At 49.4% G+C, this 57,671-nt stretch carries 43 protein-coding genes (1 of these 43 running past the window's edge); 19 read left to right on the forward strand and 24 right to left on the reverse strand.

Annotation, left to right across the window (positions count from 1 at the left end):
- Positions 1-527 (forward strand): acyl-CoA dehydrogenase family protein (locus B7982_RS14105; protein ID WP_255396758.1); only part of this gene is annotated, 527 nt, incomplete at its 5' end.
- An 84-nt stretch (positions 528-611) separates the two neighbouring features.
- Here the strand turns inward: B7982_RS14105 and B7982_RS14960 are convergent.
- Positions 612-764 (reverse strand): hypothetical protein, encoded by a 153-nt coding sequence (locus tag B7982_RS14960; protein ID WP_158213020.1) that lies wholly within the window; start codon positions 762-764, stop codon positions 612-614.
- 564 nt (positions 765-1,328) lie between these two features.
- Here B7982_RS14960 and B7982_RS14115 point away from each other — a divergent pair.
- The 6 genes from B7982_RS14115 (at position 1,329) to B7982_RS14140 (ending at position 5,424) form a co-directional block, all read left to right on the forward strand.
- Complete coding sequence (locus B7982_RS14115) at positions 1,329-1,718, forward strand: hypothetical protein (protein WP_088661309.1); 390 nt, start codon at positions 1,329-1,331, stop codon at positions 1,716-1,718.
- A gap of 378 nt (positions 1,719-2,096) precedes the next feature.
- Positions 2,097-2,513 carry a membrane protein insertion efficiency factor YidD gene (yidD, locus tag B7982_RS15255; RefSeq protein WP_088661348.1) on the forward strand — a complete coding sequence of 139 codons (417 nt, stop codon included), beginning with the start codon at positions 2,097-2,099 and terminating at the stop codon, positions 2,511-2,513.
- Positions 2,514-2,578: 65 nt separating this feature from the next.
- Entirely contained in the window at positions 2,579-3,103 is a 525-nt protein-coding gene (locus B7982_RS14125; protein WP_233138588.1) for an acyl-CoA dehydrogenase family protein, read from the forward strand.
- Positions 3,104-3,233: 130 nt separating this feature from the next.
- Positions 3,234-4,109: a TIGR02172 family protein gene (locus B7982_RS14130; RefSeq protein WP_088661310.1), complete on the forward strand. Its 876-nt coding sequence runs from the start codon at positions 3,234-3,236 to the stop codon at positions 4,107-4,109.
- A gap of 2 nt (positions 4,110-4,111) precedes the next feature.
- Entirely contained in the window at positions 4,112-4,741 is a 630-nt protein-coding gene (locus tag B7982_RS14135; protein ID WP_088661311.1) for a GNAT family N-acetyltransferase, read from the forward strand.
- A gap of 71 nt (positions 4,742-4,812) precedes the next feature.
- Positions 4,813-5,424, forward strand: a complete 612-nt coding sequence (locus B7982_RS14140; RefSeq protein WP_088661312.1) for a DUF4230 domain-containing protein — start codon at positions 4,813-4,815, stop codon at positions 5,422-5,424.
- A 90-nt stretch (positions 5,425-5,514) separates the two neighbouring features.
- Here B7982_RS14140 and tsf read toward each other — a convergent pair whose 3' ends face one another.
- Together tsf and rpsB are read right to left on the reverse strand one after the other, a co-directional pair.
- Positions 5,515-6,396 (reverse strand): translation elongation factor Ts, encoded by an 882-nt coding sequence (gene tsf, locus B7982_RS14145; RefSeq protein ID WP_014545687.1) that lies wholly within the window; start codon positions 6,394-6,396, stop codon positions 5,515-5,517.
- Between the two features lies 1 nt (position 6,397).
- Positions 6,398-7,138, reverse strand: a complete 741-nt coding sequence (rpsB, locus tag B7982_RS14150; protein ID WP_088661313.1) for a 30S ribosomal protein S2 — start codon at positions 7,136-7,138, stop codon at positions 6,398-6,400.
- 245 nt (positions 7,139-7,383) lie between these two features.
- On the opposite strand from rpsB, the gene B7982_RS14155 reads away from it, so the two are divergent.
- The gene (locus tag B7982_RS14155; RefSeq protein WP_088661314.1) at positions 7,384-7,848 is read left to right on the forward strand and encodes a hypothetical protein; all 465 of its coding nucleotides are present in this window, start codon (positions 7,384-7,386) and stop codon (positions 7,846-7,848) included.
- 70 nt (positions 7,849-7,918) lie between these two features.
- Here B7982_RS14155 and B7982_RS14160 read toward each other — a convergent pair whose 3' ends face one another.
- From B7982_RS14160 to B7982_RS14170, 3 genes are all read right to left on the reverse strand, one after another.
- A complete protein-coding gene (locus tag B7982_RS14160; protein ID WP_088661315.1) occupies positions 7,919-8,560 on the reverse strand; it encodes a hypothetical protein in 642 nt (213 codons plus the stop codon).
- A gap of 12 nt (positions 8,561-8,572) precedes the next feature.
- Positions 8,573-9,364 carry a hypothetical protein gene (locus B7982_RS14165; RefSeq protein ID WP_233138589.1) on the reverse strand — a complete coding sequence of 264 codons (792 nt, stop codon included), beginning with the start codon at positions 9,362-9,364 and terminating at the stop codon, positions 8,573-8,575.
- 324 nt (positions 9,365-9,688) lie between these two features.
- Positions 9,689-9,910 (reverse strand): hypothetical protein, encoded by a 222-nt coding sequence (locus tag B7982_RS14170; RefSeq protein WP_088661317.1) that lies wholly within the window; start codon positions 9,908-9,910, stop codon positions 9,689-9,691.
- A 20-nt stretch (positions 9,911-9,930) separates the two neighbouring features.
- Between B7982_RS14170 and B7982_RS14175 the strand changes: the two genes are divergently transcribed.
- Positions 9,931-10,641 (forward strand): hypothetical protein, encoded by a 711-nt coding sequence (locus tag B7982_RS14175; RefSeq protein ID WP_088661318.1) that lies wholly within the window; start codon positions 9,931-9,933, stop codon positions 10,639-10,641.
- Between the two features lie 100 nt (positions 10,642-10,741).
- Here the strand turns inward: B7982_RS14175 and B7982_RS14180 are convergent, their stop codons facing one another.
- Positions 10,742-11,551: an alpha/beta fold hydrolase gene (locus tag B7982_RS14180; protein WP_088661319.1), complete on the reverse strand. Its 810-nt coding sequence runs from the start codon at positions 11,549-11,551 to the stop codon at positions 10,742-10,744.
- A 12-nt stretch (positions 11,552-11,563) separates the two neighbouring features.
- On the reverse strand, positions 11,564-12,262 hold the full coding sequence (locus B7982_RS14185) for a DNA alkylation repair protein (RefSeq protein WP_088661320.1): 699 nt from the start codon (positions 12,260-12,262) through the stop codon (positions 11,564-11,566).
- Positions 12,263-12,673: 411 nt separating this feature from the next.
- Between B7982_RS14185 and B7982_RS14190 the strand changes: the two genes are divergently transcribed.
- From B7982_RS14190 to purF, 4 genes are all read left to right on the forward strand, one after another.
- Complete coding sequence (locus B7982_RS14190; RefSeq protein WP_088661321.1) at positions 12,674-14,365, forward strand: CTP synthase; 1,692 nt, start codon at positions 12,674-12,676, stop codon at positions 14,363-14,365.
- A 226-nt stretch (positions 14,366-14,591) separates the two neighbouring features.
- Positions 14,592-14,933 (forward strand): P-II family nitrogen regulator, encoded by a 342-nt coding sequence (locus tag B7982_RS14195; RefSeq protein ID WP_088639941.1) that lies wholly within the window; start codon positions 14,592-14,594, stop codon positions 14,931-14,933.
- 55 nt (positions 14,934-14,988) lie between these two features.
- Entirely contained in the window at positions 14,989-16,254 is a 1,266-nt protein-coding gene (locus B7982_RS14200) for an ammonium transporter (protein ID WP_088661322.1), read from the forward strand.
- Positions 16,255-16,500: 246 nt separating this feature from the next.
- The gene (purF, locus tag B7982_RS14205) at positions 16,501-17,886 is read left to right on the forward strand and encodes an amidophosphoribosyltransferase (RefSeq protein WP_088661323.1); all 1,386 of its coding nucleotides are present in this window, start codon (positions 16,501-16,503) and stop codon (positions 17,884-17,886) included.
- A 98-nt stretch (positions 17,887-17,984) separates the two neighbouring features.
- Here purF and B7982_RS14210 read toward each other — a convergent pair whose 3' ends face one another.
- From B7982_RS14210 to gltB, 3 genes are read right to left on the reverse strand one after another with little or no spacing between them, the layout of a single operon-like run.
- On the reverse strand, positions 17,985-19,976 hold the full coding sequence (locus B7982_RS14210; protein ID WP_088661324.1) for an NAD(+) synthase: 1,992 nt from the start codon (positions 19,974-19,976) through the stop codon (positions 17,985-17,987).
- 24 nt (positions 19,977-20,000) lie between these two features.
- Positions 20,001-21,365, reverse strand: a complete 1,365-nt coding sequence (locus B7982_RS14215) for a glutamate synthase subunit beta (RefSeq protein WP_088661325.1) — start codon at positions 21,363-21,365, stop codon at positions 20,001-20,003.
- Complete coding sequence (gene gltB / locus B7982_RS14220; protein ID WP_088661326.1) at positions 21,365-25,783, reverse strand: glutamate synthase large subunit; 4,419 nt, start codon at positions 25,781-25,783, stop codon at positions 21,365-21,367. Before gltB ends, B7982_RS14215 begins: the two co-directional genes overlap by 1 nt.
- A 435-nt stretch (positions 25,784-26,218) precedes the next feature.
- On the opposite strand from gltB, the gene B7982_RS14225 reads away from it, so the two are divergent.
- Complete coding sequence (locus B7982_RS14225; RefSeq protein WP_088661327.1) at positions 26,219-28,339, forward strand: glutamine synthetase III; 2,121 nt, start codon at positions 26,219-26,221, stop codon at positions 28,337-28,339.
- 196 nt (positions 28,340-28,535) lie between these two features.
- Here B7982_RS14225 and B7982_RS14230 read toward each other — a convergent pair whose 3' ends face one another.
- The 8 genes from B7982_RS14230 to B7982_RS14260 form a co-directional block, all read right to left on the reverse strand.
- Positions 28,536-30,065 carry a sigma 54-interacting transcriptional regulator gene (locus B7982_RS14230; RefSeq protein WP_088661328.1) on the reverse strand — a complete coding sequence of 510 codons (1,530 nt, stop codon included), beginning with the start codon at positions 30,063-30,065 and terminating at the stop codon, positions 28,536-28,538.
- A gap of 79 nt (positions 30,066-30,144) precedes the next feature.
- Positions 30,145-31,353: an LL-diaminopimelate aminotransferase gene (locus tag B7982_RS14235; protein ID WP_088661329.1), complete on the reverse strand. Its 1,209-nt coding sequence runs from the start codon at positions 31,351-31,353 to the stop codon at positions 30,145-30,147.
- Positions 31,353-32,153, reverse strand: a complete 801-nt coding sequence (gene dapF / locus B7982_RS14240) for a diaminopimelate epimerase (protein WP_088661330.1) — start codon at positions 32,151-32,153, stop codon at positions 31,353-31,355. The genes B7982_RS14235 and dapF overlap by 1 nt, the downstream gene beginning before the upstream one ends.
- 221 nt (positions 32,154-32,374) lie before the next feature.
- The gene (locus tag B7982_RS14245) at positions 32,375-32,929 is read right to left on the reverse strand and encodes a hypothetical protein (RefSeq protein ID WP_088661331.1); all 555 of its coding nucleotides are present in this window, start codon (positions 32,927-32,929) and stop codon (positions 32,375-32,377) included.
- Between the two features lie 383 nt (positions 32,930-33,312).
- Positions 33,313-33,474: a hypothetical protein gene (locus B7982_RS15035; protein ID WP_014546475.1), complete on the reverse strand. Its 162-nt coding sequence runs from the start codon at positions 33,472-33,474 to the stop codon at positions 33,313-33,315.
- Between the two features lie 305 nt (positions 33,475-33,779).
- Complete coding sequence (gene ileS, locus B7982_RS14250; RefSeq protein ID WP_088661332.1) at positions 33,780-36,965, reverse strand: isoleucine--tRNA ligase; 3,186 nt, start codon at positions 36,963-36,965, stop codon at positions 33,780-33,782.
- A gap of 97 nt (positions 36,966-37,062) precedes the next feature.
- A complete protein-coding gene (locus B7982_RS14255; RefSeq protein ID WP_088661333.1) occupies positions 37,063-37,755 on the reverse strand; it encodes a hypothetical protein in 693 nt (230 codons plus the stop codon).
- Positions 37,756-37,808: 53 nt separating this feature from the next.
- The gene (locus B7982_RS14260; protein WP_144065976.1) at positions 37,809-40,712 is read right to left on the reverse strand and encodes a fibrobacter succinogenes major paralogous domain-containing protein; all 2,904 of its coding nucleotides are present in this window, start codon (positions 40,710-40,712) and stop codon (positions 37,809-37,811) included.
- A gap of 562 nt (positions 40,713-41,274) precedes the next feature.
- On the opposite strand from B7982_RS14260, the gene B7982_RS14265 reads away from it, so the two are divergent.
- Both B7982_RS14265 and B7982_RS14270 read left to right on the forward strand, forming a co-directional pair.
- On the forward strand, positions 41,275-42,669 hold the full coding sequence (locus B7982_RS14265) for a sugar porter family MFS transporter (RefSeq protein WP_088661335.1): 1,395 nt from the start codon (positions 41,275-41,277) through the stop codon (positions 42,667-42,669).
- 164 nt (positions 42,670-42,833) lie between these two features.
- Complete coding sequence (locus B7982_RS14270; protein WP_088661336.1) at positions 42,834-44,090, forward strand: polysaccharide deacetylase family protein; 1,257 nt, start codon at positions 42,834-42,836, stop codon at positions 44,088-44,090.
- Positions 44,091-44,250: 160 nt separating this feature from the next.
- On the opposite strand, the gene B7982_RS14275 is transcribed toward B7982_RS14270, so the two are convergent.
- Together B7982_RS14275 and B7982_RS14280 are read right to left on the reverse strand one after the other, a co-directional pair.
- Positions 44,251-46,437 carry a glycosyl hydrolase family 8 gene (locus B7982_RS14275; protein WP_233138591.1) on the reverse strand — a complete coding sequence of 729 codons (2,187 nt, stop codon included), beginning with the start codon at positions 46,435-46,437 and terminating at the stop codon, positions 44,251-44,253.
- 144 nt (positions 46,438-46,581) lie between these two features.
- Positions 46,582-48,729 carry a response regulator gene (locus B7982_RS14280; RefSeq protein WP_158213021.1) on the reverse strand — a complete coding sequence of 716 codons (2,148 nt, stop codon included), beginning with the start codon at positions 48,727-48,729 and terminating at the stop codon, positions 46,582-46,584.
- A gap of 317 nt (positions 48,730-49,046) precedes the next feature.
- On the opposite strand from B7982_RS14280, the gene B7982_RS14285 reads away from it, so the two are divergent.
- Positions 49,047-50,567 carry an HD-GYP domain-containing protein gene (locus B7982_RS14285; protein ID WP_088661338.1) on the forward strand — a complete coding sequence of 507 codons (1,521 nt, stop codon included), beginning with the start codon at positions 49,047-49,049 and terminating at the stop codon, positions 50,565-50,567.
- Between the two features lie 14 nt (positions 50,568-50,581).
- The gene (locus B7982_RS14290; protein WP_088661339.1) at positions 50,582-50,932 is read left to right on the forward strand and encodes an Hpt domain-containing protein; all 351 of its coding nucleotides are present in this window, start codon (positions 50,582-50,584) and stop codon (positions 50,930-50,932) included.
- Here B7982_RS14290 and B7982_RS14295 read toward each other — a convergent pair.
- Positions 50,929-53,313: a hybrid sensor histidine kinase/response regulator gene (locus B7982_RS14295; protein WP_088661340.1), complete on the reverse strand. Its 2,385-nt coding sequence runs from the start codon at positions 53,311-53,313 to the stop codon at positions 50,929-50,931. The genes B7982_RS14290 and B7982_RS14295 overlap by 4 nt on opposite strands.
- A 116-nt stretch (positions 53,314-53,429) precedes the next feature.
- A complete protein-coding gene (locus B7982_RS14300; RefSeq protein ID WP_088661341.1) occupies positions 53,430-54,578 on the reverse strand; it encodes an acyltransferase in 1,149 nt (382 codons plus the stop codon).
- A 299-nt stretch (positions 54,579-54,877) separates the two neighbouring features.
- Between B7982_RS14300 and B7982_RS14305 the strand changes: the two genes are divergently transcribed.
- The gene (locus B7982_RS14305) at positions 54,878-56,398 is read left to right on the forward strand and encodes an HD-GYP domain-containing protein (protein ID WP_088661342.1); all 1,521 of its coding nucleotides are present in this window, start codon (positions 54,878-54,880) and stop codon (positions 56,396-56,398) included.
- 66 nt (positions 56,399-56,464) lie between these two features.
- Here B7982_RS14305 and B7982_RS14310 read toward each other — a convergent pair whose 3' ends face one another.
- Positions 56,465-57,671: the final stretch of a response regulator gene (locus B7982_RS14310; protein ID WP_088661343.1), read on the reverse strand. 2,429 nt of this gene lie beyond the right edge of the window; 1,207 of the gene's 3,636 nt are visible here — the last part of the coding sequence; its start codon lies beyond the right edge, outside the window; its stop codon occupies positions 56,465-56,467.

Below are 57,671 nucleotides of genomic sequence, written 5' to 3' on the forward strand. Positions count from 1 at the left end.
GCATGAACTCCGAATACGCAAACCAGAACAGCTACGACTGTATCCAGGTTCACGGCGGTTCGGGCTACATGCTTGAATACGCTTGCCAGCGCCTCTACCGCGACGCTCGTATCACCTCCATTTACGAAGGTACGACGCAGCTCCAGACGGTTGCAGCACTTCCGCACATCACCACCGGCAGCTACGGCCTCATGCTCGAAGAACTCGAAGCCATGGACGTTCGCCCGGAATACGAAAGCCTCAAGGCTCGCGCCAAGGCTATGGACGAAAAGTACAACGAAGCTATTGAATACGTGAAGTCCGTTGAAAACAACGAATTCACCGACCTCTGCAGCCGTCACTTGTACGAACTCGCCGCAAACTGCGTGATGACCCAGTTGCTCCTCCGCGATGCAACCAAGGCACCGGAACTGTTCGACAAGAGCGTGAAGGTGTACTTGAACCTCGCCGAAGCTGAAGTCGCAAAGCACTACAACTTTGTGAAGAGCCTCCGCGTGGAATCGCTCGAAAGCTACAAGCAGGCATAAGCCCTGCAGGATGTCATCCCCGCGAAGGCGGGGATCTCCCTTTACAAAAGAACCTCGGTGATAAACCGAGGTTTTTTCTTTAATTCACAAATCGGAGAAAACATCTTCCATCGGTTTTCCACGGCTTTCTATAGCATCGGCATAACCGCGTTCCATTTTGCGTTCGAACTCTTCGTCTGTTTCTAATAGAGCATCGCAACGCAGTTCATCGCTTGTATTATTTTCAGCATCACTCATACAACAACTACTTGGGAAAATCCCTAAAATAAAAATGTCTCCCACTGGGACACATCAACGAGAGGTGCGGGGAGTCCTGTCGCTACAAATATACCCCCATTTATCATTACACGCAAGAGGGCTTGCATTACGAAAAGGCGCAGACTCAATTGGGGCAGCGTTGTTTCTTTTCTAGGGGCGGGTAGGCCGGGCAAGCCGGGCGTTGCGGGTGCGGCGTTTGAGCACCCGCAGTGGGGGTAGCGTAAGACCTGGTCGGGGCGGGTTCGGAACAATATTCCCGAAGGGAATGACTATAAGGGCGGGGCCAGGGCTGGAGCGAGGGGGACTCTCCCCCCCCCCTTTATATAAATCGAGCACAAGGAGCGCGGCTACGCAGACAAGGACAACTTCGACTATGCGCCGGAAGATTTTGCCGACGCTATGGACAACTACAACCGCGTTCTCGAAGTCGCTGGCGACATCACCGCGAACATCGTCTTTTACATTTTCAAAAATTTACTTGACAATGTTTCCTTTTTTTTATATTTATGATAAAACACAACCGTAGCCCAAAAGGCTGTATTTATGAAAGAAATCATTGTAATATACGGCGACAATAATGTCGGAAAAACAACCGTAATTAATGAAATTTACGACGACCTCGTTAAAAAGGGAGCATCCATAAAGAACGCCAAAACACAGCAAGGTGGAAGTCGAATGGATTTCGACGCTGAATTGAACTATAATGGGAAAAACATAGCCCTGATGTCCATGGGCGATTCTGTCGGCAGTGTAACCACAGTCATTCGTAAATACAAGCAATCCGATATACTGATAACAGCATACAACACCAAACACGCCACATTAAGCCGTGAGTGGTTAAAAAATGCCCAAAAGATAACGATCGTGCGTAAAAGTTCCGCAACCAATTCGGACAACAGCAGCGTCTTGCAACAGGTTTTAGCTTTAATATAAACAAGTTCATCTCTTTACACTGTAGATGTCCTATGCAATTGTAAAGTTCACTTTTTTAGGACAAAAAGGAAATGATATGAAACAAGTTTGTGCAATGTGCGGGAAGGAACACATATCAAACGGATGCCTCGATACAGATGCTTTTGGAACTTACGGAGCTAGCGTAGGCGTAACGCCTCAAGCCAAAGTTCCATCAAATTATAGCACATGGGACTTTCTTAGAGACGAAGGCTTTAGCCCTAGCGACTATTTTTGCAAGCACTGTCGCGACCGACTTCTTAGAAAACATAAAGCTGTGTGCGGATGGACAAGTTTTTAGCAACGAATTACTTATCGGATGAGGCCTCAGAAGCGGAACGCTATGTCTTGAACAAAAAAATGACGCGTCCGCCTATTTCTTATTTTTCCATCGGCATTCACGCATTTATATTTCTGTATATCGTTATAGCCTCATTTTTTTTGATATTTTGCTTATGCCACTTTTGGGCATTTTTTTCATCTAATTGCCGTTCGTTTTGGACGAGCGAAAATTCAATTGTATTTTACATTGCCGTTACCATAATTTCCTTTTTCATTGCGCTCTCAATATTCTCTAAACGTATTTTGATTGGACTTATCCATGTTTATCAACGATACGCCCCTGAATCTCGTCGCAGAATGTGCCTTTTCAAGCCAACTTGTTCGGAATACGCCTTATTAGCGTTGAATAAATATGGTTCTATTCGAGGAACAATAAAAACAATTGACCGGTTAAAAAGGTGCAAAGGTGGCAAGTATCATATCGATTATCCATAAGCCCAAAACGCTTGTTCAAAAAAAAGCTACTTTATTTGGCGTAAGCCGAACGGTCGTGTGACCGCATGAACTCCGAATACGCAAACCAGAACAGCTACGACTGTATCCAGGTTCACGGCGGTTCGGGCTACATGCTTGAATACGCTTGCCAGCGCCTCTACCGCGACGCTCGTATCACCTCCATTTACGAAGGTACGACGCAGCTCCAGACGGTTGCAGCACTTCCGCACATCACCACCGGCAGCTACGGCCTCATGCTCGAAGAACTCGAAGCCATGGACGTTCGCCCGGAATACGAAAGCCTCAAGGCTCGCGCCAAGGCTATGGACGAAAAGTACAACGAAGCTATTGAATACGTGAAGTCCGTTGAAAACAACGAATTCACCGACCTCTGCAGCCGTCACTTGTACGAACTCGCCGCCAACTGCGTGATGACCCAGTTGCTCCTCCGCGATGCCACCAAGGCACCGGAACTGTTCGACAAGAGCATGAAGGTGTACTTGAACCTCGCCGAAGCCGAAGTCGCAAAGCACTACAACTTTGTGAAGAGCCTCCGCGTGGAATCGCTGGAAAGCTACAAGCAGGCATAAGCCTCGCTAACGCGAAATTGAAGGCCCCGACTCTGACGAGTCGGGGTTTTGTTTATATCCCAATTATTTTCTTTCTCATGCGCTATCACCCGAAAAATTGTATAGCTTTATAAATAGATGGAGAAATTTTATGGGAGCGAACAACGATTTTCAGAAGATTGATCTGAATGATTACATCCAGACGGGCGAAGGCGGGACTGCGCTCGCGTATACGCATAGGAACGGCAAATCGCTTGCAAAGTTGTACAATCCGGATTTTGACGCAAATACAATAAAAAATGAATTTTGGGCATCGCGGACGGCTTTCGAGTTGGGCATTTCTACACCGGAACCGTTTCGTTTGATTACGGAAGGCAAGCGTTTTGGCGGGGAATACGAGCTCATTCAAGGCAAGCGTTCTTTTTCGCGAATCATTTCGCAGGAGCCCGAACGGCTAGAAGAGATTTCCTTGGAATTTGCCCGCATGGCACGAGAGCTCCACGCAACAAAAGCAGATACTTCGCGGCTCAAGTCTTACAAGCAGATGATTACGCAGTTCTATTCCGAAAAGGATTTCGTACCGGAAGACTACAGAAATCGCATCTTGAAATTTTTGGATAAAGTTCCAGATACTGAGACTTGCCTCCATGGCGATTTGCAGATTGGCAATGCCATCACCGACGGAAAGAGGACTTTCTGGATTGACTTGGGTGGGTTCGGATACGGTGCTCCGGAATGGGACCTTGCACTTATGTGGAACTTGGCGCACATGCCAGATGCAGACAAACTAGACTTTCTTTTCCATCTGCCGTCTGAAACGATGAAAGCCCACTGGAACATTTTCTTCACGGCCTATCTCGGCACAAATGATCCGCAGTGCATCGAAGAGGCGACACGCCGACTTCCGCTATTTGCCGCAGCGAAAATTCCGTACATGTTCGGAATAGCGTTCCATAAAAATGTGCCCGAGGAATTTTTCGCTCTTCTCACTCAGATGTTGGACCAGTCAGACACAGGTAAGGAGTAACCATGAAACTCGAATTCGGTTTACAGACTCGCGAAGAACTCGACGAGGCGAGCGCAATTATGGCCAGGGCATACGAGGATTACGACTATGTCACACTCTATTTCCGTGATGCAGAAAAAAGCCGAAAGGGGGTGCAGATTTTTATGAACTGCGTCCTAAAAGCAAATTATGGAAAAGCAGATTTACTGGCAGCGCATCGGGACGGTAAGCTGGTTGCCCGCGCAACACTGGAGGCACCCGGCTTCAAGAAACCTTCCGCATTCCAATACATCATACACGGTTTTTGGCGAGTATACCTTAACACGAAATGGAGCGAAATCAATGGATTCGTGGCCATGGACGAAGGCGCCAGCAAGCCCTGCCACGATTTTCAGAAATCAGGGCCGGACATCTGGTATCTCAGCATGCTCGAAGTAGACCCGTCTGCACAGGGGCAGGGCGTCGGTTCGCAATTTTTAACTTATATAGAAGATTATGTACGAGAACGCGGCGGCAAGCAGTTGGCGCTATTCACAAATTCAAAAGAAAATCTCGCTTTTTACAGCAAGCGAGGATACGAGGTCTTCCACGAATGTGAAATCGAGCACAACGGCCGAAAAATCGGCAGCTGGAGCATGAAGAAGACGCTATAGACGAAAGAAATGACGACAAGAAAAATCCGATGAGCTTTACCTTTCGCATCTTTTTTGCATAAATTTATAGCATGAAACCCGCTCTAAAAATAATTGCAATTTTGCTCATCATTTGCGTTACAAGTGTAACGACTGCGCTTGTCATGAAAAAGCTGTACTCCGACACAAAACGGACGAGCATCACAAGCGAGTTTGTGGAGCAGCAAATTAGCGAGATTTCGGAGCTTGCGACCCTCCACCACCACTACCGCAAAAATGCAAACTACCAGGACGCGAAAAAACTCCTCGAATACATGCCCAACTGGAGAATCAACAAATCCATCAAGGAATTTTCGCTTGTTTATGAGGGCGATGTCAAGCTGGGTTACAATTTGAAGGACATCAAGATTCTTGTCGAGCCGAACACGCAAAGCATTTTTATTTATCTGCCGGAGCCCAGGATTCTAAGCCACAGCATCGATTTCGAGAGCATACAAATTCTTTGGGAAAAGCAAGGCTGGTTCAACAACATCCGCTTCGAAGACTTCAAGCAGTTCTTTATTTCTGAACAAAAGAAATACGAACAGGAGAACAGCGAGGAGCTCAAGCGCAGAGCACGCGAGCATGCGATGAAGTTAATCCAGTTGCGGCTCGGGACAACCATAGAACACGGCTACAAGGTCAATCTGGAGCAGCGCGAATAAAAACTGGCCGCCCCGCGAGGGACGACCAATTTAATTTTCGGTCTGGATCCTATCGCCTCTATCGAGGCTCCAGGATGACAGCAGGCGAACTTAGTTACCGCGTTCGAAGCGGATGAAGTTCACGACCTTCAAGCTGGTAAGGCCGAGCTGCTTTGCAACGACTTCCTGGAGGTAGTCCTTGACAGAGAGCTTCTTCGGGTTCTTTTCAGACATGAAGAATTCCTGGTCTTCGAGAACGATTTCCTTAAGGACCTTAGCCACGCGGCCATCAATCTGGCGCTGCATGAATTCAGGCTTGGTCTGCTTGCCAGAAGCTTCGATCTGAGCCTTGGCAATTTCCTTTTCCTTTTCGATCGTTTCAGCCGGAACTGCAGCATCGTTCAATGCAACCGGAGCGAAAGCAGCGGCCTGCATAGCGATGTCCTTAGCAGCCTGCTTGAGAGCAGCTTCGTCAGCAGAGCCTTCGAAAGCGAGTTCAGTGATAACACCGATCTTGCCCTTCATGTGGCTGTAAACGCCAAACACGGAGTTCGGAACCTTCTTGATTTCTGCAAACTTGCGGAAGTCAATGTTTTCCTGAATCTTCACGAGGACGTCCTGGAGGCGGTCATTGATCTTGACGCCATCGACGACAGCGTTCTTGAGATCTTCGACGGAAGCGATATCCTGCGTTTCAACAGCCTTGGTGGCCATAGCAGCGAGGGCAACGAAGTCGTCGTTGTTGGAAACCGGTTCAGTTTCGCAGGTGAGTTCGAAAGCGGCAGCCTTGTCAGCAGTTTCGATAAGGTAAACGCGGCCTTCCTTAGCAGCCTTGTCTGCGCGCTTTGCAGCGACAGCAGCACCGTGCTTGCGGAGGAGTTCAACGGCCTTGTCCATGTCACCGTCAGTTTCGACGAGTGCCTTCTTGCACTGCATCATGCCGACGCCAGTCTTCTGGCGGAGTTCGTTAACGAGGGAAGCGGTAATCTGCATATTACTTGTCCTCGCCGTTGTCGAACTTCTTCACTTCTTCCTTGGATTCCTTCTTGTCAGCAGCGACGCGCGGCTTGACGTTAGCAGCGATGTAGTCCACAATGAGCTTGAGGGACTTCACAGCGTCGTCGTTTGCCGGAATCGGGTAGTCCACGAGGGTCGGATCGACGTTCGTGTCGCAGATGCCGATGATAGGAATGTGGAGACGGCGAGCTTCTGCAACAGCGATCTTTTCGTGAGCGAGGTCGGTCACGACGAGAAGGCCCGGGAGGTTCACCATTTCGCGGATACCACCGAACACGTCGAGGAGCTTGGCGCGTTCACGAGTCTTGTCGAGGACTTCCTTCTTGGAGAAAGCCTGGAAGGTGCCGTCCTGTTCCATGGTGTCGATCTTGTCAATCTTCTTGATGGACTTGCGGACAGTCTGGAAGTTCGTGAGCATACCGCCCAACCAACGGTTGGTGACGGAGAACTGGTTGCAGGTAGCAGCAGCGTCGAGCACGCACTGACGTGCAGTCGGCTTCGTGCCAACGAAGAGCACGGTCTTGCCAGATTCAGAAATCTTGGCAGCAGCCTTAGCAGCTTCTTCGAGGAGGTCACGAGTCTTGGAGAGGTTGAGAACGTAGATGCCGTTCTTTTCTGCCAAGATGTACGGTTTCATTTTCGGATTCCAGCGCTGAGTCTGGTGACCAAAGTGGGAGCCTGCAGCAAGCAGATCTTCGACGGAAGGCAAATTAGCCATAGTATATTTTCCTTTTCGGTTGTTACTACCCGGACTGCAATTAAGCCACAAAGCGAAGTCAATATTAATTGTACCGCGCCACCGAAGCGACTCTTGCAAGCCGGTGATTGTTTATGCCCAGGCGATATTGCTTGGACGGGGGTAAATTTAGAAAAAACAAAATTTCATGTCTAGTCAATTTTTTCGTTTACACCTGCAACTGACATAACGATATGAGTATAGAACAATTCATCAAGGAGTTAACTATGCCGAAGAAAAAGCAATACCAAATCGTAAACGCTCGCGTAGAAGTGTTAAGCGGAGGTCCAGGGCCAGGAATCCTCGTTGCTGAGTTGGAACTTCTACCCCAAACCGCAAAAGGCAAGCCGCTTTTCCTTACCATCGATGAAGTCGACGGCATGCCAGCAATATTCAAGACAGAAACTTCCGTATTCGACTGGTTCATAAACGAGGCCGAACATGAAAGCGACCTGATTGAACTACAAAACAAAGCCTCGCTGTACGAAGGCGAAAGCTATGCCGAGCTCTTCGAGAATCACGAGGGGATCGAATGCTACGACGGGCTCCGCTACCTGATTTACGTGACGCGCGCTGAATGGAAGAATCTCAAGTCATTCATCAAGAAGACCAAGGGTAAGCTCCTCAGCGAAATTGAGATTCCAAAATCTGACGTCGAAGAGGACTGGGAAAACGGAGAAGAGGATTTTTAAAATCCTCTTTTTTTTGTACACAAAAAAGGAACGCACCGCGTTCCCTTTTTGCGTTCTTCAATGTTTTCCACTAGAATCCTAGTCCCTCCTCTCCACATCCGTACTGTTCCGCTTCTTTCGCGGCATCGTACAGAGCGAGTTCATCGAGCGTGGCGTAAATGCGATTTTCATCCACGTTATCAAGCAAAAAGTCAGCCTGAATCGAGATGGCATCGCTATCCAAGTTACAAATGACATCGCAGACTCGCCGCCTCTGCTCAAGAGAAAGACAATTAAAGACGACCCCAATAGACGACGAAGTATCGCCTTCCAAACGGGTGAAATTCACCCCCATGCTATTGCAGATTGCCGTGCGGAGTTCTTCGCGCATATTTGCCAAACGCTTCAAACTTGTTGTCCAGCTCATCTTGGGGAACTGCGAGACATACCGATCCAGACGTTCCCTGATGTAAGGCACGCTCCAATCAGCGAGTCCGTCTTTCCCGACATAAAATGTTTCTACGGGATAGCCCTCCCGCATGTAATCAACATCCACACTGACGACATCGCGCCGATAAGGGTCCACGAACATCTTGCCCTCGTTATCGCGGAACGGGAAATCCACAGTTTTCCCGTTAGTCTTGATTTTGACACGGATGTCGTACGCCGGGTGGAGCGCCAGCAGCATTTGTTCCACCTCGTCGCATATCCAGCGTTTTTTCCCAAAAAACATAGACTCTCCTTTTTACCGATACAGGTACGGCAGTTGCCTCATATTATTATAGAACGTCGTCATATTTGATTCCTGGCTATCCATCTTGTGGTTCGGATCGTCAATACGGATGCAGCGGATTGGGTAATAATAATCCTGTTTCAAGAGGACCCCTCTCATGGTTTCCTTAACCCCTTCCTGTTGCTCTTTCGTGTAATGGTTCGGTACAATCACAGTCGGGAATCCATCACTCGTCCAGACGACGCTCAGGGAGTCCACAAATTCCATAGAATCCTTCTCGTTATTGTAAAACCCGGACAGGTTCAGTTCAACCGTATCGACCCACCCATAAGTCTCTTCGTGCAGGCGAGCTCGCAAACGTTTCAAGCCGCTTGGGTCCAAAGAATCCACAACCTTAGTAGGGCTAAATGTCGGCCAATACATCAAATGCCCCTTTGGGGAGAAAAACAGCCCCGCATTCTGCTCCGCCGAGGCGATTTTCCAGCCCGCAGGACACGCATTGAGTCGCCCTATAGAAGAATAATAGCGCCCTCGTTCGCATGTGGAATCCAGGCAGAAACTGCAATGCGTCTTGTATCGCAAATTTTCCAGCATCAAGTGGAAAGTCACGGTATCACCACCCGCCACAAAGCCCGAATCGTGTTCCGACATGTCGCAGCCAGTATACCCAGCATACTTCAGCACTATATATTCATTGCTGTCGCGCGGGTCCACAAAGGTCTCGAGCTTCTGAAAATAGTAGCTATCAATATCCTTTTCAGGGCAATGCGCATAATTACGGGGAGGCTTCCACGAAATTTCCACCCTACTAATAAATATGGAGATTACCCCACCAATGATTAAGCCGATAGTAAACCACAACAACCACTCGCCTAAAGATGAGCCAAAGATTTTAAATGAAAGGGGTTTAAAGAGTTTCACGCGAACCTCCAAAGATGCATACACCATGATATCGATTCATCACAATCACATGTAAACACGTCAAACAAAAAATTTTTTGAAAAAAGCTCAACTTTTTCAGTTTACTTTTTTACTTTAACAGTCGATATATAACACGGCTATGATTTGGACGTCTACATTCTTCAATCTCAAAAGTTTAAAAAACTTTACAAAGAAAGTTTTCGGCTGTCATATTATGACATACCGGTTTGCTATATTTAGGAATATGAGATTGAATAAGATTTTCTCTGTTTGTTTTTCCTGCGCCTCCAACAGCGCAACATCGGTTTTTGCTTCTATAGGTCCAGCAAACGGCTTGACCAAATAATCAACATTTTCGCAATTCACGCCATAGTCTTTTGATAAAAAGTTATCAAAGGGCGTTTTGCCGTCTTTCCACAAGAATTTCACCTTCCCAAAGGAGATTGCTCATGCAGCACAACAACACCAAGGCCACCGCAGCCCAGATCAACAACCTCATCGCCATTGCCCAGGCCGCCCCGAGCGAATATGCCCACGACAAGGCGATTTACGCCCTTTGGGACATTTTCGGGGACTACTTCATGGCACTCGTCGCCAAGAACTCGTTCCTAATCAGCTCCGACTTTAGCCTCAACGGCTGCAGCCCCAAGGAACGCAAGGCCAACCTGGCCGGCGACGCCTATATGGTCTTCTGCAAGGCAGTGCAGGATTTCGACCCGACCTTGAAAGTTCCCTTCGAAGCGTTCTTCGCCCAAAAAATCAGCTGGCACATGGCTGACGAAAAGCGCAAAAACACCAAGTGCGACAAACAAGAAAAAGCCGAAAGCAGGCTGAAAAAAAACGATGACGAAGCCGACTCCATCATTGACAACGGCGATATGAACCCGTTCACCGGGGAACGCAACGTGCTCGAAAGCGACTACGAACAGTGCGAAATCATCGACATCATCAGGCTCCGCCTCGCCAACAGCCCCAAGATGCTCAAGGCATTCGACACCATGTACGAGGTGAGCCGCAATTGCGACAAGTACACCGACGTCGAAGTCGCCCAGGCGCTGCACTGCACCCGCGCCAACACAGGCAAGATCAAGAAGAACATCTGCAAGTTTTTGATCGACTGCGGGCTCGAAGACGAATGCCGCCTCCTCATGGCGGCGTAGTGCCTAGTCGATATCGTAAAATTCCATAGTAACCTCCTAGTTGAAAAAGCCCGGTGACCTTTGCGTCATCGGGTTTTGTCTTCAGCAAAAAAAATTTTCCCTACCCCTTCAAGAACGCCAGAATCCTTGCACGGTAATCCGGGGCTTCGTCATAGGCGGCATGGCCGTAGTTCTCGTAAACGTAGAGTTCTACCGGCACACCGTTTTGCTTTAGCACTTCTGCAATTTCGCGAGAGGCGATTACGCCCAAGACCTGGTCAAGTTCGGCGCCCAAAACGAGCGTCGGGCACTTGAGTTTTTCAAGTCCTGCAAAAGCATCGTATTCGAGGCAAGCGCGGGCAAGCACGCAGAATCGAGCCATATCCTGTTCAGTCGCATTCGTATTCATGCGCATCAGGCTCTTTTTGTACTTGCGGATTGTTTCGGCAGAAAAAACTTTATCTATAAAATTCGAGCAGAGGGCTTCGATATCGCGAGCTTCGGCGAGGCGTTTCCATTCCGTCATCACCGCGCGAGACATATCGTTCAAGCGAGCAGCACTGCAACCAAGCGCCAAGCGTTCGACCTTCTGCGGGTATTGTTCAGCAATGATTTGCGAAATCATGCCACCCTGCGAAATTCCAATGAAGCAGGCGCGTTCAATGCCCAACGCATCCATCGCTTCGGCAGTATCAGCCGCCATCTGTTCCATCGGATACGATTCACCGAAATTCTTTTTGCGGTCGAACATGTAGACCGTAAAATCGTCTGCAAATATCTTGTACGAATCCACCACCATCGAGGCAAGGCCCATCGTACTCTTGAGACTCATCCCCGGCAGTAACACGAGCGTACGCGCGCCCGTGCCAAACTTGAGGTAGTCCATTTCAAAATTGTCGGTTTTTACGGTCTGTACGGTATAATCAATCATATTTTAAAGATACTATAATTTTAAGGTCTTCAGATATGCTTTTTGCTCATCCGTGATGCGATAGCTTTCAATCGCCTTCTGGATAGTCTTGTTGTGCGTCCATGCATTGAGCACGCGTTTTTCAATGAACGGGAGCGTCGCCTCGTACTGCTTTGCAAGTGCCGTCGCAAAGAACCACGCCACCATCATATTGAGGTAATATTCCTCACTGCGGATTTTCGAAACCCATTTCAAAAATTTCGGATCAAAGTCATCATCCAAAAAGAACGACATCAAAGTTTCGATACCAAAGCGGACAGTGTAAACGTCCGTCACGGGAGCTTTCATCCAGCGTTCGACATCTTTCAAAAGTCGCTTGCGGTTCGCGGCCTTTGCAAAAACTTTCGGGCGCATCTGGTCGCAAGTTGCCCAGTTATCCACATACGGCAAGAACGCATCGATGTGCGACACGCAATCATCATAGTCCTTAATTAAAGACAAAATAAACGCATGGATTTGATTTTCGTCGTAATACTTGTGCGGGAGCGTGGTCAAAAATTTTTCCACGTCAGGATGGTTTGCAAATTCCTTTGCGATGGCTCGCAAATCGGGAGTGCGCACGCCGATAATCGACTTTGCATCCGTCGTCGGGATTAGCTTGCTATGGAAAGCCTTGAACTTCAAATCCTGTTTTGCGAAAAGCGCTTTTTGAATTTCGTTGATGATAGACATAAAAATACCTGATTAAAAAATAGTCACAAACATTGATAAAGGAATCGCAGAACACCTCGCGTCGCGCCAATCTTTTACATTTTCTTGTTTTAGAGAAAATTGCTTTACACAAAATGTAACAGTACAAAAATTGTTACAAAAAATTTCAAGGTTATTCTTGCCCACCGACACTTTTTTACTACATTATAAGTCCGATGAAAATATCGGACACCATCGAAGCTCACCTGTATTCAGCCGTTGCAACGATTTCGCAACGTCATCAGGCGACCCCCTCCGAACAAGCTATTAAGCACCCGATTTTTCCCCTCTTTAACTGTCTTTATCGTTTGGCAAAAGCTACTGGCTTTTGCCTTTATTTTTATACAAACTTTATAACAACCCCCGGCACAGTGGCCGGCAAGGAGACGCTACATGGCTAAGGCAACCGCAAAGAATTCGGCAAAGCAGCCTAAGTACATTTTTATCACGGGCGGCGTCGTAAGCTCGCTCGGCAAGGGAATCACCTCGGCATCGCTCGCGCTCCTCTTGAAGAGCCGCGGCTACAAGGTGTTCATGCAAAAGCTCGACCCGTACCTGAACGTGGATCCGGGTACGATGAGCCCTTACCAGCATGGCGAAGTTTTTGTGACTGACGATGGCTACGAAACCGACTTGGACCTTGGCCACTATGAACGTTTTGCAGGTGTGCAGTGTTCCAAGGCATCGAGCTACACATCGGGCCGTATTTATTCTTCCGTACTTTCTAAGGAACGTGCAGGCCATTACCTGGGCGGTACGGTACAGGTCATTCCGCACATCACGAACGAAATCAAGGATGCATTCCGCTCGGCAGCCGAAAGCGGTGCAGATATTATCTTGTGCGAAATCGGCGGTGTGGCAGGCGATATCGAATCGCTCCCGTTCCTCGAAGCAGCAAGACAGTTCCGTTTCGAAGTCGGTGTCGAAAACACCTGCTTTATCCACTTGACTTTGGTGCCGTACCTCAAGGCTGCAGGTGAACTCAAGACCAAGCCTTCGCAGCACTCCGTCGCCGAACTCCGCAACATCGGTATTTTCCCGGACATTCTCGTGTGCCGTACCGAAATGCATATTCCGCAGGAACATCTCGACAAGCTCGCACTTTTCTGCAACGTGAAGCCCGAATGCGTCATCGAAGAGAAGGACGTGAAGGATTCCGTTTACGCCGTGCCGCGCGAACTTTCCAAGCAGGAACTCGACTTGCGCGTTTTGGAACAGCTTCATTTGAGCGTTCACCCGATTGTACATTCTGAATGGGATAGCCTCGTCAAGAAAGCCACGCAGCCCAAGTACGAATGCACCATCGCACTCGTCGGCAAGTACATCGCCATTCGCGATGCCTACAAGTCCGTGCACGAAGCTTTGCAGCACGCCGGCATGGCCAACAACGCCAAGGTGAATGTGGAATGTATCGAAGCCGAAGAACTCGAAAAGAATCCGAAGCTCATCAAGAAGGCTGACGGCATTTTGATTCCGGGCGGTTTCGGAAGCCGCGGTGTCAACGGCAAGTGCACTGCCATCCGCTACGCTCGCGAAAACAAGGTTCCGCTGCTCGGCATCTGCCTCGGCATGCAATGCTGCGTGATTGAATTTGCGCGCGACGTTCTCGGCTGGAAGGACGCCAACTCCACCGAATTCGACGAAAATACAACGCACCCGGTCATCGACTTGATGGACGAACAGAAGAACGTCACGGAAAAAGGCGGCACCATGCGCCTGGGCGCTTACCCCTGCAAGCTCGCCAAGGATTCCAACGCGGCCAAGCTTTACAAGAGCGAAAAGATCAGCGAACGCCATCGCCACCGTTACGAGTTCAACTACAATAGCGAATTCCGCAAGGAACTCGAAAAGGCGGGACTCAAGATTGCAGGTACATCGCCCGACGGAAAGCTCGTCGAAATGGTCGAACTCAAGAATCACCCATACTTTGAAGCTTGCCAGTTCCATCCGGAATTCAAGAGCCGCCCGACAGATCCGCACCCGCTGTTTACAGGTCTTGTAAAGGCTGCCCTCGAGCAGAAAAAAGCGAACGGGAAAAAGCCTGCAGCGCCATCCGAAAAAGCGAAAAAGGCTAAAACAAAGTAATACAAACATGCTCACGAGACGCCCAAAAGCGTCTCGTTTCTTTTTACATTTTGTGAATTTAACGCAAAAATTGTAAATCTAAAATTTGTAATCGCGGCCAGCTCGGTTGCGATTTTTCTTTTACTTTTGGCGATTTTGAACGAATTTCGCCATTTTGATTTTTTGGCACGGGCTTTGCATTAGGGGTAGCGAACAAAAATTAAAAACCTCAAAAAAGGATACAAACATGAAGCTCGTCACAGCTTACATTCAACCAGAACGGCTTAACTTCGTAAAGCAAGCCCTTTACGAAAATAAGATTTACAAGATGTCCGTCACTAACGTACTTGGCTGCGGCCAGCAGAAGGGTTACAACCAACGTTTCCGCGGCGTTGTTACCGAAGTTAATTTGCTGAAGAAAATTTGCCTCAAGATTGCAGTGAACGACGAATTCGTAAAGCCATGCATCGACGCCATCATCAAGGGCGCACGCACGGGAGAAATCGGCGATGGAAAGATTTTCGTCACGTCGCTTGAACAGTGCGTTCGCATCCGCACGGGCGAAACTGGCCCGGAGGCGATTGGTTAATTCGGAATCAGGAATTCAGAATTAGAAACTAAAATTTTCAAAAAGGATTTAACAAATGAACGAAGTAGCAACAGTCGCAACCGTCAACGACGCCATCTTTATGACGGAAAACATTTGGATCATGATCAGCGCCATGTTGGTGTTCATCATGGGTCTCGGATTTGCATGTGTCGAAGCAGGCCTCGTGCGTGCTAAGTGCTCTGCAAACGTCGCCTTCAAAAACATCGCCGTGCCGGCAATCGGTATCACGATGTACGCTCTGCTCGGCTTTGGCCTTATGTACCCGGGCACATTCAACGGAATTCTCGGTTTCGCAGGCTTCGGCATTGGCGACTGGGCAAATCCGGCAAACTTTACCGCCGCTTACAACGGACACTTCACCCTGTTCACGGACTGGCTCTTCCAGGCAATGTTTGCTGCAACCGCCGCAACGATTGTGTCTGGTGCCGTTGCTGAACGTGTGAAGCTCAACTCCTTCCTCGTCTTCACCATCGCCTACGTGGCTCTCGTCTACCCGGTTGTCGGTAGCTGGACATGGGGCGGCGGCTGGCTCTCCACCTTCGGTGCTCACGGTTTCCACGACCTCGCCGGTTCTACCCTCGTCCACTCTGTAGGTGGTTGGGCAGCTCTCGCTGGTGTGATGATTCTTGGACCGCGTATCGGTAAGTATGTCGGTGGCAAGGTTCACGCTATCCCGGCTCACAACATTCCGCTTGCAACAATCGGTGTGTTCATGCTCTGGTTCGGTTGGTGGGGATTCAACGCCGGTTCTGCTCTTAACGGCGACCCGAAGGCTACTAGCTGGATTCTCGTGACCACGAACCTCGCTGCTGTCGCAGGCATCATCACCGCAACGCTTACAAGCTGGATCGTTTCCAAGAAGCCGGACGCCACCATGGCCCTCAACGGATGCCTTGCTGGTCTCGTCGCTATCACCGCTGGTGCAGACGTCGTGTCCCCGCTTTCTTCCTGGATTATCGGTGCTATCGCTGGTGTGCTCGTTGTCGGTGCAGTCTTCATGTTCGATCGCTTGCACTTGGATGACCCGGTCGGTGCTCTCTCTGTCCACCTCGTCAACGGTGTCTGGGGTACGCTCGCTGTCGGTATCTTCGATATCACTGGTGACTACACGCTCGGTACTCAGGCTGTTGGCGTCCTCGCCTACGCTGTCCCGTGCTTCGCCGCCGCAAGCCTCATCTTCTTCGTCATCAAGAAGACCATGGGTCTCCGCGTGACTGAAAAGCAAGAAATGCGTGGCCTTGACCAAGCTGAACACGGTCAAGAAGCTTACAGCGGATTCCAAATCTTCAGCAACATGTAGTTGCGCTCCCGCTTAAAAAGGTATCTCTGTTGACTAAAGTACCCCGGAATGAAAATTCCGGGGTTTTACGTTTTCTGTAAACCATAAAACGCACTTTTTCAGGAAACGCCTTTTCTAGTCCAAAAACGCCATCCATCTCTATTTGGCACATTTTTTGCTATTAAAATTCGTCCGTTTCCTCGCTTGCACCCGTCCGGGTGGGCTATGACCAAAAGGTAAGGGAAACATCCATTCATAAGAGGCATTATGCTCGAAGAATTACATGAAGAATGCGGCGTTATCGGCATCTATAACGGCGATAACGTGGCACGCAACGTCGCTATGGGTCTCTACGCATTACAGCACCGCGGCCAAGAAAGCGCAGGCATTGCTGTTACAGACGGCGATAAAATAAGAATCCGAAAATCCATGGGGCTTGTTTCCACGCTCTTGCGGGAACACAATATCGACGAATTACAAGGTTTTTCTGGCATAGGCCACGTACGTTACAGTACCACAGGCGCATCCACACTCGCAAACGCACAACCGATTCTCGTGAGCTGCAAATGGGGACAAATTGCCGTTGCACACAACGGAAACATCACCAATGCCAACGAGCTTCGCGCCGAAATGGAAGCTGACGGACATATTTTCCAGACAACGTCTGACTCCGAAATCCTCCTCCACGAAATTGCACGTACCCACGCAGATACTTTGGGCGAAGCAATCAAAAAAGCGATTACAAAATTCACAGGAAGTTTTTGCCTAGTCTTTATCAGCAAGGACACCATGTACGTTGCCCGCGATGGCTTCGGTTTCCGCCCGCTCTCCATCGCCCGCATGGGAAAATCCTGGTGCGTCGCTAGTGAGACCTGCGCATTCGACTTGCTCGGCGCCCATTACGTTCGCGACATCCAGCCAGGCGAATTCCTGACAATTTCACAGAACGGGCTCCACTCGGAACGATTCACGCAAAAAGACAGACTCGCACACTGCATTTTCGAATACATCTATTTCAGCCGCCCTGATTCCAAGATTTTCGAACAAAGTTGCGACAAAATCCGCCGCAAGATGGGTAAGCAGCTCGCCAAGGAATGCCCCGTCGATGCAGACATCGTGATTTCCGTGCCCGACAGCGCCACAACAGCAGCGCTCGGCTACGCACAGGCTAGCGGCATCCGATTTGAAATCGGCCTTTTGCGCAATCACTATGTTGGCCGCACATTTATCGATCCCACGCAAAACGTCCGCGAACAAAAAGTCAAGCTCAAGTTCAACCCCATCGTAGGCGTTCTCAAGAACAAGCGCGTATGCGTCGTCGAAGACTCGATCGTTCGCGGCACCACGCTTAAGATTTTGTCCAAAATGCTCCGCGATGCAGGCGCACTCGAAGTCCACATCCGCATTGCATCGCCTCCTGTAGCGCACCCCTGTTTCTTCGGCATGGATTTCCCGAGCCAGGGCGAACTTGCCGCAAGTTCCATGACTCCAGACGAAATTGCCAAAATGCTCGGCGTCGAGAGCCTCGGCTACTTAAGCGTCGAAGGCATGAAGGAATGCACGGGCGAGGGCGAAAATTACTGCGCCGCCTGTTTTGACAACAACTATCCAGACTACATCGGGATTGATACGAACAAGACCCGTTGCGGCTAAAGCGCAAACGCAAAAAGAATTCTCTGTTGACTAAACAACCCCGGAACGAAAGTTCCGGGGTTTCATGTATTACGGCAAAAATTTAAGGATTCTCTTTCTTAAAGCCAGTCCGCAAAACTTGCGTCACTTGGCATGCGCCAGTCCGCACGGGGCGAAAGTGAAATCGTTCCGACCTTCGGACCATCCGGAATGCAGCTTCGCTTGAACTGTTGCGTAAAGAATCGACGCACAAAGACCGTAAGCGCCTTTTCAATTTCTTCATCCGTAAACTTGCCCGCAAATGCGTACTTCGCAAGGAACAAAAGTTTTTGCGGAGCCGCACCGTACTTGGCAAAATGATAGAGGAAGAAATCGTGGATTTCGTACGCGCCCAAAATGCTTTCGGTCTTCTGCGCAATTTGTCCGTTATTATCGGCAGGCAAAAGTTCCGGCGACACAGGCGTATCGAGAATGTCGTACAAGACCTTCTTCAATTCCATAGCCGTTTTTGCATCGGCGCTAAACTTCAGCGAATTGTCCGCATACCAGTGTACGATATGGCGCACAAGCGTCTTGGGAATATCGCAGTTGACTGCATACATCGACATGTGATCGGCATTGTACGTACTCCAGCCAAGCGCAATCTCGGAAAGGTCGCCCGTTCCAATCACAATTCCGCCTTCGCTATTCGCAACATCCATCAGAATCTGCGTGCGCTCACGCGCCTGGACATTCTCATAAGTCACATCAAGCTTTTGCGGGTCATGGCCGATATCCTTGAAATGCTGGAGGCACGCATCCTTGATGCTTACAGTCCGCAGTTCAACGCCCAAAAGTTCCGCAAGCAAAACAGCATTGTTCTTCGTGCGCTTCGTCGTTCCAAATCCAGGCATCGTGAGCGACAAGATTTCCAACGCAGGGCGTTTCAGCAACTTGAATGTTTCTGCAACAACAAGCAATGCAAGCGTCGAATCAAGACCGCCCGAAAGTCCAATCACAGCACGCTTGGAGCGCGAAGCTTCCAGACGTTTCGCAAGACCTGCACACTGGATATTGAAAATCTCAGTGCAAGACTGATCGCGAGATTCTAGAGAGCCCGGCACAAATGGCGTCGGAGAAACAAATCGATATTGCAGTTTTTCGACAGCACGCAGGCCATCAAAACTTGCGGCACGCGCTACAATTTCTCGGCTATCGAAATCCTGGAACGAGCCTTCGCTCAGGCGTTGCATATTCAAGCGTTCGACATCGACATCTGCATAGACGATTTCCGTTTCGCGCGAGAACGGCTTACTTTCGGCAATCAACGAACCGTTTTCGGCAATCATCAAGTGACCGCTAAAGACCATATCCGTTGTCGATTCGTGAACGCCTGCCGATGCATACACATAGGCAGCCATGCATCTTGCCGACTGATTCAATACAAGATTCCTGCGGTAATCGCGTTTACCCACGAGAGCATCGCTTGCCGACAAATTCACAATTACATTTGCACCGGCAAGTGCAAGTTCACCACTCGGCGGTACAGGCGTCCACAAGTCCTCGCAAAGTTCAACGCCAACGCGAACTTCGGAACCCGCGCATTCGCTGCCGTTTTGACCAAGCGCACCACACTTTACGGTAAAGTAATTTGTCACCGGCACTTCGCCAACGCCATCGAAATAGCAACGGATTGCTCCAACAGAGCCGCCAACGGCACCACGCAACAAGTCGCGACCGCTCGAGAAATGGCGTTTCTCATAGAATTCACGCTGGTTCGGCAAATGAATCTTGGGCGTCACAGCAACGAGCTTGCCATGCTGCAAGAACGCAGCACAGTTGTACAAGCGCCCGAACATCCGCAACGGAAGCCCCACGGCAAGAACAACATCGCTATCGGCAAAAGCACCCGCGATTTTCAACAAAGCGTTAAAGCTATTTTGCAACAGCAGTTCCTGATGGAACAGGTCGCTACACGTGTAACCCGTAATGCACAGTTCCGGGAATACGACAAAAGCCGCCCCGTTAGAGGCAGCTTCCTTCGCACTTTTGATGATTTCCTCGGTATTGTAGGCCGTATCAGCCACCTTCAAGACCGGGGAAACGCTCGCAAATCGATAGAATCCAAACATATCTTTTTTGGTTATAAAACTCCGCTACTTAATTGTAGCAACTTTTGCCTTGGCATCGGCCATGGCGCGCACCACAAGGGAGGCTCCATTGGCACAGTCGCCAACTGCATAGATATGTCGGGCCGGATCCTGGATAATCGCCGTACGCGGAGTGAGCGAAAGTCCGAGATCGTTCACGATACCTTCGGCAGGCACACCGGTAAAGCCCATGGCGAGCACCACCAAATCTGTATCGATGACTTCGGTCGAATTCGGAACTTCGTTCGGCTTGAGCGGACGACCCTGTGGGGACATTTCCCATTCCACGCGAACCGCTTCGACACCGGCAACGCGACCGTCTTTCACAATAAACTGCTTAGACGACACATTCCAGCGACGTTCACCACCTTCATGCTGTGCATAGCTTGTACGCAACATATATGGCCAATCCGGCCACGGAGTGGACGGAGAACGTTCCTCAGGCGGCTTCGGCATGAATTCTACCTGCAAAACGCTTTCGCAACCTTCACGAATGGCCTTACCGACGCAGTCGTTACCCGTATCGCCACCGCCAATCACGAGCACCTTGCGGCCCTTGGCAGAGAACTTTTCCGGATTCGTCTCGCCCGGCTTTTCGGCACCATGCAAGAAGTCGAGAGCAAGGAAAATGCCTTCGGCATCGCGGCCCGGGATTTTAAGGTCACGGGCATTCGGTGTACCAATTGCAAGGAAGACTTCGTCAAAATTCTTGTGTATGTACTCCGCAGCAATATCCTTACCGATTTCGGTATTATAGACAAACTTGATTCCAGCAGCTTCAAGCAAAGCCACGCGGCGGTCAATCACAGACTTGTCGAGTTTCCAGTTCGGAATACCATAGCGCAACAGGCCACCGGCCTTTTCACGCTTTTCGTAAACCGTGACAGCAAAGCCCTTACGACGCAGCGCTTCGGCAGCAAAGAGCCCGGCAGGGCCAGAGCCAATCACTGCCGCTGTCTTGCCATTCGGTTCCGCTTCGGGGAGCACCACACGGCCTTCTTCAAAAGCGGTCTCGATAATGAACTTTTCAATCTGGCGGACCATCACCGGATCATTATGGACATTGCCCGTGCAAGCAGATTCGCAAAGTGCGGGGCAAACACGACCCGTAAATTCCGGGAAGAACGCGGTCTTACTGATAATGTCATAAGCACGTTCCGCATTCCCTAAAGCGACTGCAGCATTGAATTCCGGCACAAGGTTACCAAGCGGGCAACCAGCGCCATGGCAGAACGGAATGCCACAGCTATGGCAACGTTCCGCCTGGTTTACTATTTCAATCGAAGTGAGTTTACGTTCAACTTCCTTGTTGTCCTTGACGCGCTCTTCAACAGGGCGGTAGACATCTTGTATGCGTTTCACCTGTTCCATTATGCCTTCCCCTGTAATGCGTTACGGTAATCCACCGGGAATATTTTCACAAATTTCGGACGTTCGCTATTCCAGTTTTCAAGAATGCGCTTGCCCTTTTCACTGCCTGTAGCCTTCACATGCTGACCGATGATATCGAGCAATTCCTTTTCGCTATCGGTACCCGGGAGCACGCTTTCAAGGTCCACAGAATCTACGTTACAGCTCAAGTCGAAGTGACCCGTTTCGTCGTACACGTAAGCAAAGCCACCCGTCATACCGGCAGCGAAGTTCACGCCCACGCGGCCGAGCACAACCACACGGCCACCCGTCATGTATTCGCAACCATGGTCGCCAACACCTTCCGAGACGAGGAGCATACCGGAGTTACGGATACCGAAGCGCTCACCAGCAAGACCGTTGATGAAGATCTTACCAGAAGTTCCACCGTAACCGATAACGTTACCGGCAATGACGTTGTCTTCAGCCTTGAAGCTTGCATTGCTAGGCGGGCGGACGATAATCTTACCACCCGAGAGGCCCTTACCCATAAAGTCGTTTGCTTCACCTTCGAGGTCAAGCGTTACACCCGGAGCAAGGAATGCACCGAAGCTCTGGCCTGCCACACCGTGCAAGTGAACCTTAATCGTATCTTCAGGGAGACCCTTCACGCCAAAGTGTTCATCGACTTCACCGGAAAGTTCCGTACCCACCGTACGGTCGGTATTGTGAACAACCGTGCAGAGTTCCACATTGGCACCGCTCTTGAGCGTATCGCTAACGAACGGCAAGAGTTCACGACGGTCGAAGTTTTCGAGAGCTTCCTTCACGTAGTTCTTGTCGTAAGACTTGATGCCGCCATTGACGGTTTCAAAAATCTTCGAGAAGTCAAGGTTATGAGCCTTGTAGAAGGCGATAGCTTCATCGCGTTCGAGCAAGTCGCTACGGCCGCATGCTTCTTCGAGAGAACGCAGGCCAAGACTTGCCAAGATTTCACGGACTTCGTCTGCAATGAAGTAGAGGAAGTTTTCAACGTATTCCGGCTTACCGGCAAAGCGCTTACGGAATTCCGGATCCTGCGTTGCAATACCCATCGGGCACTGGTTCGTGTGGCACTTTCTATCCATCACGCAGCCAAGGCTAACGAGCAAGTTCGTTGCAAAGCCAAATTCTTCGGCACCGAGGAGGGCAGCGACCACCACGTCACGGCCCGTCTTGAGCTGGCCATCGACCTGGAGTTTCACGCGGCCACGCAAGTCATTGAGGACAAGCGTCTGTTCCGCTTCGGCAATACCGAGTTCCCACGGAAGACCTGCATGCTTAATGGAAGTAAGCGGAGAAGCACCCGTACCGCCATCATGGCCAGAAATGAGCACCACGTCGGCATGAGCCTTTGCGACACCGGCAGCAATCGTACCCACGCCCACTTCAGAAACGAGCTTCACAGAGACACGAGCCTTCGGGTTTGCATTGCGCAAGTCGTAAATGAGCTGAGCCAAGTCTTCGATGGAGTAAATGTCATGGTGCGGCGGCGGAGAAATCAAGGACACGTTCGGAATCGAGTGGCGTATTCGTGCCACAAATTCGTTCACCTTGTGAGCCGGCAGCTGACCGCCTTCACCCGGCTTTGCACCCTGAGCCATCTTGATTTGCAAATCCTTTGCATGGCGCAAGTAGTCAATCGTCACACCAAAGCGGCCCGAAGCAATCTGACGAATGGCAGAGCTACGGATATCACCGTTTGCGGCAGGAGTATTGCGGTCCGGATCTTCACCACCTTCACCGCAGTTGCTCATGGCACCGATGCGGTTCATGGCAATAGCAATCGTTTCGTGGGCTTCCGGGCTCAAGGAGCCAAGGCTCATTGCGCCAGCCACAAAGTGGTGGATAATGGATTCGCGGGATTCGACTTCAGAAATATCAATCGGAGTCGTCTGCTTGAACTTGAAGAGACCACGCAATGTTGCCTGACGTTCAGACTGGTCGTTGATGAGCTTGCTGTAGGCCTTGAACTTTTCGTAATCGCCACCCTGCACAGCCTGGCGGAATGTAGCGAGCGACTGCGGAGTCCACAAGTGCTTTTCGCCTTCCTTGCGGAAGCTGTACTGGCCACCCGACTGAAGAACCTTGCTTGCATCGGCAAATGCAACATTCTGGCGTTCACCCACTTCGCGGGCGATTTCTTCAAGACCGATACCTTCGATGCGGCTAGCCGTACCCGGCAAGAACTTTTCGATAAGTTCCTTGTTCAAGCCGACGGCTTCAAAAATCTGAGCACTGCGGTAGCTACGGAGCGTCGAGATACCCATCTTCGACATAATCTTCAAGAGGCCCTTGTCCACAGCCTTGACGTAGTTTGCAGCAGCCGTCACCGGATCGACATCCAAGTCGCCGCTATGGCACATGCTGGTAAGGCTCTGGAACGCAAGGTACGGGTTGATGACCGTTGCACCGTAACCGAGCAACAATGCAAAGTGCATGACTTCGCGGACTTCACCGGACTGTACAATCAAACCGATTTCCGGACGAACACCAGCTTCGACCAAGGTGCGGTTCACGCAAGCCGTTGCCAAAAGCGAAGGCATCGGCACATAGCCCCAATCCACGTTCTTATCCGAAAGCACGATGATATCAAAACCGTCGCTCACAGCACGCACAGCATCACCTGCCAAATTCTGTAAAGCGGCTTCGAGTACTTCGCCGTTTCCACCCAGCGGGAACTGCATCTTGAGCACCTTAGCCTTGAAGCTCTTGTCACCGATGTTTTCAAAGCGGCGGATTTCGTCTTCGGTCACGATCGGGCGCGGGATCTTGATGAGGTGCGCCTGTTCCGGAGTTTCTTCAAGAATATTGCCGTGGTTACCGATGTAAGTCGTAAGGCTCATCACGAGCTCTTCACGAATCGGGTCAATCGGCGGGTTCGTCACCTGGGCGAACAACTGCTTAAAGTAGTTGAACAGCGGCTGCGGCTTGTCCGAAAGCACGGCCAAAGCGGCATCGTTACCCATGGAGCCGATCGGTTCTGCACCGTTTTTGGCCATCGGCTTCAAGATGACAGACAAATCTTCGGCAGAATAGCCAAAGCGCTTCTGCTGCACGAGCAAGTCATCCGGAACATCAGAGGGATTGATTTCGCTAAAGAGGCCACGCACGCTCATCTTGTTTTCGGCAACCCAGCGTCGGTAAGGCTTGCTACGGGCAACCTGAGCCTTCATTTCGGCATTCTTCAAGATGCGGTGATTTTCCAAATCGAGGTAAATGATTTCACCCGGTTTGAGGCGGCCCTTTTCTTCGACTTCGTCATCGCGCAAGTCAAGCACGCCCGTTTCAGAAGCCATCACGAAGAGACCGTCTTTACATAAAGTGTAACGTGCCGGACGGAGGCCGTTACGGTCGAGGATTGCACCAGCGTTAATACCATCGGAGAATGCGACAGCGGCCGGGCCATCCCACGGTTCCATGAGCATGGATTCATATTCAAAGAAACCACGCACATCGCGGCCGAGGTAATGCTTCTGGCCCCAGGCCTGCGGCATGAGCATCATCATCGCATGCGGAAGGCTACGGCCCGCAGCGACGAGAAGTTCAAACATATTATCAAGGCTAGCCGAGTCACTCTGACCACCCGGAACTAGCGGCAAAAGCTTCTTCAAGTCATCACCGATAACAGAGCTCTTCAAATGCGGTTCACGAGCGCGCAAGCTGTTGAGGTTTCCACGCAACGTATTGATTTCGCCGTTATGAGCAAGGTAACGGAACGGATGGGCCAAGGGCCAAGTCGGGAACGTATTCGTAGAATAACGCTGGTGGACAAGCGCAATCGGGGATTCAAAATCAAGATCGTTCAAGTCCTTGTAGAAGCCTTCAATCTGGCTTGCAAGCAAAAGGCCCTTGTACACGATGCTACGGCGGCTGCAGCTGCAGACGTAAAGACCTTTGCAAGCCTTTTCAATCAAGCGGCGCACCACATACAGCTTAATATCAAACGCGCCGTCGTTTTCAAAAGCGGAACCGTCAAAGAACACCTGACGAATATGCGGCAAGGTTTCGCGAGCCGTATGGCCAATCTTAGTCGGGTTTACCGGAACTTCGCGGAACTGGAGAACCTTCACGCCTTCAGCTTCAGCAATTTCACGAATCTTAGCGTCAAAGGATTCCGCTTCAAGCGTATTTTCGACAAAGAACATGCCAACGCCATAGCGTGCCGGAAGCGTCGGATAAAGCTTGCGGAAGAACTTGTGCGGCATAGAAAGTAAAAGGCCAGCGCCATCACCCGTTTCCGGGTCGCCACCAGCCGCACCGCGATGCATAAGTCTTTTCAAGACCGTGATACCCTGCAACACTATCTGGTGCGAGGCAACATTATTAATATTAGCGACCAGGCCGACACCGCAGGCGTCGTGTTCGTTGGCCGGATCGTAAAGTGCTTGAGCGTTCATATATATCCTTTCCTAATTTTTGCGCTTCCTATTTGCAAAATCCGTGCCAATTTTTGGAAAACCGCTCATAAAATGTAAAACAGGCGTTTTTTGGGGCTTTTCATATTTATATCGGAGCATTAAAGAGTATTCTTTTTACAAAAATTGTAAAGAAATATCGTAATTTTACACAACATGTAAACATCACTTGGCAGCACGAAAATTTTCATAATCTTCGGAAATTTTTCTACACAACCTTTCAGCCCACTAAGTTTTACACTTTATGTATTTTCGATTAAAGTTTTTCATTTATTGTAATTTTTACAACTAAGTAAAAATCAAGTGTAATCTTTTACATTTTCGAAATCACGCAGATTTCGCCATTTTCTGGTTCGCCTCCCCTTTTGGCACACTTTTTGCATTTGGCAGACCGAAAAATTCAAATAGGAGATTGCCATGAGCAACGAATACAGATTAAAAGCTATCAAGGAAATCGCAAGTGAAAACGCAACGGGCGTAATGCCGGCAGCACCTGCAAACATCGACTTTTACGGCGAAGATGTTTTCAACGCCGAAGCGATGCGCACCTACCTTCCGAAAGACATTTGCAAAAAGCTCTTCGCTACTATTGATGACGGCGCACCGCTCGACCCGAGCATCGCAGGCGAAGTTGCACACGCTATGAAAAAGTGGGCCATCGATCGCGGCGCCACTCACTTTACTCACTGGTTCCAGCCCCTTACCGGTTCTACTGCAGAAAAGCACGACTCCTTCCTTGAACCCGAAGATGGCAAAGCCATCCTCGCGTTCAGCGGCAAGAACTTGATCGTCGGCGAACCGGACGCATCTTCCTTCCCGAGCGGCGGCCTTCGCTCTACGTTTGAAGCCCGCGGCTACACCGCCTGGGACCCGACCTCTCCGGCATTCATCAAGCGTCACGGCAACGGTGCAACGCTTTGCATCCCGACTGCATTCTGCAGCTATACTGGTGAAGCACTCGACAAGAAGACTCCGCTCCTCCGTTCCATCCAGGCTTTGCAGAAATCCGCCGACCGCCTCATGGGCCTCTTCGGTGTCGCTCCGCAGAAGGTCACCGTCACGCTCGGTGCCGAACAGGAATACTTCCTCGTCGACAAGCGTTTCTACCTCCAGCGCCCGGACCTCTACCAGGCAGGCCGCACCTTGTTCGGTGCCGCTCCGGCTAAGCACCAGCAGATGGAAGACCACTACTTCGGTAGCATTCCGTCTCGCATTTTGAACTTCATGAACGATGTGGAAAAGGAACTCTGGAAGCTCGGCATTCCGGCAAAGACCCGCCACAACGAAGTCGCTCCGGCTCAGTTCGAACTTGCTCCGATGTTCGAAGAAGTGAACCTCGCTTGCGACCACAACATGCAGATTATGGAAGTCCTCCGTCAGGTTGCTGACCGCCACGGACTCGTCTGCCTCCTCCACGAAAAGCCGTTTGCAGGCATCAACGGTTCTGGTAAGCACAACAACTGGTCTGTGAACTATGGTAAGACCAACCTCTTGAACCCGGGCAAGGACCCGCACCAGAACGCCATCTTCCTCACCACGCTCTGCGCTGTCATTTACGCCGTCGATACTCACGCTGACCTGCTCCGTATGGCTGTTGCAAGCGCTGGTAACGACCACCGCCTTGGCGCAAACGAAGCTCCTCCGGCAATCATCTCCATGTACCTCGGCGACCAGCTTGCTGACGTCGTCGACCAGCTCGAAAAGGGCGATCCGAAGTCCAGTAAGCAGGCTGGCGCACTCAAGCTCGGTTCCGACACTCTCCCGCCGCTCCCGCGCGACGCTACGGACCGCAACCGTACTTCTCCGTTCGCCTTCACCGGCAACAAGTTCGAATTCCGCGCACCGGGCTCCAGCCAGAGCTGCTCTGAACCGAACGTTATCCTCAACACGATCGTTGCCGAAGCATTCGACATCATCGCAGACAAGCTCGCCAACGTTCCTGCAGAAAAGTTCCACGAAGAACTCCAGAACCTCTTGCAGAAGATCGTCAAGGAACACAAGCGCGTTATCTTCAACGGCAACGGTTACACGGACGAATGGGTCGAAGAAGCTGCAAAGCGCGGCCTCCCGAACACCCGCACCACTATGGAAGCCCTCCAGGCACTCAACAAGAAAGAAAACGTCGCCCTCTTCGAAAAGTACGGCGTGTTCAACAAGCGCGAACTCGATTCCCGCTACGAAGTCAACATGGAAGACTACCACAAGAAGATTCACATCGAAGGTGAAATCGCTCGCGACATGGCCAAGGACATCATTCTCCCGCAGGCTATCGAAGCTTACTCCGCCGCTCTCAAGGCAAACGAAATGGCTCTGAACCAAGGTTTCCCGGCTCTCGATTCTTACGCCAAGCCGCTTGGCGAAGGCATCAAGAAGCTCCTCGCTGCAATCGAAGTGATGGAAAAGGCCCTCGCCGGGAAGCACGAAGACATCTTGAACGGTATGCTCGACCTCCGCTTGGTTGTGGACTCTCTCGAAAAGATCGTCCCGGACGAAAAGTGGCCGCTTCCGAAGTACCGCGAGATGCTCTTCATCTACTAATGACAAACTTCTAATTTAAGCACATCAAAACCGAAGACAAGTCACTCGCCATTGGCGAGTGGCTTTTTTGCATCCAGCCAACACCGCATTGGTCCCCAACAGCACCCTGCCACACACAAAAGAACGCACTTCCAGCATACAAAAAAGGCTGTACGCCATAAAACGTACAACCTTTTTATCTATAAAATAACTAGCGCTATCGTCCGGATTTAATCCCGAGCTTATTCATGCGGTAATTCATCATACGCGGAGAGACACCCAGATCGCGCCCTGCCGCAGAGATGTTTCCATCATTGCGCTTAATCGCTTCGGTAATGATCTCACGTTCGTAATTTTCCATCATCACTTCAAGAGGCGCAATCTTGTCGTTCGGGGCTCCACCCACAGAGCCAACGCTTAGGCTCGTCTGGAGTGAAGGCGGCAAGTTATAGCTATGGATGCAATCGTCCGTTGCCGTAAGCACTGCACGTTCAATGCAGTTTTCCAGCTCACGCACGTTGCCCGGCCAGTGATAGCTCATAAGCAAATTAATTGCCGTCGTCGAAAGTCGAGCCACCTTCTTGCCGTAACGCAAATTCATCTTTTCGATAAAGTGTTCCGCAAGCAAGATGATATCGGACTTACGCTTTGCCAAGTCCGGCATCGTGATCGGGAAAATATTCAGACGGTAGAAAAGGTCTTCGCGGAACTTGCCCTGAGCAATGAGCTCTTCGAGATTACGGCTAGTCGCCGCCAAGAAGCGCACATCAGAATGGAGTTCTTCGTTGCTACCGACACGGCTAAAGGTACGTTCCTGCAAAAAGCGCAAGAGTTTCACCTGAGTCTGTATCGTCAAATCGCCAACTTCATCCAAGAAGAGCGTACCCCCATCAGCCGCTTCAGCACGGCCAACACGGCGGTTCAAAGCACCCGTAAAGGCGCCCTTTTCATGACCGAAAAGTTCACTTTCAACAAGATTTTCTGGGAGTGCCGCGCAGTTAAGCGTAATGAACGGCTTATCCTTTCTCGCAGACAAGTTCACAATCGCACGGGCAATCATTTCCTTACCCGTACCGCTACCACCGCGAATCAAGACCGTAGCATCGCTAGGAGCCACTTGGCGCACTTGTTCGTACACCTGGCGCATTTCACGGCAGTTACCCACCAGTTCGCCGGGGTTATTCGAAAGCATATCGCGGAGTTTGCGGTTTTCTTCGAGCATCGCCTCACGTTCGCCGTGAAGCTCAATGCATTCGTTCGCCGCATCACCCGTGATATTTGCAATAATTTCGAGCAACGCCACATCGCGATCCAGGTCGGTCGAGCCGTCCACCGGGCGGTCAATCGAGAGCGTTCCAATCACCGAACCATCATGAATCAGGGGAACACAGATAAACGCCACCTGGCTTTCGTAATGGCGGCTACCCGTACGGTTCAAGAATCTGGAATCCTTACGCAAGTCCGGAATCACATGGCTCAAGCCACGTTCGGCCACGTGCCCCGTAATGCCTTCACCCATACGGTAAAGGCCACGCTGCTTTTCGGATTCATCTAGCCCGCGCGAAGCCTCGATTTTCAGCGTATCGCCAAAGAGCAGCGCAAAAGTTCCGCGCAGCATTCCAAGTTCAGTTTCCAAAATGCCAAGCACATTCTCGAGCAGCTTTTCAACATCGCGCTCGTGAATAATCGCAACGCTAATCTTCTGGATGACCGAAATTTCAGGACCGATAGAAGAGGGCATGGACATAAGATAGTAATTCGTATTTGCGCCTTCGGCGCAGTTACTAGTTAATAGTTATCAGTTACTAGAATTTTTAAGACCTATTTTACAACCTTTCTCTGATTCTTCTCAGGGCTTCGCAGGTGCGTTCATAGTCGCCGAAGGCCGTCAAGCGGAAATACCCTTCGCCACACGGACCAAAACCACTTCCCGGAGTACCAACGACTTCGCAAGTTGCAAGCAGGCGGTCAAAGAAGTCGAACGATTTTTCGCCATCCGGAATCTTCCACCAAATGTACGGAGCATGTTCACCACCGAACACCGTGTAACCGGCCGCACTCAATTCCTTACGAATCACGCCAGCCGTGCGCATGTAGCCCGCAATCACTTCCTTTGTCTGTTGCCAGCCCACCGGCGAATAAATCGCTTCGGCCGCACGCTGCGTCACATAGCTCACACCGTTAAACTTCGTGCACTGGCGACGGTTCCACATCGCATGGAGTTTCGAAAGCTCATGCGGAATCACCGTATAAGCGCAACGCACGCCCGTAAAGCCAGCCGTTTTGCTAAAGCTGCGGAACTCAATCGCACAAGTACGAGCACCCGGAATTTCAAAAATCGAATGCGGGAGCGTTTCGTCCTGAATGTAGCAGTTGTAGGCGCCATCAAACAAAATCAGCGCTCCGTTTTCGTTTGCGTAGTTGACAAACTTCTGGAGCGTTTCGCGACTAAGCACCGTACCCGTCGGGTTGTTCGGGCTGCAAAGGTAAATCAGCTGCACCGGGTTCTTCGGCAAGTCCGGCTGGAAATCGTTTTCCGCAGTCGAGGCAAGGTAAGTCACTTCCGAGAAATGACCGTCCGCCTGGAGCGTTCCGGTACGTCCTGCCATCACGTTCGAGTCCAAATAAACCGGATAAACCGGGTCCGGAATCGCAATCTTTACATTTTCTGAAAAGAGTTCCTGAATGTTCGCCACATCGCACTTGGAACCATCGCTCACAAAGATGTCGTTCGGATCCATTTCAATGCCACGGGCCGTATATTCGCCACGGACAATCGCCTCGCGTACAAAATCATAGCCCTGTTCCGGACCATAACCGCGGAAAGTACCCTTCACCGCCATTTCGTCAACAGCGGCATGCATGGCCTTGATGACCTCGGGAATCAAAGGAGTCGTCACATCGCCAATGCCCAAACGAATGATATCCGCATTCGCATGCGAGCCCTGATATTCCTTGATTTTCTGGGCAATCGTAGAGAAAAGGTAGCTGCCTGGCAGCAAGTCGTAATTGGTATTTACAATTGATTCGTTCATTAGATTGTTCCTTTAAATACTTCCTGTGCAGGGCCAGTCATAAGCACCGGGCCACCTTCTTCATGCTTGATGTGGAGCGTGCCGCCATCCAAGATGACATCGGCTTCGACGCCCACTCGGCCTGTACGCTGGGCCGCCACGAGAGTTGCACAGCTACCAGTTCCACAAGCCATCGTCACACCGCAGCCGCGTTCCCAAACGCGCATACGGATCTTGCCGGGAGCAATTACCTGTGCAAATTCAATGTTGCAACGGTCAGGGAACTGCCTATCGACTTCGAGAATGCGCCCCCAATTTTCAAGCTGAATCTTTTCAATATCATCCACAAAAATCACAGCGTGCGGATTGCCCATAGAGACCGTCTCGGCCGTAAAATCATAGCAGTCAGCAGTGAGCTTGATCGAGCCCAGGAACGTCCTCGGGAGCCCCATATCCACGCACACACGGCCATCATCCAGGAGCGCCGGGCGCACAAGCCCGCTCTTCGTATGCAAATTGAAAACCTTGGTAGCAGCATCTTTTGCAAGACCGCGAGTCTGGATGTACTTTGCCACACAGCGCGTCGCATTCCCGCACATCGCCGCCTCGGAACCATCGGCATTAAAGATGCGCATTTCAAAATCCACGCCGTTATTGTTTTCCATCGGAGTCACAACAACTACGCCATCGGCACCAATGCCAAAACGACGGTCGCAAAGTTTAATGATACGCTGTTCAAATCCGCTGCTAAAATCCAGCGACTCACCCGGTTCAAGGAGCACGAAATCGTTGCCCAACCCGGTCCATTTTGAAAAATTCATAAGCACAATCCATTGAAGGCGGTTAATTTATCGCCCCCAATATGCAAAGAACGTGCCAATTTTACAGAAATTGTTAAAAATGCCGATTTTGCGCTAAAATCAGCATTTTTAAGGAATTTTAACGGATTCTCTCACTTTTTAAGTTTTACATAAATTGTAAATCACAACTTTGAGTTTTACATTTTATGTAAAAGATTAAACAAGAAAGTGTAATACATAGCCTACTTCGCGTTAGACTCTTCAAGTTCCAATAAATGTACAACATCTTCAATGGGGAGGCTTTCATCATCCATGCTTCCTAGCCCCGCATTTGAGCTGTTGATCGCTGCAATCAGGGATCTCCCAAAGGCAATCGCATTCTTATCCGCCTTCGTTGCCGAAGTCGTAAACCGATGACCACACGAACCACAGGTCATAGCAACGCTCTTCGCCCCCGAAAGAGGACTCCCGCCACCACCGGTACAATAGGCAGTTTCGTGACACTTCGGGCATTCCGCCTGAAACATCGGCTTTTCCCACAAGCGAAGCAACCCGCCCAAGAAAGCCACCGGCACATTCCATTCTCCAGAATAAGCTAGCCCAAAACGAATGCAGTCTATATGGCAACGCGCCATCTTACCATCAGCAAGAATGCGCTCCCTGTTACGAATAAATAGAGGCACATTCTCGCGAAGGATGCGTCTACGGCGTTCCTTACGGGCCCTGTAAATATCAGCAATGGCACGTTCTTCCATGTGCAACGCCTGCTGGTCATCGCTGATTGTCGACTTTTCCATAAAATTCCTTCACTAAGGTTCACCAGCCCATCAATCCAAGTATAGTGAATGACATTGTGGACACGAATTAGACTATCGACAGTAGCACGAGGAACTCTCGAAAAATCAAAAGGGCGGCACCCCGACTCAATTCGCTTTTCAAAATAGAGCAATGTATCGCCTTTTCTTTCAAACTTGTCTGTAGTTTCAAATTCAGTGTTTTCCCAACTGGTAAATCCATCAGGGCATTTGCTCGTATACTCCCTCAAGAAATTTTCTCGTTCTCTATTGATTTCAATAATCAACTCTGTGACAAACGTGGATATAAAAAAAAACAACACTCGCCCAAAACCAAAAATTGTTAAGCGTTGATTTCAAATCTTGTATAATCATTCTACCCACTTTTATATTTCGTCATCCCTCAGCATGTTCGAAGCAGCCGATCTAAAAAGTCTCCTCATGAACGCGTCGTAACCGGGATCGCCTTTCTTTGGAGGAAGAACGATTTTGTTAGTTTCAGGTTTGTTGTTCTGGTTCTGAACATTTTCAATTTGTTTTTCTTCCATATTGGACTCCTTTTTAAATAAAAACGCCGTTTTTCCATCATAATCGGCAATTTCACCATTTTCGACGATGCTCCCCCAGGTCCCCTAAAATCAGGCCCCTTCCACGCACGTCGGGCGCATATATGCTAATACATGCATAATTATTATCGTAAAACAAAAAGAAAAAGTAAAATGATTTGAAAATCTGAACAAAAAAAACGCCCTTTCGCAAGGAAAGAGCGTTTTTCATAGAATCTTAGAACCTTCGGCTTCGAGACTACGCCTCGGAGTTTACCCTGAGCCAGTCGAATGGGCTCAGAATGACACTAAGCGCGGACGGTCGTGAAAGCGAATGCCTCGCCGTCGGCGTCATTCGCTTCCAAGCCATCGGCAGCGGCAGCCCACTTGATGGAGACTGCTTGTGTCTCGCCAGCAATGTAGGCTTCATTCTCCGCGACGGCCTGCTTGAACACGTCGCTTGCAGAGAACAGCGTCACTTCGATCTTGTCGGTGATGGCGTAGTTCTGGTCCTTACGGCGGTTCTGGATGCGGTTCACGAGTTCGCGTGCCACGCAGGCGCGGCGGAGTTCGTCCGTAATCTTCAAATCCAGAGCCACGGTGAAGTGCTGGTTGGCTTCCACAGCCATGCCATCGGCCACGATGCGGTTGAGCATCAAGCAGTCGGCACCGACTTCACCGAAGTCGAACTTAATCGTCTCACCATTCTGCAGAGCCTTGATTTCATCGACCGAGAGGCTGTTGAGCTTAGCGGAAATCACCTTCATGTTCTTTGCATAATCCGGCCCCTTTGCCTTAATAGCGAGGAAGTTCGGCTTAGCAGAAAGCTTCACGAGCTTGGTTTCGTCTTCGAGGAACTTCATTTCGCGAACGTTGAGTTCTTCGAGGATCAAGTCCTTCATCGTTTCAGCAACATTCTTTTCTTCGTTGCCGTGAGCAACGACCGTCATGCTAGCAATCGGCATACGGTTCTTTACGTTGTTCGTTGCACGAATCACGCGGCCCATTTCGACCATGCCACGCACCATGGCGATGCGTTCCACGAGCTTTTCGTCCATCAAGGACTTGTCAGCACTCGGGAATTCGCAGAGATGCACGCTCACCGGAGCGTTGGCATCGACTTCGCGAACGAGAATCTGATAGATTTCTTCGGCGAGGAGCGGGAGGAACGGAGCGAGAATCTTGGAGAAATCCACCAGCACCTTGTACATGGTTGCGTAGGCGGCGTTCTTGTCGCCATCGTTTTCGGACTTCCAGAAACGACGACGGCTGCGGCGCACGTACCAGTTCGTGAGGTCATCAACTGCGGCAATCACAGCAGGCACAACGTTGTACAGGCGGTAAGCCTTCATTTCCACTTCAACCTTGGCAGCCAAATCCTGCAAGGTTGCAAGCATCCAGCGGTCAAGTTCATTGTCGCTCTTGACTTCTTGACCCGGCTTCCACGTGAGCTGGCCCTTGGCGGCGTCGGCGTTGTGGTTCGAGACAAAGAATGCCACAGCGTTCCAAAGCGGCAGCATCACCTGCTTCACGATGCCCTTCACACCTTCTTCACTGAAGCGGAGGTCTTCAGCCTTCAAAGCGGCGGAGTTGATCATGAACAAGCGAATGGCGTCGGCACCCGTGCGTTCAATGAGGTCGTTCGGGTCCGGGTAGTTGCGCTTGGACTTACTCATCTTGGAACCGTCTTCGGCCAAGATAATACCGTTCACAATAACGTTCTTGAACGCCGGCTTCTGGAACAAAGCGTTAGAAAGCACGGTCAGCGTGTAGAACCAACCACGAGTCTGGTCAAGGCCTTCGGCGATGAAGTCAGCCGGGAAGCTGCGTTCCACGAGTTCCTTGTTTTCGAACGGGTAATGGCGGCTGGCATACGGCATGGAACCGGATTCGAACCAGCAGTCGAAAACTTCCGGCGTACGGCGGTAAACCTTGCCGTTCTTTTCAATCGTGAGCTTGTCCACAAAGTGCTTGTGCAAGTCATCGAGCTTCACGCCGGTGAGCTGCTGGAGTTCTTCGATGGAACCCACGGCAATCATGTCGCCGTCGTCAGAGAGCCACACCGGAATCGGCGTACCCCAGAAACGGTTACGGGAAAGGTTCCAGTCGCGGGCGCCTTCGAGCCACTTGCCGAAACGGCCGTTCTTGATGTGGTCCGGGACCCAGTTCACAGTCTGGTTGTTTTCGACCATCCATTCCTTCAAAGTCTTGGTCACGCCGTCCTTGCTTGTGACAGGCGCGTCAATCTTCAAGAACCAAGTCTTGAGGGCACGGTAAATCAGAGGAACGCCGGTACGCCAGCAGTGCGGGTAGCTATGCACAATCGTGTCCTGCTTGAACACGCGGCCCTGTTCCTTGAAAAAGCGGATAATTTCCTTGTCAGCTTCCTTCGCGCCAAGGCCCTTCCACATCGGGACCTTGTCCGTGAACTTGCCTTCGGTATCGAGCGGGTCGAAAAGGCCGAGGTCGAGTTCAGCACCCTTCTGGAAGTCTTCTTCACCGAAGGAAGGAGCGGTATGCACGGCGCCAGTACCGTCTTCGGTACTCACGTAGTCGGCGGGGTAAATCTTGTAGTGGCGGGACAGCTGGTCCGGCGTCACGAATGCATCGGAGATACGGGAAAGCGGTTCGTAGTCCTTGCCCACGAGTTCAGAGCCCTTGCAGGTATCAACGATGTTCGGGTTCTTGAAGTAAGCAGCGGTACGGCTTGCGGCAATCCAGTACTTCTTGCCATCCTGTTCCACAAGGTTGTAGTCCATATCCGGGCCAACAACAATGCAGAAGTTGGAATAAAGTGTCCACGGGGTCGTCGTCCACACGAGGATGCTCGTGTCCTTGAACTTGGCTTCGTCCGTGTTGAGCGGGAAGATGAGCGTCAGAGACGGGTCCTGACGGTCCTTATAGCCCTGATTCGTTTCGAAGTTCGAAAGCGGAGTCGCGAGAGCCGGGCTGTACGGCTGGATGCGGTAGCCCTGGTAGATGAGGCCCTTGTCGAAGCACTGCTTGAACACCCACCACACAGATTCCATGAAGTTCTTGTCCATGGTCTTGTAGCCCTTGTCGAAGTCGACCCAGCGGCCCATGCGGCGCACAGTCTTCTTCCATTCGCTGGTGTACTTGAGCACCTTGCCGCGGCAAGTTTCGTTGAACTTGTCGACGCCAAGCTTCTGGATTTCGGCAACGCCAGCGAGACCGAGTTCGTTCTGCACGAGAGATTCAATCGGGAGGCCGTGGCAGTCCCAACCGAAACCGCGCGGAACCTTCTTGCCCTTCATGGTCCAGTAACGCGGAACGATGTCCTTGATGGTACCGGCAAGCAAGTGACCGTAGTGCGGAAGGCCCGTTGCAAACGGAGGGCCATCGTAGAAAGTGTACGGTTCGGTTTCCGGACGGCTGTCAAGCGACTTCTTGAAGCTTTCGTCCTTGTCCCACAGGCCGAGCACGCGCTCTTCGATCTGCGGGAAGGTCTCTTCTTTCTTTACTTCACGGAACATGGGTTACCTCAAACCCCGCGGCACCAAGCCACGGGCATTAAATTTTCGGGCGTAAATTTAGAAAAAGACGAGGGGGACGGCAACTTGGATTTTGTTTTTACAATCTCGTTGCCAGCCAATCATTGAAAAAATTACGGGCGGACAAATCTTTGGGACGCAAATGCCATTTGTCCCGCCAATATTTCACAGGCATCAGGGAATCCCAGCTACGGGAAGGATGATTTGTATAGCAATATTCGATTTTTTTCGATTCCGCCCAATTCCAAAAATCTTTATACCCCAATTTTAAGGAGGGATAGTTCCCCTCCGCAGACTCTGCCGCTTTTTTGCTCAAAAAAACAATTCTGTCGGGGATTAAAATATCCACAACTTGAATCAGATTTTTAACAGCCAATTCCGCATCCTTTTTGCCTACCTTAAACTCTTTACCTTTTGGCGCCGGACGGAGAAAATAGTTGAAAAAAGCGACATGTTGCCACGGATCGTTACATTTAAAAATAAAGTTCAGGCTTTCTCGAACATTGTGGTGAAAAGGACTTGCACCTCCTACCCAAGTATTACGGGTATTGCAATAATTGTAATCTTCGCCTTTCAAGTCAATCTTTTTATCGTACCATTCTTTTTCATCAAAACATACCGATGTCTTTTTAGGCAGGTAATGGCTCTCGCCAAGCAGCAAAAGCTTTTTGTGACTTTTTTGTTCGTAGTAATCACCTACAAAAGGCATCATATAGTCATGCTTACTATAGAAATCAATTTGTAGAAATTGCCGATCAAATTTCTTTTCCATTAATCACCTCAAAATACGATGGAAACACGAATCCAAAATTATTACATTATATGTTAATTCGAGTCCTTGACGCAACGAACGTTATATCCATAGTTCTCACTTTGAAAGTTGCTTATCAACGCATAGTTAGAGTTGTAACGCAAGTAACTAACATACGCATAATTGTCATTATCCACAGAAGAACTCCAAAAATAAGTTCGTTCTCCTATTGAATTAAAGCTGCGACCACCAGATACATAGCCTGCCGGCAATGCGGAGAAGCCATAAATATCAGTACCTTTGTAACTGCTGCTTTTCCAATCCGTGGCCGATTTGAGTACTCTCCCCGCATTTGTTGTTCCACCTACAGCAACAAACAAGGCGTTCCATTCCGTAGAATCCGGCAAATGCCAACCATCTGGGCAAATTCCCTGAACTTTTGTGGGGAGTTCACAGGTTTTACCGTAACCACAATTCACGCCATTTCCATCATCATAAAGTTTCACGGAATCGATTGCCGCCGCCCATGTATAAAGACGCCCATACTTGTCACAATTATCCAAGCTATTTTCGTAACACCAATTTCGTTTCAACATACTCGGATAATTAATGCTATCTGCGTAGTTTAGGTTTTCCGCCATCCAAGTTTGCTCTCCGATAACAATCGTTTTGTACATTTGATCGTCACGATCATCGGTTAACGTTCCATATTCAAAAATTGGTGTAAATTCCCAACTACCACTTTTACAAACATAGTACCATTTCGTAGTTGAATACACGTCCTTATACAAAATAGAAAGTCTTTCATTTTTATCGACACACCCCTTATTGAGTTCTATCTCCAAAGTATTAGCAACCCTGAAAGTGTCGGCATCACACACATAAAAAGCACCTTCCTTTTGAACTAATTTACCTTCCTGACTTAAGGAACAACTTCCTATAACCGTAAATATTGATGAAATACTAGCATCATCGTAGCGTGCTGTAATTTCATAGGCCCCCACATCCCGCGGAATATAAATCTTAAGAGTAATTATAGAATCATTATTATAACGGCGAGTCGCTTCATATTTTAAAGTATCAATAATCTCGTAGTCCTTGCTAAATATCAAATTCAATGCGGAAATATCAAGCCCGGCCTTTTCAAAATTTTTTCCAGCCAAGGTCGCATTAACATAGCTATCGACATTGTCAATGGACGCATCAGGAATAGAAAAAGATGTAAAATACGGATTCTTATGAACTATGAAGGAATATTTTTTTGTTCCGTATATTTCACCATCCACAAACAATATCAAATCATAGGTCCCTTCCTTTTGAGGAATTGGAATCCAAGTGGAAACCTTCTGTAAATTTTTACAAGTATCACTAAGCCACTGAACAGGAGTCAAATCAACACTTACAGTGTCACCCAGTTGATTCATTTCACCATCCATGACAATGATTTGCACTTTGTTTACAAAATCAATGTTATATCCTTTCACCCATACAGAGAACGAATCCGTTGTCGCCTTATCTAAGTTAATTCTAGATGGAGTACTTATAGCGATATTATAATACGAATCACTTACATTGAATTTTGTGTTCGTATTTTTGAAAACCTGTTCACCAACTTTTAGACGCACCATATATTCTTTACCATTATAGGAATAGCTATCCAATATAGGAGCTGAAATAGTAGCCCTTATTGTATCCTGCGATATTGCTACAGCCCTGAAATTGATAACAGTATCCTGATTTGAATTCGTCACCTGAATAAAAATACCTTCACTAGTATCAATGAGCGAAATATCGTTTACAAGAACCGTTGCCAAGATATTTCGATCAGTCGACAATCCCAACACATGGTATCTGTCAAGTGTGATGGATTTAACATCGAATAAACTCGTTTCATTCGAGTCTTTCACAGAGGAGCAATCTTCTGTAATTTGGGTATTTTCTATCGCCGCCAAAACTACGGAGGAACCTGTCGACAAAGCTTTTCCATTTTCATCATATTCTGTAGCTGTAAGTAGTTTATTCCCCTGATATTGTGCGTAATAATGAACAATACTTGAAGATGGATAATAAACATAAATTATTTTTATTTCAGTATTAAGAGAATACATCATTTGCGTAGTTGAAGTTACATAACCAGTTTTCGAATAAGTTTTAACATAAGACGACTCACCACAATCATTCTCGGTAAAATCTAAATAGGAAACTTGTTTAGAATTCATATTTGCAGCATTGTGATAGCATACATACGATTTGGCAAGATTGTTGCTTACAAAGAAAAATTTATAATACATATAGAAATAAGGATTTCCCGCTTCTAATTGAGCGTACGATTTAACATCATAAGCAACTCCATCGCTAATTTCCTCAGTACTCCTTACGAAAACAAACCCATCTTCACCATCTTTTCCATCAACACCGTCCCGACCATCGATGCCATTTTTCCCATCAATACCGTCTTTTCCATCTTTACCATCTTTACCATCTTTTCCGTCTATACCATCTCGACCATCGTTGCCATTTTTCCCATCAATACCATCTTTTCCATCTTTACCATCAACGCCATCCTTACCATTGGCTCCATTCAAGCCATCTTTTCCATTAATACCATCTCGACCATCCGCACCATTTTTTCCATCGATGCCATCATGACCATCAATAGTCGTTGCATTACTCTCATTATTAACGTTTTTTGCTCCACTAGCAAATAAAGTCCACCCCGAATATGTATAGATGTAAGAACAGCCATCCGTAGTGTTGTAATACACCCATAAATAAGCAGGATTATAAATTTCTTCTGGTCCAGCAAAGGAACCTGCCCAATAAATGGAAGACGGCCTTTCTACTGCTACTGCAGCCACAGGTTCTGAAGACGTATCGTCGCCACAAGCGGCAAGAAGAAGCGTGAAAAAGACAGCTATACCAACATTCAGCAAGCCCACCACGAATTCATTTATTTTCGCATTTTGATTCAAAGCCATAACAATCTCCATCAATCAAAAAAACTATAGAGTTTACCCTCATTCGGAAAGCTAACACACGCCCCCAAAGGGCCGTTGCCTTTGACCATACAATCAAAGACCGACTCAAAAAGTCGGCATAGCAAACTAAAACACACCGCAATAACGGCATATCTGCGTAAGCGTTTGTCTCGCTCTCATGTATGTGAGACTTCGAGATTTCGACTAAAGGGCAAGAGCAAAAACTCTTTTTTCAATCAAAAGATAACAATATTTTTCAAATCACCATAGCAAAAAACATCGTTTTTCACGTGTTTTCGCATACAATTCAAATTTTCCACCTCCCCAATACTCCAAAATAAATTCACAAAAAAAATGCAAAAAGTTCGTCCGCTGTAAGAAAATTATATATATCTATTTATAAATAGGGCGGGAGCAATAATACTCGTCTTTCGACTTATGTAAGAAAAACGTTAGTCCTTTTTGGACTATCGAGATCAATTGTAAACCTTGAATTTACAATTTCTTGATAGCTATATTAGCGGCTAATCCATTTGACAAAATCAAAAACAGAGGTACGAAAATGGCAGTAGAAGACAATTACAAAGTTGGACATGTCGTCATGATAACCCTTTCCGCCGCCATCGGAGGGTTCCTATTCGGCTTTGACTCGTCCGTGATTAACGGTGCAAACGTGGCCCTTAAGGGTTACTTCAACTGTAACGACATGCAGCTTGGTCTTGCGGTTTCTCTCGCATTGATCGGCGCTGCCATCGGTGCATATTTCGCCGGCCGTCTGGCCGATAAGTTTGGACGTGTGCGTTGCATGCTTGCAGCCGCCGTCCTTTTCTTTATCAGTGCAATCGGTTCTGGTCTCCCGTTCACCATCTATGATTTCATCGCTTGGCGCGTGATTGGCGGTATCGGTATCGGTGTGGCATCCATCATCGCCCCGATTTACATTGCCGAAACTTCACCGGCGCATTTGCGTGGGCGTCTAGGTTCCATGCAGCAGTTCGCCATCGTTATCGGTATCTTCGTGGCACTCCTTTCGAACTACATCATCGTCCGCATTTCGGGTTCCGCAAGCAACTTGATTATGGGCATTGAATCCTGGAAGGTGATGTTCTGGGTCGAAGCTATCCCGGCATTCCTCTATGGTGTCGCCGCCTGGCAGCTCCCGGAATCCCCGCGTTTCCTCGTGAGCAAGGGCCGCATGGAAGAAGCTCAGAAAGTGCTTTCGATGATTGCATCCGTCGGCATCAAGGAAAAGGCTCAGGAAATTGAAGACACCTTCAAGACTCACAAGCCGGCTAAGCTTTCTGACCTTCTCGAAACGGTCGCTGGTAAAAAGCGCATCGCTCCGATTGTCTGGGCAGGTCTCAGTATCGCCATCCTCCAGCAGCTCGTGGGTATCAATGTGATTTTCTATTACGGTTCCATGCTTTGGCAGAGTGTCGGTTTCGGTGAAAGCGATGCATTCCTTACGAGCGTGATTTCCAGTGTTATCAACTTGACCATGACTATCGCTGCTATTCTCCTTATCGATAAGATTGGTCGAAAGCCGCTTTTGCTCATCGGTTCTGCTGGCATGACCGTTACGCTTGGCATTCTCGCATGCTGCTTCCTCTTCGGTTCCGATGCAAGCGGTAACCTCACAGGCAATAGTGGTATTTTCGCCCTCCTCGCTGCAAACTTCTACGTGGCATTCTTTGCCGCAACATGGGGCCCGGTGATGTGGGTGATGCTCGGCGAAATGTTCAACAACCGCATCCGCGCCGTGGCAATCGCAATATGCGGCCTTGCCCAGTGGGGTGCAAACTTCTTGGTCAGCTGGTCTTTCCCGGTTCTCGTCGGCAAGGACGGCATCGGCATCGGCCCGACCTACTTGATTTACACGACATTTGCGGCAATAAGCTTTGTGTTAGTCGCCAAGCTGGTGAACGAAACCAAGGGCAAGAAACTCGAAGCCATGTAATCACAAGATTTGCTATAAATCAGCCCATCAAAGGTCTCGGATTTTCCGGGACCTTTTTTCTTTTTGTAGCCCAAAGACTTGTGCATTATTCCGATTAGGACGATTTGGCCTATGATTTTTTAAAAATATGTGATTATTTTTATTAGCTGAAGGGGAAGAAGTCTATGAACTGCAATCATTCAAATAGGTCCACATTTATCGCATTATCGTGCGGTATTGCTCTTGGGCTTGCAGGAATCAGCACAGCAGCCCCCTTAATAACTGTACCCTGGAACGGCCACGTCGGTGCCGTGAGCTTTACCTTTGATGACGCCCTCGAAACTCAGGTGCTGAACCTGAAGCCTTTGCTGGACGCTATGCCCGATGTGCACGTCACATTCTTCTTGACGGCATTCCAGGACCGCTTAAAAGATAACGCGGCCGGTTTTGCGGCTCTCGCGAACGCCGGACACGAAATGGGCAACCATACCATATCGCATTGGCACCTGACTGATTACACCTATGCCGAGCTGAACCAGGATGTTGTCGAATTTGCAGACACCATCGAAGCAACAATGGCAAAGTACGGCGCCGATGTCAAGGTCGTATCGTTTGCCACCCCATTCTGCGAAAACAACGACAAGGTCAAAAGCGTCATCGACAAGCGCCACATGATCAACCGCGACTGTACCTATGACGGAGCACGAACATTCTGGGACGAAGAACCCGAATGGATGAGCTTGCCTGCCAAAATATGGTCCCGTTCAGGCGCCACCGTAAACGAAATGCTCAACGCGCTCGACACGGCTGCATACATCGGCAAGTTCGACAACTCAATTCCGCTAGAACATCCAATAACCGATGGTTCGTGGCTCATTGTTTTGCAGCACGACGTTTCTGAAAGGATGATTGACAACTACGCCATCAACCCGGACGATATCAAGACTCTTTTCGAGCGCGCCGTCAAAAACGGCCTATGGGTAGCCCCGCTCGGGACTGTCGCCGCCTACCAGCGTGCCCATTTTGTGCTTGACAAGGCTATTTTCAACAAAATCGACAACGGCTATTCCGTGACATGGAAGCTCCCCCACGAGCACATGCCTAAAAGCGTCCCGCTCCGAGTCAAGCTCGACACGACGCGAGTTAGCAGCAAGACAACCATCGAGCAAAATGGTAAAACCATCACGCCCGAAAGCGACGGTTCTTTCATTATCGAGTTCATGACGAAAAGCCTCACCATGCGAAACACGGGAACCATATCCCTCCCGAAACCGCAGCAAAGCATCAAGGCTTACACTAGGTTCACTATTTTCGACCTGCATGGGAAAAGGCTCGGGATAACAAACAGTTTTGCCATCCCGGAAACCTACCCCAAGGGCGTTTATATCATCCGCGCCGAGGCCAAGGGGCTCATGCCCTTAACCAAAAAGATTAGCAGGTAACCGCTTAAACGCAACACGAAAGCCCCGCCTTCGCGGGACCTGATAAGCAGAGAGGCTAACCTAGCACGGGGCCAACAAGTCAAAAGATTTACGAGACAAGCGACAAAAAAAGCCGGGGCGAACGCCTCGGCTTTTTTGCAATTTCGTTTTGTAACGCGGATTACTTCACGTTGACACGGTTCATTTCAGAACCAACGCGAACGATGTAGGAACCAGCACTCGGAACGTTAACCGTGAGGTTGCTGTTCATGAGCATGCCACCAGCAATTGCCTTGCCCTGCATGTTGTAGACCATGAACACGTTACCAGCCTTAGCACCGCTGATCTGGAGCTTCATGCCATCGGCACGAACGCTGAAGCTCGGAGCAAAGGTAACCTTGTAGAGGCCAATGGTCGGTCCCTTGATTTCCATACCGGTGAGCTTGACCGGATCGACAGCCTGCTTGGAAGCATCGAGGAATTCGACAGCGCTGATGGTGAGTTCACCGAGGCCGCCCTTAGCATCCTTGACTTCCCACTTGAGGCCCTTGATGCAGGCGAGGATTTCGCCGCCTTCCGGAGCGTTGTTCTTGCTAACCCAGTCAAGGATATTGATTTCCTTGCCATCACCCAAGCCCTTGAAGCCGTATTCATACGGAGTCATGTCATAGGTCACAGCCTTGAATTCTTCGGAGTTGTCAACATAGATACCCGGTTCAGAACCTGCACCTGCGTTTTCAACTTTCTTTTCTTCGTTTTCGTCGGTGATGGTGTTGAGGATAGCCATGCGGATCGGGCCAGAAGTCTTAGCCGTCACGCGGATGTACTGGATGCCGAGAGTCTTGAAGTTGACACCGCAGCTCTTGTCTTTCTTGCAATCGTCCTTTTTGAAGGAAACAGCGATACCAGCAGACGGATACTTGAGGAGGCCTGCCTTAGCAGCAGCTTCGGTCCATTCCGGTTCCGGACCGATTTCCATAGAAGCGCGAGCAACGATAGAACCATCATCAAGTCTGTAGAGCGGAGATGCGCCAGAATCCGGGACCATCTTGGTGCCGATACCGAGCTTGTCGTGGTATGCACCCCAGTTCCAGAGACCAGAAACAGCAACAGTCGTATCACCGAATTCCAAGTGTGTACCTTCGCCTTCGCTGATGGACGGAGCCTTAGACGGATCCGGAGTGAACGGAGTGAAACCAGTGGTATTGTAGAGGTTCGGCATGTTACCCGTCACGAGGAGGAGGTAGATCATGTTCAAAGTAGCCGGATAGTACTTTTCACCTTCGACAGAGCCTTCGCCGCAACCCTGAGCCTTAGCGCAGCTCTTCTTTTCCTTGAGAACCTTGTAAACGGTACCGAGGTAGGTTTCAGCTTCCTTGCTATCGATAGAGGAAGTTGCAAGGCCGAGACCGCCGGAGAAGGTAGAAGAAACAAAGCGACGGATATCGCTGTTGTCGATATGATAAGCACCACCTTCGTACTTATAACCGGAGTTCACGCCACTAGCAGTGCGGGTTTCCGGGATGAGCCAGCTAACAACTTTCTTGTTGAAAGCCTGAGCCTTGGTATCGCCGTACCAGTAGTAAGCCATAGCCATACGCCACGGAGTACGGGCAGCGTCATCGTAGAAACCGATGTCGTTAGAAACGGCAGCAGACGTCAAAATCGGCTTGTGAGAGTTCCAGTCGCACCAGTCCGGAACAAGACCTGTCTTGGAATCCTGGCAAGCGTTCAAGTCCGTATAAGCCTGGGAAATCACACTAGACCAAGAACCACCGGCAACGTCCTGGAAAAGCTGGAAGTTGGCTGTCGTTGCATAGCTCGGGTTGAAACCGTCATTCCACTGGTTACCCGGCTTAATCTTGTTGCTAGCGATATCGTTAGAAGCAATCCAAGAAATGAGGGACTTGCCTGCAGAGAGGTAAGAAGCGTCATTCCACTGCTTGGAAGCCATCACGAGAGCAAGAGCGGCGTCGAAGTCAGCGTCAGATGCGGTACCCGTACCACCGCTGCAACCGATACGCCAGTTCATACCACCATTGGCACCAGCGCTGTTGCCAGTCCAAGTCTTATAAAGATTCTTGAAAACATCCTGATCGTCCATGTACACGGAAATCAACATACCGTATGCAATAGCTTCAGAAACGGTAGAACAAGTTCCTTCCGGAGCGAGCACCCAACCATTGCTAGCCTGGTACCAAGCCTGTTTCCACAGCTTGTAATGATCCTTGATCATATCCGTATCGGCATATTCAATGATCTTGCCATGCGGATACTTCATGTTCTGCGGGAACGGGAACTGCCCAGCAGAAGCCGTTACTGCAGCAACAGCAGCAACGCCAAACATAACTTTTGCCAAATTCTTCATATGAATTCCTTTTAAAAAAAAGATTTCACCCATCCAACCTAAAAGATAGTTTGATAGCATATCAAAAATCAACCCTTCTTTTGTAAAAGGATTGACATAATGCGGTAAATCACACAAAAAATGTTCTTAAAATGTTCCTATGCATCAACTTACGTTAACTTTTCTTTGCATTAAGGAACACATTGTGGAAAGGACCTTTGCAACGACAAACGGTTTTGCCAGATGTTCGTCCATTCCGGCGGCAAGGGACTTTTGCCGATCCTCTTCAAACGCATTTGCCGATAGCGCAATAATGGGGATGCGCGCATGGGGATAGGTCTTTCGGATAGCACGAGTCGCCTCGTAGCCATCCATCACGGGCATCTGAACATCCATCAAAATGCAGTCATAGTAATCCGGAGCATGGTCGCAAACTTTCGTCACGGCCTCAAGCCCATTTTCTGCAACTTCCACAATCATCTGGTGGTCATGCAACAAGTCCTGCGCAATTTCCCTGTTGAACTCGTTATCTTCGACAAGCAATATACGCTTTTCCTTTAAGCAATCTTCATCGTAGGCGGTGTTCACAGTGACCGGGTCTACATCGTTCTCGGTTGCAATCTTGAATTGCGTACGCACATGGACCGTTGTTCCAAGGCCAATTTCGCTCTGGATATCAATTTCGGCCCCCATCATGTCGGCAAGGCGCTTTACGATAGTCATGCCAAGCCCAGTCCCCATCACGCCGCTCTGAGTCGAGGACTGCTCGCGGGCAAATTCGTCGTAAATATGTTCCAGGAACGCATGGGACATACCAAGTCCATTATCGCTGATTTCAAAATCAAAAACGGCATAGCCATCCACTTGGCAGGGGCGTTCTTCAATGGTAAACATAACGCGGCCACCGTACGTCGTGAACTTCTGCGAATTGGAAATAATGTTGTATAAAATTTGACGGAGGGCGTTCACATTCGCCATGACAAACTTGTTCTTCACTTCTGAAAATTCCCATATGAACGAAATATTCTTCTGTTTCATCATGGGTTCGCAAGATTCGCAAAGTTCTGCCATGTACGAGGTGAGATTCACCATGCGCTCCTTAAGCGTAATCTGGCCCGACTCGATTTTTGCCATGTCCAGAACTTCTTCTATCAGCTGGAGCAAGTAACCACCCGACATACGGATTTTCCGAAGCGCATCCAATATATCTGCGCGGTTGTCGATATGGCGTTCCGCCCTTTCTGTATAACCGATAATCGCATTCATCGGAGTTCGGATATCGTGGCTCATGTTGAGCAAAAACTTCGATTTGGCCTCTTTTGCCTCGGCGGCAAAGGCGTTCGCCTCACGCAATCTAGAGTCCAGTTCATCCTCACGGTTTTTCAGCTTGCGCCTAAACGCAATCCACACCAGGGAGCCTACAAGCACAATCCCGAGAAGCCCTAGAATAGAACCAAAGACAACTGCGATACGGGATTGTTCATGCATGAGTTCACCGGCATAATCGGGCATGCGGAAACCGGCATACTTCGTAATTTTCGCACGGACGACATTCGGCGGGATGGAGAGAATACCCTTTGTCAAAATGGACGCAAGTTCACGCGGATATTCACGAGGAACGGCAACGCGCATCCCATACAGCAGGCTATCATAACCCGCAAGGACCTGTTCGTGCAAGTACTGCGGCGTAAACACCCAGGATTCATCACCGCCTTTCATACCGTAAGATCCATCAAGCACAATTAAAGGCTTCTTTGTATCGTAAGTCTTGACAAATTCATATTTGAGCCCATTATGGAGCGCAACTTCGGCAAAGATGTCAAGCAGGATTCCACGCGGGACGCCCTGATCGATATAGGCATACGGGAACACGGCATCGCGGACCGTCACCTTGAGCATTTTATCCTTGCTGCGGAAATCCTGCAAAAAGGCAAGCTCGCGAGCCGAAAGGGCAGACACATCCAAGGCGTCCTCGCCAAAATGCTTGCGATACAGCTGATTTTTCCATGCCGGTTCCGTCAGGTCCATCTCGCGAATAGCTTGGTCGATTTCAGCAAGCAGAGACGAGTCTGACTTCCGGAGGATGATGTAATCCGGATACAGTCCAACGGGCCTAGAAAAGGCAAAACGTTCTTCTAGTTCCTTAGTCCGAGTCGCCGGAGAAACCATATCGATTTCACCATTTTCAAGCATCTTCAGCATGTCGTCCCACGACTTATCGAAACCGACGAATTGGAAGTTCAAATTCGCGTAGCGGGAAAGCCCCCGGTACATTTCATAGTCGTACCCGCTCTTTTCACCCTTTGGGGACATTTCGTGATAGCCGGAATAGGCGAAAAAGCCCACTTTAACATTTAGTGGACCCGCGTAGGCTACCCCTCCTAGCAGCAGAAAAAACAAAAACATCCATTTTTTCGCAAGCATAAGCAAACATCCTGCCAAACAAGCTTACATTTATATTACAGAATATATACGATTTTTATAAAAACGGCAATATTGAACATTTTAGCACAAAAAAAGTGTTGTGATTATGAACACAAATTGACGGAAGTTACATTTTTCTTACGTTTGAAATTCAAAATTATATACATTTATTACGTATTGTATTCGGGTTTTAAAGGAATGCTTTTATGGATGAAAAACGTCCGCTTATACTGATTGTTGACGATGTGGCCATGAACAGAGCCCTGTTATCCGACGTACTCAGTGATAAGTACAATATCATCGAAGCGGAAAACGGCAACGAAGCGTTGCTTTTGCTTAGGGAGCGGACATCCGAAATTTCGCTTGTGCTCCTCGACATGGTGATGCCCGAAAAAGACGGCATGGAAGTCCTTGCCATCATGAACAAGAACGGATGGATTAACGAGATTCCGGTCATCATGATTTCTGGGGAAACAGCACACGCGCTCATCGAAGGCGCCTACATGCTCGGCGTCACGGACTTTATCGGACGCCCGTTCGACGAAATGGTGCTCAAGAACCGCGTGAACAATACCATCCGCCTCTATAAAAAGCAAAAGAGCCTTTCGGACCTCGTCTTAAACCAGATTTACGAAAAGACCCGCAACAATAGCATGATGGTGACCATGCTGAGCCACATCGTGGAATTCAGAAACGGCGAAAGCGGCATGCACGTGCTGCATATCAACACCATCACCGAAATGCTTTTGCGCGAGCTTTTGCACCGTACCAAAAAGTACACCATAAACAAGAATGATATCGGCGTCATCTGTACGGCATCATCCATGCACGATATCGGAAAAATTACTATCCCCGACGAGATTTTGAACAAGCCCGGCAAGCTTACGCCCGAAGAGTTCAACATCATGAAGGGACACACCGTCAACTGCGCCCAGATGCTCAACGCCGTGCCCGTCGGAAAAGACGAGCCGCTGATGAAATACGCCTACGAGATTTGCCGCTGGCATCACGAACGCTGGGATGGCCGCGGCTACCCCGATGGCCTCAAAGGGGACGAAATCCCCATAGCCGCACAAATCGTTTCGATTGCTGACGTTTACGATGCGCTCACGAGCGAACGCTGCTACAAGCATGCCTTCACTCACGAGAAAGCGCTCGAGATGATCCACAACAACGAATGCGGCGTATTCAACCCGCTTTTGATTGAATGCCTCGATGCCATTGCAGACAAGCTCGTCATCTCGCTACAGACTTTTGACTGGAGCAAGCAGGCCGATAAGGACTTTTTCTACATCGCAGACGCCATGATGAACGACCAGAAGCACCCCATTTACAACCAGGCCTTCAGGCAGTTCATCGACGAGCGCAAAAAGAGCCACTTCTTCGAAACGACTCTGGACGGAATTCTTTTTGAATACACATTTAACCCGGCCGTGATGAAGCTTACCACGAAAGCCGCTACAAAGCTTGGGCTCCCGCGAACAATCGTCGACGATTACAAGCCAGGCGATGACACACATGGTGCCGCCGAAAACCTTGAAAAAATCAAGAAGATTTTGAAGCGCCATTCGGCGCCCAAGGATAAGCCGTTCCTTATCAAGCAAACATTCAACATCGACGGCAAGAGCACTCCCTGCAATGTCAAGGTGCTCCAAATTTGGGCCAAAGGCCAAAACGAAGCTCCCGTGCTCGCCTCTGTTTACGGGCACATCGACGTTATACACTAATCAAGGATGATATTATGACACTTTCTGAATTTTACAGCTCTCTCGGTGAATCATTAGACGAAGTTCTTGAAAGACTCCGCATGGAATCTCGTGTAGCAAAGTACTTGGGACTTTTTTTGAATGATCCGAGTTTCAGTGAACTCAAGGCCGCCTTTGCAGCAAATGACGCGAAGACGGCATTCCGCGCTGCGCACACGCTTAAGGGCGTTGCTGCCAATCTCGGGCTGAACAAGCTCTCTGCATCGAGCAGCGAACTCACTGAAGACTTGCGCCCGGAAGCATTCACTGCCAACTCGCAGGCGCTCCTGGAAAAAGTCGAAGCAGACTACGTTGCAGCAGTGGCTGGAATCAAGCAACTTTCTTAACGCTTGAGATACTTCTTCAGCGAATCTTCGAGCTGGGCAATGACGATGGGCTTTGCCAAGTGACCATCCATGCCCGCTTCAAAGGACTTGCGGCGGTCTTCATCAAAGGCATTTGCCGAAAGGGCAATAATCGGAATCCGCTTGTCCGGGAACATCTTGCGAATTTCACGAGTCGCTTCAAAGCCATCCATTACAGGCATCTGGATATCCATCAAAATGCAATCGTAATAGTCCGGGCCTTTTTCTTTTAAACGTTCCACCGCAATGGAACCATCTTCGGCAGATTCCACGACAACGCCAGCACTCTCGAGAATATCCTTAGAAATTTCGAGGTTCAGCTCGTTATCTTCGACGACGAGAACCTTGAAGCCCTCGAACGAAATCGATTCCTGTTCAGAATGCGCGAAGCGCACCTGTTCCACCGCTTCAGGATTTTCCTGAATGCGCATCGGGATGCGGATGGTAAACTTGGACCCCTCACCCACCTTGCTTTCAACGTCGATGGAGCCTTCCATCATATCGACAATGCGCTTGGTAATGGCAAGCCCAAGACCTGTCCCCTGCTGCTTACTGACCGTAGATGTCCGCTCGCGGGAGAATTCATCAAAGAGGTGCTGCTGGTATTCGGCACTCATGCCAATTCCCGTATCCTTGATGACAATCTGATACAGGCCATAACCTTCGCGTTCTGACGGAATCTGGGTGATATCCACCGTCACCGAGCCACCCGAAGGTGTGTACTTTACCGCATTCGAGACAACGTTGATGACCACCTGATTCAAACGCAAGAAGTCTACATAAACGTAGCGGTTCTGGATATCGTGATGCACAAATTCAAAGTGTACGTTTTTCTTCTCGGCTAGGGAACGGAGCATCGGCACATAATCTTCGCTATTTTCATCCAAATTAACAGGATTCAAGTCCAGTTCCACCTTACCACTTTCAATGCGCGACATGTCCAGCACATCGTTGATCAAGGACAAAAGATGTTCACTCGAAAGTTTCGACTTGCTGAGGCAATCAAGCGCCTTGGCCTTGTCGTCAATATTCTTGACCGCCATATCGGTAAAGCCAATCATCGCATTGAGCGGCGTGCGGATGTCGTGCGACATGTTGAAAAGGAACGCGCTCTTTGCCTTGTTTGCAAGTTCCGCCTTTTCGAGGTTTGCCATTTCGCGTTTGGTCTCGGCATCGACGCTATGGAAACCGGCAATCACGTGATTCTTGAAGTTTTCGTCCTTGACGAACTTAATTTGGTAGTAAATATCTTCGCCACCGACCTGCAACCTGAAGTTGACAAAGTACATGTGTTCCCGATCCACCATGTCGAGAACCTTCGTAGGTTCAGTCGCTGCGCAGAATGATTCACGGTCACTCGGATGAACCACCGTATCGACAAGCACTTTTAGACGTTCGCCAAAGTTGTCAATCTTAGACCAGCCAGGAACCATCTCGTCAAACATCGGGTCAAAGCGGTAGTGCACCTCGGAAAGCGTCTCGTAATCCACGTACACGACGCATCCAAAGTCATCGGACAGGCCAGAAATCACAGCCATGTCGCGGTTTGCAATGGCCTTGCGTTCGGCCTTGGCGGATTCCTCTTCATCGACGTTTTCAAGCGTCACGACGATGTGGTTCTCGGAATCGGGAGTCTTGGCCGCCTTTAAACGGTAATACACCAGGCGCCCGTCAAAAGAAAAACGGAACGAGACCGAAACAGCGCGGTCTTTTTCCAGACCGTGAAGCAATTTTTCCTTGTCGACAAAATTCTTGACCGCATCCCAGTCTTCTCGGAAAACGACCTTTTCGAGCGCCTGTTCAAAGCCTTCGAAAAAGTCTTTACAGTTCTTGGCATCGAGAGTCTTCACAACCCCCTGAGCGTTAAACTCAATGAAAGAGTTGTCATTGATGTCGACGTAATAAATATTATCAAAGCCGTCACCAAGTGTGTTCGCGATATCGGAATACTGGTCGAGTTCACGCACGTGCATCTTGAATTCGACCTGTTCCGTCACATCGGTGCAGCACCCTTCGAGGCGCATGCCGCGCGTGTACGCTTCATTGCGCTTACCGTGATTTTGCAAGAAAATGATTCCACGAGACTGGTGGTTCCAGGCATACTCCAGTTCCGACATTTCGCCGCGGGTCATCTGGTCCACAAACTCGGCATAAGCCTCGTAATACGAGATGTCTACATTGTTGCACCACAAATTGTAGAGGTCTTCGGGGAGCGTTTCTTCGGGGAATCCTAAAATCTGGAGGAGGGCCTTGTCGGCATACATTCGTGGAGGGTGGCCTTCATCTACTTCGATGACCCACAAGCCGACGCCTGCACTCGATAGAATCGCATGAGTCAAGTCTGACGATTCAAGACAATCCATGATTTGCAGTTCCTCCGACAAGATATCCCTTCCAACGGGCGTCTCCAGTCGCCCTATGGTATAAAATACACTTATTTTTCGGACTTGTTTGAGAAAAGACGAATAAAGTCTCGGATTTAGGCCTTCGCTTTCGCTTTTTTGCGGCGCCAGACTTTAAATTCCATGTAAAGCGTGCTGACCGTGTAAATGAAGATGAGCAAAAGGATGGTATTCTTCGGACGGTTCAGGTTGCAGATGCCCCATGCAAACGTGATGATGGGCAGATGGATCAAGTACGGGTAGAACGAGGCGCGACCGATATGGCGCACAAGCGGGATGCAGAAGAACTTCGCCAAGAATCCCTTGCCCGAAAGCAGACTTACCACGAACATGCCGTAAATGAAAATCGGAAGGCTATGATGGATAAAATAATTATAGCCAGGATTGGCATCCGGACGCATGAGGAAGAGGCTCCCGTAAAGTGCGAGGAGCAAAAGCGCCTGAGTCACACCGCTCACAAAGTCCTTCTTGAAAACGTCAAAGACGCCCTCGTTGTAAAGGCGGTAAAGCACCATGCCAAAGATGTATTCAAAGACGCGCACCGGAGCAAACATGTGGAAGAAGCGATACTTGGCATCGAATCCATCAAACCATAAATTGCCCGTTTTGCCATACACGATAGCCCAAAGGAGTCCCGGAACGAACACACCGCCGAACAGAATCCAGAGCGTACGACGGTTCTGCTTGATAAGCCAACGGCTGAACCACGGCGTAATCGCATAGCAAAGGAAGAAGCTCGTGAGTGACCAGGACGGTTCATTCAGCTTCATGCCGAGATCGGGGACAATCGACCACGTGAGCGTGAGGTGCATGATGAGGCTACGCCACGGATGGAACATCTTTGCTAGCCCAGCCGAAGCGCAATCGCCAATCTCAGAGAATGCAGGCAAGTGCGTATAGCCGCTCATCTTGAACACAATCAGCACGAACATGAGGAGCGTCATAAAGAAGTGCAAGCGGTAAAGCTTTGCAATGCGGCTGAACATGAACGGGATGACCGGGATACTGCGGTCCGGGTCGCTGTACTTGCTTGCGAAAAGAAAACCGGCCAGCACATAGAAAATCCCCGCGGCAAAGGCAGGCGCAGAGATAATGGGCATCACCCACTTGCAATCAGCCATGTACATGAGGGCGTTAGAACTGCCCAAATGGAGCATGACAATATTCAGGCTTGCGAGGAGACGGAGACCGTCAATAGCGGGGAAATAATTTGCTGGTTTCGGCATTTCGAGGAAAATTTAGAAAAAACAGGGAGATTCCCGCTCGGAGGCGGGAATGACAACTGAGCCGAGCGATGCAGAAAAATGCTTGCATGTTTCTATATCCGAGGCGAATAAGTCATGCCCCGTTAGGGGAATGACAAGAGTTTTGAAGCAAGCTTAGCAATTCAATATGGTGATTTTGCGCAAATGGACGGGGTATTTTGATTTTTCGCGGACCAAAACGCTCTTTTTCGTTACATTTTTCTTAAATTAAAGAGGTACAACCACTTAAGAACGAGAAAATAAAAATTGGTGTTTCGACCATGAGCAACGAACGTGCAAAAATTTTGATTGTCGATGATGACGCCATGAACAGAGTCGTACTTTCGGACCTGCTCTCTGACGAATATGATATCATCGAAGCAAAAGACGGTGACGAGGCCATCGGGATTCTTGAAACAACGGCAAAAGACATTACGCTCGTCTTGCTAGACATGATTATGCCAGGACGAGACGGTCTCCAAGTTCTTGAAGTCATGAACGAAAAAGGGTGGATCAAGGGAACCCCGGTCGTGATGATTTCGGCAGAAACATCTACCCCACAAGTTGAAAAAGCTTTCTCGCTCGGTGTAACAGACTTCATCTACCGCCCGTTCGACCAGATGGTCGTGCAGACCCGCGTCCGCAACACGATTAATCTTTACGTGAAGCAGATGCAGCTTTCGGAACTCGTGACCGACAAGATTTACGAGAGGACCCGAAACAGCGATATGCTGATTTCCATCTTGAGCCACATCGTGGAATTCCGTAACGGCGAAAGCGGTCAGCACGTTCTGCACATCAAAAAGATTACCGATATCCTTTTACGCGCACTGCTCAAGCGCACTAGCGAATACAGCATCACCGAAGAAGAAATCGGCACCATCGCTACAGCATCTTCGATGCACGACATCGGAAAGATTACAATCCCCGACGAGATTTTGAACAAGCCCGGCAAGCTCACGAAAGAAGAATTCGACATCATGAAGCAACACTCCATGAACGGCGCCAAGATGCTCGACGCCATCCAGTTCTTCAAGAACGAGCCGCTGATGAAATTCGCCTACGACATTTGCCGTTGGCACCATGAACGCTGGGACGGCCGCGGCTACCCCGACGGCCTCAAGGGTAATGAAATTCCCATCAGTGCGCAAGTCGTCTCTGTTGCCGACGTTTACGACGCACTTACTAGCGAACGTTGCTACAAGAAGGCGTTCAGCCACGAGAAGGCTCTTGAGATGATCCGCAATAACGAATGCGGCGTCTTCAACCCGCTCCTCCTGGAATGCCTCGGCGATGTCGCCGACACGCTCCCGAAAGAACTGAACGACAACCAGCCAAGCAAGCTGAGCGATGCCGACTTTGCTAAAATTGCCCGATCCATTTTCGAGAGCGACGAAGACGACTCCGACAATATCATTTACGAACAGTACATGATAGAACACCGGAAAAGCCAGTTCTTTGCCTCAATACACCGTGGCGTTACGTTCGAATATACATACGAGCCTTCGCTCTTAAAGCTCGAAGCCAAAAATGCAAAGGCATTGAGTTTCCCGAAGACTATGGTCGAGCCCGAAAACAACAGCGAATTCTGGAATATCTTTGGGCGCGAGAACTGGGATGAATTTGTAAAACTGCTGCACGACCCGCAATTGAACAACGATTCGTTCACGTTCAACAGCGAGATGCTCGTCAAGGGCGAAAAGCGCCCGTGCAAGATTAGGGTCCAACAGTGCTGGAACAGACGCGACCCCGAGAACCCGGAACTCATTTCCGTGTACGGGTGCGTGGAATTTTTCAAGTAATACCGATTCCGGCACAGAGGCCGGAATGACAATGTAACGAGCTCGAGCATGACAATGCGCGAGAATTTATCCTAAGAATTTGCGAAGGACTTTCTTGAGTTTTTCGACGTCAATGGGTTTTGCGACATGTTCGTTCATACCGGCATCGAGTGCGGCCTTGCGGTCTTCTTCAAACGCATTTGCGGTCATTGCCACAATCGGGACTTTCTTGAAGTAATCATTGCGCATTGCTCGAATGCGCCTAGTCGCTTCGAGGCCATCCATCACAGGCATCTGCATATCCATCAAAATCAAGTCATAGGCGCCCGGCTTAGCCTTTTCTAGCACGTTCAAGGCAACACGGCCATCTTCGGCACAGTCCACCCCAAAGCCCATTTCACCAAGAACACTTTGTGCGATTTCACGATTAAGCTCATTGTCTTCGACGAGAAGAATTTTCTTCCCGGCAAAGCAAGAAGTATCATCAACCTCAATTTTCACTTCGTCCTTTAAAACGCCTATGGCACGTGCCAAGACATCATGCATTTCCGTGAGGAATAGCGGTTTGCTTATAAACGCAGTCACACCCGCTTCGCGCGCACTTTTTTCAATGTTTGCACAGTCATAGGACGCCATGACGATAATCGGATTATCGCTCCCCGGAATCATGTGCAACTGCTCCACCGCTTCGACACTTTCCATATCAAGCAACAGGTCGTCAAGGATAATCACAGAATAGCATTCGTGACGGTCAACAGCTTCCTTGGCACGCAATACCGCTTCGCGGCCATACATAGTCCATTCCGCACGCATTCCCAAACGGCGCAGAAGATTCGTGGCACTGGAGCACGCATTGTAATCACTTGCGACAACAAGGGCGCGGGCATTTTGCAAAGCATCAAGATTCGTCAAGTTCGCAGAAGTATCCTGAATTTTCAGTTTCAGATGAATGATGAATTCCGTTCCCTGATTAGGCGCACTGACGACATCTATAGAGCCTCCCATCATATCAACAATTTTCTTGGTGATAGACATTCCAAGCCCAGTCCCTTGCGTCTTGGAAATCGTTGAGGTGCGTTCGCGTTCAAACGGTTGGTACAGGACTTTCAAGAATTCCGGACTCATGCCGATGCCATCGTCCTTGACATGGAACTCATACGTTCCCGTATTTTCGTCGCTAGCCGTCTGGCGAACAAACACATGAATGTTCCCGCCCACCGGCGTAAACTTGACCGCATTTGAAAGCAGGTTGATCAGCATCTGGTGCAAGCGCAGCTTGTCACAAATAACAAGT

The organism is Fibrobacter sp. UWB2 (assembly GCF_002210425.1).
Lineage (GTDB): Bacteria > Fibrobacterota > Fibrobacteria > Fibrobacterales > Fibrobacteraceae > Fibrobacter > Fibrobacter elongatus.

Coding starts and splice junctions, on each gene's coding strand:
- B7982_RS14185 (WP_088661320.1), bottom strand. CDS start 12,262: ATGTCTATCATCAACGAAATTCAAAAAGCGCTTTTCGCAAAACAGGAT.
- B7982_RS14160 (WP_088661315.1), bottom strand. CDS start 8,560: ATGTTTTTTGGGAAAAAACGCTGGATATGCGACGAGGTGGAACAAATG.
- B7982_RS14225 (WP_088661327.1), top strand. CDS start 26,219: ATGAGCAACGAATACAGATTAAAAGCTATCAAGGAAATCGCAAGTGAA.
- B7982_RS14270 (WP_088661336.1), top strand. CDS start 42,834: ATGAACTGCAATCATTCAAATAGGTCCACATTTATCGCATTATCGTGC.
- B7982_RS14295 (WP_088661340.1), bottom strand. CDS start 53,313: ATGGATTGTCTTGAATCGTCAGACTTGACTCATGCGATTCTATCGAGT.
- B7982_RS14180 (WP_088661319.1), bottom strand. CDS start 11,551: ATGATTGATTATACCGTACAGACCGTAAAAACCGACAATTTTGAAATG.
- gltB (WP_088661326.1), bottom strand. CDS start 25,783: ATGAACGCTCAAGCACTTTACGATCCGGCCAACGAACACGACGCCTGC.
- B7982_RS14275 (WP_233138591.1), bottom strand. CDS start 46,437: ATGAAGAATTTGGCAAAAGTTATGTTTGGCGTTGCTGCTGTTGCTGCA.
- tsf (WP_014545687.1), bottom strand. CDS start 6,396: ATGCAGATTACCGCTTCCCTCGTTAACGAACTCCGCCAGAAGACTGGC.
- B7982_RS14200 (WP_088661322.1), top strand. CDS start 14,989: ATGAACGAAGTAGCAACAGTCGCAACCGTCAACGACGCCATCTTTATG.
- B7982_RS14175 (WP_088661318.1), top strand. CDS start 9,931: ATGCAGCACAACAACACCAAGGCCACCGCAGCCCAGATCAACAACCTC.
- purF (WP_088661323.1), top strand. CDS start 16,501: ATGCTCGAAGAATTACATGAAGAATGCGGCGTTATCGGCATCTATAAC.
- B7982_RS15035 (WP_014546475.1), bottom strand. CDS start 33,474: ATGGAAGAAAAACAAATTGAAAATGTTCAGAACCAGAACAACAAACCT.
- B7982_RS14155 (WP_088661314.1), top strand. CDS start 7,384: ATGCCGAAGAAAAAGCAATACCAAATCGTAAACGCTCGCGTAGAAGTG.
- B7982_RS14115 (WP_088661309.1), top strand. CDS start 1,329: ATGAAAGAAATCATTGTAATATACGGCGACAATAATGTCGGAAAAACA.
- B7982_RS14265 (WP_088661335.1), top strand. CDS start 41,275: ATGGCAGTAGAAGACAATTACAAAGTTGGACATGTCGTCATGATAACC.
- B7982_RS14135 (WP_088661311.1), top strand. CDS start 4,112: ATGAAACTCGAATTCGGTTTACAGACTCGCGAAGAACTCGACGAGGCG.
- B7982_RS14305 (WP_088661342.1), top strand. CDS start 54,878: ATGAGCAACGAACGTGCAAAAATTTTGATTGTCGATGATGACGCCATG.
- B7982_RS14255 (WP_088661333.1), bottom strand. CDS start 37,755: ATGGAAAAGAAATTTGATCGGCAATTTCTACAAATTGATTTCTATAGT.
- B7982_RS14215 (WP_088661325.1), bottom strand. CDS start 21,365: ATGGAACAGGTGAAACGCATACAAGATGTCTACCGCCCTGTTGAAGAG.
- B7982_RS14245 (WP_088661331.1), bottom strand. CDS start 32,929: ATGGAAAAGTCGACAATCAGCGATGACCAGCAGGCGTTGCACATGGAA.
- B7982_RS14190 (WP_088661321.1), top strand. CDS start 12,674: ATGGCTAAGGCAACCGCAAAGAATTCGGCAAAGCAGCCTAAGTACATT.
- B7982_RS14130 (WP_088661310.1), top strand. CDS start 3,234: ATGGGAGCGAACAACGATTTTCAGAAGATTGATCTGAATGATTACATC.
- B7982_RS14140 (WP_088661312.1), top strand. CDS start 4,813: ATGAAACCCGCTCTAAAAATAATTGCAATTTTGCTCATCATTTGCGTT.
- rpsB (WP_088661313.1), bottom strand. CDS start 7,138: ATGGCTAATTTGCCTTCCGTCGAAGATCTGCTTGCTGCAGGCTCCCAC.
- B7982_RS14210 (WP_088661324.1), bottom strand. CDS start 19,976: ATGTTTGGATTCTATCGATTTGCGAGCGTTTCCCCGGTCTTGAAGGTG.
- B7982_RS14280 (WP_158213021.1), bottom strand. CDS start 48,729: ATGTCCCCAAAGGGTGAAAAGAGCGGGTACGACTATGAAATGTACCGG.
- B7982_RS14125 (WP_233138588.1), top strand. CDS start 2,579: ATGAACTCCGAATACGCAAACCAGAACAGCTACGACTGTATCCAGGTT.
- ileS (WP_088661332.1), bottom strand. CDS start 36,965: ATGTTCCGTGAAGTAAAGAAAGAAGAGACCTTCCCGCAGATCGAAGAG.
- B7982_RS14285 (WP_088661338.1), top strand. CDS start 49,047: ATGGATGAAAAACGTCCGCTTATACTGATTGTTGACGATGTGGCCATG.
- B7982_RS14960 (WP_158213020.1), bottom strand. CDS start 764: ATGAGTGATGCTGAAAATAATACAAGCGATGAACTGCGTTGCGATGCT.
- B7982_RS14230 (WP_088661328.1), bottom strand. CDS start 30,065: ATGTCCATGCCCTCTTCTATCGGTCCTGAAATTTCGGTCATCCAGAAG.
- B7982_RS14300 (WP_088661341.1), bottom strand. CDS start 54,578: ATGCCGAAACCAGCAAATTATTTCCCCGCTATTGACGGTCTCCGTCTC.
- B7982_RS14260 (WP_144065976.1), bottom strand. CDS start 40,712: ATGGCTTTGAATCAAAATGCGAAAATAAATGAATTCGTGGTGGGCTTG.
- dapF (WP_088661330.1), bottom strand. CDS start 32,153: ATGAATTTTTCAAAATGGACCGGGTTGGGCAACGATTTCGTGCTCCTT.
- yidD (WP_088661348.1), top strand. CDS start 2,097: ATGACGCGTCCGCCTATTTCTTATTTTTCCATCGGCATTCACGCATTT.
- B7982_RS14195 (WP_088639941.1), top strand. CDS start 14,592: ATGAAGCTCGTCACAGCTTACATTCAACCAGAACGGCTTAACTTCGTA.
- B7982_RS14235 (WP_088661329.1), bottom strand. CDS start 31,353: ATGAACGAATCAATTGTAAATACCAATTACGACTTGCTGCCAGGCAGC.
- B7982_RS14290 (WP_088661339.1), top strand. CDS start 50,582: ATGACACTTTCTGAATTTTACAGCTCTCTCGGTGAATCATTAGACGAA.